General features: G+C 43.7%; 37 protein-coding genes and 2 pseudogenes. 23 read left to right on the forward strand and 16 right to left on the reverse strand.

All coding sequences use genetic code 11. The features are described 5' to 3' along the window. Positions 1 to 349 (forward strand): annotated as a pseudogene (gene tuf, locus B2575_RS11610) (elongation factor Tu); the annotation flags it as partial. Positions 350 to 530: 181 nt separating this feature from the next. Continuing rightward, positions 531 to 1,028, forward strand: coding sequence for a ribosomal protein S18-alanine N-acetyltransferase (rimI, locus tag B2575_RS11615; RefSeq protein WP_296242183.1), 498 nt, complete (start codon positions 531 to 533; stop codon positions 1,026 to 1,028). A 63-nt stretch (positions 1,029 to 1,091) separates the two neighbouring features. Here rimI and B2575_RS11620 read toward each other — a convergent pair whose 3' ends face one another. From B2575_RS11620 to trxB, 3 genes are all read right to left on the reverse strand, one after another. Then, positions 1,092 to 1,526 carry a MerR family transcriptional regulator gene (locus B2575_RS11620; RefSeq protein ID WP_045447676.1) on the reverse strand — a complete coding sequence of 145 codons (435 nt, stop codon included), beginning with the start codon at positions 1,524 to 1,526 and terminating at the stop codon, positions 1,092 to 1,094. Between the two features lie 96 nt (positions 1,527 to 1,622). Further along, positions 1,623 to 2,432, reverse strand: a complete 810-nt coding sequence (gene aat, locus B2575_RS11625) for a leucyl/phenylalanyl-tRNA--protein transferase (RefSeq protein ID WP_201580930.1) — start codon at positions 2,430 to 2,432, stop codon at positions 1,623 to 1,625. Continuing rightward, positions 2,433 to 3,455, reverse strand: coding sequence for a thioredoxin-disulfide reductase (gene trxB / locus B2575_RS11630; protein ID WP_045456114.1), 1,023 nt, complete (start codon positions 3,453 to 3,455; stop codon positions 2,433 to 2,435). 569 nt (positions 3,456 to 4,024) lie between these two features. On the opposite strand from trxB, the gene B2575_RS11635 reads away from it, so the two are divergent. The 3 genes and pseudogenes from B2575_RS11635 to B2575_RS11645 all read left to right on the forward strand — a co-directional run bounded on the left by B2575_RS11635 (position 4,025) and on the right by B2575_RS11645 (position 9,119). Further along, a complete protein-coding gene (locus B2575_RS11635; protein WP_296242189.1) occupies positions 4,025 to 4,546 on the forward strand; it encodes a DNA translocase FtsK 4TM domain-containing protein in 522 nt (173 codons plus the stop codon). A 1,342-nt stretch (positions 4,547 to 5,888) separates the two neighbouring features. After that, a pseudogene (locus B2575_RS13540) lies at positions 5,889 to 7,409 on the forward strand (DNA translocase FtsK); the annotation flags it as partial. Positions 7,410 to 7,625: 216 nt separating this feature from the next. Further along, a complete protein-coding gene (locus B2575_RS11645; RefSeq protein WP_296242193.1) occupies positions 7,626 to 9,119 on the forward strand; it encodes an amidase in 1,494 nt (497 codons plus the stop codon). A gap of 31 nt (positions 9,120 to 9,150) precedes the next feature. Here the strand turns inward: B2575_RS11645 and B2575_RS11650 are convergent, their stop codons facing one another. The 8 genes from B2575_RS11650 to dapC all read right to left on the reverse strand — a co-directional run bounded on the left by B2575_RS11650 (position 9,151) and on the right by dapC (position 18,203). Further along, positions 9,151 to 10,044: a DODA-type extradiol aromatic ring-opening family dioxygenase gene (locus B2575_RS11650; protein ID WP_296242195.1), complete on the reverse strand. Its 894-nt coding sequence runs from the start codon at positions 10,042 to 10,044 to the stop codon at positions 9,151 to 9,153. 140 nt (positions 10,045 to 10,184) lie between these two features. Then, entirely contained in the window at positions 10,185 to 10,673 is a 489-nt protein-coding gene (rlmH, locus tag B2575_RS11655; RefSeq protein WP_296242197.1) for a 23S rRNA (pseudouridine(1915)-N(3))-methyltransferase RlmH, read from the reverse strand. A gap of 129 nt (positions 10,674 to 10,802) precedes the next feature. Next, complete coding sequence (locus B2575_RS11660; protein ID WP_296242199.1) at positions 10,803 to 11,351, reverse strand: DUF421 domain-containing protein; 549 nt, start codon at positions 11,349 to 11,351, stop codon at positions 10,803 to 10,805. Positions 11,352 to 11,498: 147 nt separating this feature from the next. Further along, positions 11,499 to 12,014: an ABZJ_00895 family protein gene (locus B2575_RS11665; protein WP_296242201.1), complete on the reverse strand. Its 516-nt coding sequence runs from the start codon at positions 12,012 to 12,014 to the stop codon at positions 11,499 to 11,501. A 43-nt stretch (positions 12,015 to 12,057) separates the two neighbouring features. Next, positions 12,058 to 14,076: a D-alanyl-D-alanine carboxypeptidase/D-alanyl-D-alanine endopeptidase gene (dacB, locus tag B2575_RS11670; protein ID WP_296242203.1), complete on the reverse strand. Its 2,019-nt coding sequence runs from the start codon at positions 14,074 to 14,076 to the stop codon at positions 12,058 to 12,060. Between the two features lie 119 nt (positions 14,077 to 14,195). Next, positions 14,196 to 14,801, reverse strand: a complete 606-nt coding sequence (locus tag B2575_RS11675; protein WP_238049699.1) for a 3'-5' exonuclease — start codon at positions 14,799 to 14,801, stop codon at positions 14,196 to 14,198. A gap of 34 nt (positions 14,802 to 14,835) precedes the next feature. Then, on the reverse strand, positions 14,836 to 16,776 hold the full coding sequence (locus B2575_RS11680) for a DUF294 nucleotidyltransferase-like domain-containing protein (protein WP_296242205.1): 1,941 nt from the start codon (positions 16,774 to 16,776) through the stop codon (positions 14,836 to 14,838). Between the two features lie 158 nt (positions 16,777 to 16,934). Continuing rightward, positions 16,935 to 18,203, reverse strand: coding sequence for a succinyldiaminopimelate transaminase (gene dapC, locus B2575_RS11685; RefSeq protein WP_296242208.1), 1,269 nt, complete (start codon positions 18,201 to 18,203; stop codon positions 16,935 to 16,937). A gap of 257 nt (positions 18,204 to 18,460) precedes the next feature. On the opposite strand from dapC, the gene B2575_RS11690 reads away from it, so the two are divergent. Further along, positions 18,461 to 19,132 carry a hypothetical protein gene (locus B2575_RS11690; protein ID WP_296242209.1) on the forward strand — a complete coding sequence of 224 codons (672 nt, stop codon included), beginning with the start codon at positions 18,461 to 18,463 and terminating at the stop codon, positions 19,130 to 19,132. Positions 19,133 to 19,238: 106 nt separating this feature from the next. On the opposite strand, the gene glnD is transcribed toward B2575_RS11690, so the two are convergent. Together glnD and map are read right to left on the reverse strand one after the other, a co-directional pair. Then, positions 19,239 to 22,001, reverse strand: a complete 2,763-nt coding sequence (gene glnD, locus B2575_RS11695; RefSeq protein WP_296242211.1) for a [protein-PII] uridylyltransferase — start codon at positions 21,999 to 22,001, stop codon at positions 19,239 to 19,241. 215 nt (positions 22,002 to 22,216) lie between these two features. Then, on the reverse strand, positions 22,217 to 23,008 hold the full coding sequence (gene map / locus B2575_RS11700; RefSeq protein WP_372815769.1) for a type I methionyl aminopeptidase: 792 nt from the start codon (positions 23,006 to 23,008) through the stop codon (positions 22,217 to 22,219). Positions 23,009 to 23,306: 298 nt separating this feature from the next. Between map and B2575_RS11705 the strand changes: the two genes are divergently transcribed. The 10 genes from B2575_RS11705 to B2575_RS11750 all read left to right on the forward strand — a co-directional run bounded on the left by B2575_RS11705 (position 23,307) and on the right by B2575_RS11750 (position 38,925). Then, the gene (locus tag B2575_RS11705) at positions 23,307 to 24,383 is read left to right on the forward strand and encodes an esterase/lipase family protein (protein ID WP_296242214.1); all 1,077 of its coding nucleotides are present in this window, start codon (positions 23,307 to 23,309) and stop codon (positions 24,381 to 24,383) included. Positions 24,384 to 24,458: 75 nt separating this feature from the next. Further along, the gene (locus tag B2575_RS11710) at positions 24,459 to 25,574 is read left to right on the forward strand and encodes a lipase secretion chaperone (protein ID WP_201605477.1); all 1,116 of its coding nucleotides are present in this window, start codon (positions 24,459 to 24,461) and stop codon (positions 25,572 to 25,574) included. Positions 25,575 to 25,895: 321 nt separating this feature from the next. Further along, positions 25,896 to 26,375, forward strand: a complete 480-nt coding sequence (locus B2575_RS11715) for an META domain-containing protein (RefSeq protein WP_296242218.1) — start codon at positions 25,896 to 25,898, stop codon at positions 26,373 to 26,375. Between the two features lie 270 nt (positions 26,376 to 26,645). Continuing rightward, on the forward strand, positions 26,646 to 27,650 hold the full coding sequence (locus B2575_RS11720) for a Xaa-Pro aminopeptidase (RefSeq protein WP_296242220.1): 1,005 nt from the start codon (positions 26,646 to 26,648) through the stop codon (positions 27,648 to 27,650). 182 nt (positions 27,651 to 27,832) lie between these two features. Then, on the forward strand, positions 27,833 to 28,498 hold the full coding sequence (locus B2575_RS11725; protein ID WP_201540432.1) for an OB-fold-containig protein: 666 nt from the start codon (positions 27,833 to 27,835) through the stop codon (positions 28,496 to 28,498). A gap of 251 nt (positions 28,499 to 28,749) precedes the next feature. Continuing rightward, positions 28,750 to 30,828, forward strand: a complete 2,079-nt coding sequence (locus B2575_RS11730; protein ID WP_296242223.1) for a flotillin family protein — start codon at positions 28,750 to 28,752, stop codon at positions 30,826 to 30,828. Positions 30,829 to 31,129: 301 nt separating this feature from the next. Next, positions 31,130 to 37,273, forward strand: a complete 6,144-nt coding sequence (locus B2575_RS11735) for a DNA repair ATPase (protein WP_296242225.1) — start codon at positions 31,130 to 31,132, stop codon at positions 37,271 to 37,273. Positions 37,274 to 37,486: 213 nt separating this feature from the next. Further along, positions 37,487 to 37,738 carry a DUF2256 domain-containing protein gene (locus tag B2575_RS11740; protein WP_226950249.1) on the forward strand — a complete coding sequence of 84 codons (252 nt, stop codon included), beginning with the start codon at positions 37,487 to 37,489 and terminating at the stop codon, positions 37,736 to 37,738. Positions 37,739 to 37,782: 44 nt separating this feature from the next. Continuing rightward, entirely contained in the window at positions 37,783 to 37,935 is a 153-nt protein-coding gene (locus B2575_RS11745) for a DUF2256 domain-containing protein (protein WP_193007892.1), read from the forward strand. Between the two features lie 54 nt (positions 37,936 to 37,989). Next, entirely contained in the window at positions 37,990 to 38,925 is a 936-nt protein-coding gene (locus B2575_RS11750) for an Abi family protein (protein WP_296242227.1), read from the forward strand. Positions 38,926 to 39,182: 257 nt separating this feature from the next. Here the strand turns inward: B2575_RS11750 and B2575_RS11755 are convergent, their stop codons facing one another. Continuing rightward, positions 39,183 to 40,112, reverse strand: a complete 930-nt coding sequence (locus B2575_RS11755) for a bile acid:sodium symporter family protein (protein ID WP_296242228.1) — start codon at positions 40,110 to 40,112, stop codon at positions 39,183 to 39,185. A gap of 208 nt (positions 40,113 to 40,320) precedes the next feature. Further along, positions 40,321 to 44,109, reverse strand: coding sequence for a methionine synthase (metH, locus tag B2575_RS11760; RefSeq protein ID WP_296242229.1), 3,789 nt, complete (start codon positions 44,107 to 44,109; stop codon positions 40,321 to 40,323). Between the two features lie 566 nt (positions 44,110 to 44,675). On the opposite strand from metH, the gene B2575_RS11765 reads away from it, so the two are divergent. The 3 genes from B2575_RS11765 to B2575_RS11775 all read left to right on the forward strand — a co-directional run bounded on the left by B2575_RS11765 (position 44,676) and on the right by B2575_RS11775 (position 47,312). Then, a complete protein-coding gene (locus tag B2575_RS11765) occupies positions 44,676 to 45,230 on the forward strand; it encodes a fasciclin domain-containing protein (RefSeq protein WP_296242231.1) in 555 nt (184 codons plus the stop codon). Between the two features lie 342 nt (positions 45,231 to 45,572). Continuing rightward, on the forward strand, positions 45,573 to 46,523 hold the full coding sequence (locus B2575_RS11770; RefSeq protein WP_296242233.1) for a fasciclin domain-containing protein: 951 nt from the start codon (positions 45,573 to 45,575) through the stop codon (positions 46,521 to 46,523). Positions 46,524 to 46,706: 183 nt separating this feature from the next. After that, the gene (locus B2575_RS11775; protein WP_296242235.1) at positions 46,707 to 47,312 is read left to right on the forward strand and encodes a fasciclin domain-containing protein; all 606 of its coding nucleotides are present in this window, start codon (positions 46,707 to 46,709) and stop codon (positions 47,310 to 47,312) included. Positions 47,313 to 47,670: 358 nt separating this feature from the next. Here B2575_RS11775 and B2575_RS11780 read toward each other — a convergent pair whose 3' ends face one another. Further along, entirely contained in the window at positions 47,671 to 49,218 is a 1,548-nt protein-coding gene (locus tag B2575_RS11780; protein ID WP_055125213.1) for an alanine/glycine:cation symporter family protein, read from the reverse strand. A 1,199-nt stretch (positions 49,219 to 50,417) separates the two neighbouring features. Here B2575_RS11780 and B2575_RS11785 point away from each other — a divergent pair. From B2575_RS11785 to B2575_RS11800, 4 genes are all read left to right on the forward strand, one after another. After that, on the forward strand, positions 50,418 to 51,050 hold the full coding sequence (locus tag B2575_RS11785) for a LemA family protein (RefSeq protein WP_045456163.1): 633 nt from the start codon (positions 50,418 to 50,420) through the stop codon (positions 51,048 to 51,050). Between the two features lie 261 nt (positions 51,051 to 51,311). Beyond that, a complete protein-coding gene (locus tag B2575_RS11790) occupies positions 51,312 to 52,490 on the forward strand; it encodes a TPM domain-containing protein (RefSeq protein WP_296242237.1) in 1,179 nt (392 codons plus the stop codon). Positions 52,491 to 52,567: 77 nt separating this feature from the next. After that, positions 52,568 to 53,092 (forward strand): TPM domain-containing protein, encoded by a 525-nt coding sequence (locus B2575_RS11795; RefSeq protein ID WP_201562721.1) that lies wholly within the window; start codon positions 52,568 to 52,570, stop codon positions 53,090 to 53,092. A gap of 219 nt (positions 53,093 to 53,311) precedes the next feature. Then, positions 53,312 to 53,628, forward strand: a 317-nt coding sequence (locus B2575_RS11800; RefSeq protein WP_414707438.1) for an adenosine deaminase family protein, incomplete at its 3' end; no start/stop codon positions are given.

Consider the following 53,628-nt stretch of genomic DNA (forward strand, 5'->3'; position numbering starts at 1 on the left):
ACGTGGTACTAAGCGTGAAGACGTCCAACGTGGCCAAGTACTCGCTAAGCCAGGTTCAATCACGCCGCACACCAAGTTTGACGCTGAAGTATATGTGTTGAGCAAAGAAGAGGGTGGTCGTCACACACCATTCCTAAACGGCTATCGTCCACAGTTCTACTTCCGTACTACTGACGTAACTGGCGCAATCCAATTACAAGACGGTACTGAAATGGTAATGCCTGGTGATAACGTTGAGATGGGCGTAGAGCTTATCCACCCAATCGCTATGGACAAAGGTCTTCGCTTCGCAATTCGTGAAGGCGGCCGTACTGTAGGCGCTGGTGTTGTTGCTAACGTACTAAACTAATCTATCAGTCTCAGTAATGAGATTGTAAGTTAGTCAAAAAAAAGCCATCCTTGTTTAAGGGTGGCTTTTTTTTGGTTACAAAACAGATAACGGCATAATCAATATTATAATGATAAATATTTGAAATACAGTAAGTGCTATTGTATTTGGGTTTGTATAAATAATAGTAAAAGGATACATAATGTTGATGATAAAGATTTTATCAACCCAAAGTGTAGATTTTGAGCAAGTGCTGCAAGCAGTAGCGGATATTGAAGCCATCGTTCAACCGCAAGATGCTTGGGGCTATCAGACATTGGTGGAATCACTCAAACAAGATAGCATGCATCTGCTGATCGTTTATGAGCAAAAAGACAATATTATTATTAATACTACTGTGACAGGCTATTGTTTATATCAAGTGATTTTTGAACAAGCGGAGATTTTACGTATTGGCACTCATCCTGATTATCAACGTCAAGGTATTGCCTCACAAATTTTTGCCAGATTGAATACAGAATTGAGAAAGCATCAGGTGGAGAGCCTTTTATTAGAGGTGCGCGCAGATAATACGCCTGCGATAGCCTTATATGAGCAGCAAGAATTTGCTCTCATTCATAAGCGTAAAGGGTATTACCAAACTCCCCATCAACCAGCTATTGATGCCCTGATTATGCAGCGCCTGTACGTCCGAGAATAATGAATGGTATCGAATGGAGCCAAATAAACCCGCAGAATAGTAGATGGGTCGGCACTTTTATCATTATTGGGTGGGTATTTTCTTTTTACAGATTTCAATATTGAGTTTATAGTCATTATCTACTTTCATACGCTCAAGAACATCGATGCGTTCGCTTAATAGTTCTACCATGAGGCTGATATTGGCTTGCTGTTTTTGTATTTGCGCCAATTTTTGCTGAGTAAGCATCAGTTGTAAATCAACATCCAATTGACCATCGTAATAATCATTCAAGCTGTCTCTGATTTCAGTGAGTGTAAAGCCAATCGCTTGCGCACTTTTGATTAGCTCAATACGTTCGATACATTCTGGATGAAACTCGGTATATAAACGCGAGCCTGCCTGACGCTTACGAGATTTTAGCAAGCCCAGTTGGTCATAATGACGAACGGTATCTTTGGTTGTTTGAGCTTTTGTTGCCAGTGTTCCAATCAGTAAGAACGATGTGTCGGGTGCCATGATAACCTCGTCGGTAGGTAGCAGTTGATAAGGTACGAGTTAATAAAGTAGCGATTAACAAACAGACATAAGCTATCAATCACTTAGTCATCGTATTTATTTTAAGATAAGCTGCCAAGGTTCTATGGTATCAAGTAACGATACGGCGAGTGGTTTATGAGAGTTATTTTGCCATTTGACAGTGCTATTAGCCGTTAACAGATCCAATTGAGTCAAAAAGTCAGCACGCGGTAGCGTGGTTGCACCCAAGCTCATCAAATGCTCATTTGGTAGCTGACAGTCGACCAGCGCCACATGGCTTTGTTCACATAAGCGCATTAAACCCCAAAATGCGAACTTTGAGGCGTTAGAGGCGATATGAAACATCGATTCGCCAAAGTAAATGCTACCTATTTTTAGACCATAAAGCCCGCCAATGAGTTGCCCTTTATCATTCCAAACTTCAATGCTATGTGCAAATCCTTGTGCATGCAGTTCGGTATAAGCCTCAATCATTTCTTCATGAATCCAAGTATGTTCGCCCTCGGGCTGTTCATTATTGAGGCGATCACTGCGCGGTAAACTACAGGCATGAATAACGTCATCAAAAGCTTGATTCAGGGTTAATTGCCAACGCTCGCGGATGGCTTGCTTACGCAGCGACTTGCTTGGCTTATAATTGGTTGGCACCATCACACAGCGCGGCTCTGGGCACCACCATGCAATTGGTTCATCTTCATTAAACCAAGGAAACAGACCTTGCGCGTAAGCAGAAATTAATGTTTCGGCTGCCAAATCTCCTCCGACAGCGACGATGCCAATGCCGTCAGGATCAACCATCAAAGGGTCAGGAAAGTCATAACGCCCAAGACTTTTTAAGGTCTCAGGCGTGATATGCTCATTATTGTATTGAGAGAAATTACCCATTTAGGCTTCTTTATCAGCAGTCAATGTTGACGCATAAGTATGGTCAGCGGCTGTGGCTTCGCCAATCGCATCCAAGTATTTTTCAGCATCTAGCGCGGCCATACAGCCCGTACCAGCAGAAGTGATAGCTTGACGATAGACATGGTCTGCGACATCACCTGCGGCAAATACGCCTTCGATACTGGTTTGTGTGGCATTGCCGTCTAAGCCGCTTTTGACAATAAGATAGCCGTCTTTCATATCCAGCTGACCTTTAAATAAGTCTGTATTCGGTTTATGACCAATCGCGACAAACATACCAAACACGTCTAACTGTTTGGTGCTGCCATCAATCATAGATTCGATGATTACGCCATTGACGCCCATGTCATCGCCGACGACTTCTTTGACTTTATGATTCCACTCGATTTTAATATTACCGTTTTTGACCTTTTCAAACAATTTATCTTGGAGGATTTTTTCAGAGCGTAAGCTATCACGGCGATGCACCAAGGTCACTTCAGCAGCGATATTTGATAAATACAATGCTTCTTCGACAGCCGTATTACCACCACCAATCACCGCGACTTTCTGATCTTTATAAAAGAAACCATCACAAGTTGCACACGCTGATACGCCTAGGCCACGGAATTTGGTTTCTGACTCCAACCCCAAATACTGTGCTGATGCGCCAGTCGAGATAATAAGCGCATCACAAGTGTAGCTACCATTATTACCCGTCAGCTCAAAAGGGCGCACGTTTAAATTGACTTCATTGATATGGTCATAAACCAGTTCAGTACCGAAGCGCTCGGCATGGGCTTTCATGCGATCCATCAATGCAGGACCCGTTAAGTCATGCGCATCGCCCGGCCAGTTATCGACTTCAGTGGTGGTAGTTAGCTGTCCACCTACTTCCATGCCCGTGACCATGACAGGTTTGAGGTTGGCACGTGCGGCATACACAGCCGCTGCATAACCAGCAGGGCCTGAGCCTAGGATAATGAGTTTTTCGTGACGTGGAGCAGTATTGTCAGTTGCCATGAGTTATTCCTTGCTAAATATAAATGTTAAAAATATGAGTGAGCAATATGATAAAAAACAGTCTTCAAAATTGATGCTAATGGGATTTTCTAATCGCTGCGTGATAATAACATAAGGGCATTGGACGAAAAGTACAAGTTTGCTAAAACAAACACAGGTATGATTACAATCAAAGTATATTTTTCTTGAAATATTATGGTTAGAAACCGCTGGTATTTTATAGGGCTTACCTAATATGACTGTCCTTGTTCTGTTCGTTATATTTTGCAAGTGACATAGGTTTTTGCTTAAACCGTATACAGACTGATTTTATTGCACGCTTTCTTTGTAAGACGGTCGCCACTATCCCTATGTATTTGTTATTATAAGAAGTTATGCCAAGTGTGCCAAAGGCAAAAAGAAGGCTGTTGTATATCGCTTTTATAATAGACAATGTTTTCTACACACTTCGCTAAGTGCATTTGTATCAGCACTTTATATTCAATCCTTTATCAGCGCTTTATGTCAGCATGATTAGGCTTAGTCATGCATTGGCGACCATTTAGTATTAATAACAAGGCAGATCTTACGTGATATCAGCACCGCTTATTGAGTATTTAAAAAAGGGAATATTTACCCTCCTTGGGTTAATACTGGCCGTTTATCTATTTGTCATTTTGATGACATATACCAGTAACGATCCTAGTTGGTCGCATATCAGTAGCGATATGACCACGATTAATAATGTAGGCGGCGAATCGGGTGCTTGGTTATCTGACTTGCTTTATAGCTTCTTTGGTTTTGGTGCATGGTGGCTGCTAGCGTTTGTGGTTTATGAGTCTATCCTTATTTGGTGGGACAACAAGCCAACGTTTTGGCTGATGCGAGTGGTTGCTTATGTATTTTTATTATTAAGTGCCAGTGCTTTGTTTGCACAATTGGTGGCGTTAGTACAGCAATTGACCAATCCAGGAACGCTAGGGCTGGAAAGCGTGGCTGGTGGCATTATTGGGTTTGAATTACAGGCGCGTTTGGCACAGCTTTTATCGCAGTGGGGGAGTGTGATTTTCTTGACGGCATTCGTCATTATTACCGCGACNNTTTGCCTTTAATATTCATTGGCTAGCGATTTATGAGAAGGTTAAGGCGCTATCGTGGCTTGGCTCAGGGGTGAAGCGTCAGGGTAGAATGCACGATAGCGTATCAACCACGCCAGAGAATATTAATGCCAAGCAAAATGATGAAAATATAGCCAACAGTAACGCGAAAAAAGACGCAGCCGATCACGAGCAGCTGCCACTTGAGTTGCAAGTTGCTGGCAATGCTCAAGCCGTAGACAACAGCGGTCGGTTCAGCAATGTGTTGTCAGAGTTCTTGGCAACGTCAGGGTTGGCTGAGAGCGTTAAAGCTTCTGTAGTTGCCGCAACACAAGCGGCGATGCCTAATTCAGCTGCTAAATCTAGTCGTGAGAATAGTGAGCCTGTCCCTGTCTCAGTAGAAACACCTAGCAGTACTGTTCAAAATCTAGCAAGTCATACGACTACATCGACGCCGTCAAGTCCTGCCATGACTGCTATCCGTAAAGTTGAGCCAAGCTTTGCTTGGAATGACGCCAATACTGTCGATGACTTGTTAGCCAGCGAGCAAAAGGCTTATCACGCTAATAATATGAACACTTCTGATTCAGCCGCTACTACTTCTGTATATGCTGATAGCAATACTGAGTCGTTAGAGACAGCGGTGCTAGACTCTACAGCGATATCAGCCGTAGAGATGTCCGAAGCTCAACCAACAGAGAACTTGCCGTCAACAGCTCAGCCATCAATAAATGAGCTGGTATACGGTGAGACGGCTGACAAAACGGATAATGAGCTTGAATCGTTTGAGTTAGAGGATAAAGTGGAGGCCGTTGATATACTGGCCGATGCATGGTTGGCAGAGCATGCGGATGTCTCAATATCTACAGCTATGCAGTCTGTAGAAACAGGGCAACCTTCAGAAACAGTACAAGCAGCCAATATGACTGAGCTGCCCAGACAAGCAGCAGTCACAGCGCCTGCGACAGACTCATCTAATAGCGAAATGAACGACTTTACTGATAAATGGTTTGATGAAGAGTCTGAACTGTCAGAGGATTTCGAGCCTTCTTCTGTATCTAATGAAGTGAGTGTTGCCAAAACAGTAGACGTAGTTGAACCAGTTGCATCAGTCGCTGATATGACGCCGACCAATACGCCACCGTCTAATCCTAAACTGCCGCCTACGGTAGAAACCCGAGTCACAGCGTCAGCTATTGAACCAATAGTCGCGTCTAAACCAACGGTAAGTTTTGCGGTACCTGAGGGCGATAGTAGCAATCATATCACTGATATGATGCCAGAGGATGATAGCGCTGGGGATGTGAATGCGCCCGTTATGCCAGATATTAGTGATGATGCTGCCTTCAGTCAAAAATCACGCTCGATGCAAACGGCTGCCTATCGTAGTAGCCTAACGCCTATTCCAGAGATTTCTATTTTGGATAAGCCGGACCCTGATCGTAAGCCCAGTTATACCGTCGCCGAGCTTGAGCAATTGTCAGAGCTATTAGAGATTAAATTACAAGAGTTTAATGTAAAGGCGAATGTGGTCAACGCCATTCCGGGTCCTGTTGTCACCCGCTTTGAAGTCGAGCTTGCTGCTGGAGTAAAAGCCAGTAAGGTTACCGGTATTTCACGTGATTTGGCGCGCTCGTTATCGATGGCGTCTTTGCGTGTGGTTGAAGTCATTCCGGGTAAGCCGTATATCGGTATCGAAGTACCCAATAAGCAGCGCGAAATGGTACGTTTGATTGAGCTATTGAATACCGAAAAATTCCAAGATCCTAAAGCCCAAATCAGCATGGCGATGGGTAAGGATATCGGTGGTAATGCAATCATTACTGACCTTGCGCGCGCGCCGCATATGTTGGTTGCTGGGACTACAGGTTCGGGTAAGTCGGTATTGGTCAACTCGATGCTACTATCGATGCTACTCAAATATACGCCAAATGAGCTGCGTCTCATTTTGATTGATCCAAAGCAGCTTNNTGAGCTTGCCAACTATAATGATATCCCGCATCTATTAACACCAGTCGTCACCGATATGACTGAAGCGGCCAGTGCTTTGTCATGGTGCGTGGCAGAGATGGAACGTCGCTATCAACTGATGAGTTTACTCAAAGTGCGTAAGCTTAATGAGTTTAATAAAAAGGTCATTGCTGCTGAAAAATCGGGCAATCCGATGCTTGATCCTTTATGGCGACCTAATGACAGTGTGAGTATCAGCCAAGCACCGAAGCTAAAAACTTTGCCGATGATTGTCATTGTCGCGGATGAGTTTGCCGATATGATTATGCAGGTTGGTAAACAAGCCGAAGAGCTTATCACCCGCTTGGCACAAAAATCACGCGCAGCAGGTATTCATTTAATGCTTGCTACCCAGCGTCCGTCGGTCGATGTCATTACTGGTTTGATTAAAGCCAATATTCCCGTGCGGGCGGCACTACGAGTAAACTCAAAAGTAGATTCGCGGACGATTCTGGACAGTGGCGGTGCCGAAGACATGCTGGGTAATGGTGACATGCTATTTTTAGGGCCTGGGCAAATTGAGCCAGATCGTGTGCATGGTGCCTATGTCAGCGATGAAGAGGTCAATCGTGTTTGTGATGCGTGGCGTGAACGCGGTGCGCCCGATTATATTGATAATATGGCAGGCAACTTTGAACTGTCTAGTCCTAGTGGCGGTGGTAGTACGGCTAACGCCTCTGGTGAGGACGACGACCTTTATAACGATGCTGTGGCCTTTATTATGGAGACGCGAAAAGTTTCTGCTTCTAGTATCCAGCGTAAATTTAGCATCGGCTATAACCGTGCCGCACGTATTGTAGATTCCATGGAGGACGCGGGATTGGTCAGCTCAATGGGCAAAAGCGGTAAGCGTGAGTTGTTGATGTAAAAGATGATGAGTTTGATTAATTATAAAAAGCGAGTCACGAGAGTGGCTCGTCTTTTTTATTGAAGAAATATGATAGCGCTCATATCTGAATAACCAATCAGTTTTTTTATCAATTATCAGCACTCGTTTTTTATACTAAACTGACCTTTGTTGATAGCATAAATATCACTCAATTTTCAGAAATTTTAGGTTCATTACTCAGCAAGGATGCAGGTTATGTTTAAAGAATATACCCAATATGATGCCATAGCATTGGCGGCATTGGTCAATGCAGGTGAAGTCAGCGCTAAAGAGTTGTTAGATGCTGCCGTCTATCAAGCCAATACACTCAATCCAAAATTGAACGCCATCATCCATCGTTTTGATGAGCGTGCTTATCATGCTGCACAGGCGGGATTACCCTCAGGTATATTTAATGGTGTGCCTCATCTGCTCAAAGATTTGTCATTTGGCTTTGCCGATGAGCCAATCACGATGGGCAGTCGTAGTGTTAATATCATCTCTGAGAGCGACAGTGAAATCGTCAAGCGTATGAAAGCCACAGGTGTGAATACCTTCGGCAAAACCAATACGCCAGAATTTGGTTTAATCATTACCACCGAACCAAAAGCCCATGGTGCGACTCATAACCCTTTCAAAAAAGGTTACAGCTCTGGCGGCTCATCGGGCGGTAGTGCCGCGTCAGTGGCGAGCGGTATCGTACCGATGGCGGGCGCGGGTGATGGTGGTGGCTCAATACGTTTCCCTGCTGCTTGGTGCGGCGCGTTTGGACTCAAACCCAGCCGTGGTCGTAACCCAATAGGCCCTAAATTTGGGGAAGGCTGGGAAGGTGCAGTCGCAGATCACGTGATTACCCGCAGCGTACGTGACAGTGCCGCGATGCTCGATGCTACAAATGGCGCAGAGATTGGTGCGCCTTATGTCATCGAGCCACCTGATGGCACATTTTTGCAAGCAGCGATGCGCGCACCAAGGCAATTAACTATTGCCTTACATCAACAGCCATTGATTGCCAATACTGTGGTGGATAAAGAAGTGTTAGCCGTATTAGAGCAAACGGCTAAGCAGCTAGAAGCCATGGGTCATCGTGTCATACCCGCTGAGCCGAATATTAATATCGAGCAGTTTTGGCATGACTTTATAGTGGTGGTCTGCACCCATACCGCTTTTACCATTGATAATATCGAGCGTGACTTTGGGGCAGAACATATCAAAAACCTAGAGCCTCAAACCTATAATATGGCATTGCTGGGTCGCTCATTATCAGCCGTTGATTTGGCGCATGCTAAGCATGGTTGGCATCACAGTCAGTATCAAACTGGTTTGCTACTCGAAACCTATGACATGATTTTATGTCCGACCGTGCCGACACCTGCAGTTAAGCATGGTGTATTGCCACCAAGTCGTATGGATGAAATGCTCATGCGTAGCGCAGGATTGCTCAATAAGGGCATCGATATGGGTAAGTATGCCTTTAGCTCAGGTATGATCGAAAAGCTTAGTCAGCCTGTACTGGGCAAAATGGCCTTTACACTACTGGGTAATATCACAGGATTGCCAGCGATGTCATTACCGGTAGGAATGAGTAAAAAAGGTTTGCCAATTGGGATGCAGCTGATTGGGCGTATGAATGATGAAGCGACATTATTCAGTGTGGCAGGGGAGATGGAACGAGCAGGGTTGTTTACCAAGGCAGCCTTTGAGAAGTAAGTTTGCATTCTATTGATTAAGTAATGATTACTTAATCAAATCGATAAATATCCATGCCTAAGCTATGATGCGCCATGCTTTGATGGACAACTGAGACACGCTGACCTGTACCTAGAGCAAAAAACAATGGCAACAGATGCTCGTCACTCGGATGAATATCTTTATAGTCAGGATATTGCTGCCAATCTAAAGCACTAGGAATGTCTGTTTTGAGCTGTTGTAGCAGCCATTGCTTAAATGCTTTAGCCGTTTGGTCAACACTATTTGCTTGCCAGCGTAATGCTTGCAGATTATGGGTAATGTTACCTGAACCGATGATCAGTATTTGCTCTTCACGTAGGCGCGCCAGCTGCGCACCCAATTGATAACAGGCGATACTGTCATAATGCTGCGGTAGAGAAACCTGTACGATAGGTATCTCAGCCTCTGGATATAAGTGCCTGAGCGGTGCCCATACCCCATGATCGCAAGCCCGCACCGGATTGACGCTACAAGTAATACCGCGTGCAGTGAGCTGCTGGGCAAGGGATTCAGCAAGTGCTGGCTGACCAGATGCAGGGTATTGAAGCTCATATAGCTCAGGCGGAAAACCTGAAAAGTCGTGCCAAGTCTTGGGTTGAGGATTACTGCTTATTTCGAGTTTGGCGGATTGCCAATGCGCTGACATAATCAGGATGGCACGTGGCTTTGGTAAGTTTTGCCCGATACGTGCCAGTGCACTGGTCGTGGCAGATTGTTCAATGGCAAGCGTGGGTGCACCATGCGAGATAAACAATGCTGGTAGCTTAGCTACATTTGACCCTGAAGCAGATACATCTGTCCAAACACCAGTCGCCGTGATCGGCGTTGGCGAATGAGAGTAGGAATCATCAGACTGATGGAGTGAATGAGAGGCGTTAGGTGTCGCGCGTTTTGGATATTTCATGTAGCGTTTATTAGGGCGCTCAGTGGTTTTTCAATCCTTTTTATCATTGATATTGTCATTGATATTGTTGCCCATAAACTATCAGCACAGAATCTCGGCAAAAAATATTAGCACAGAGTATGGCAGTGTTTAATGACTGCTTAATTGCCACGATGATAAGGATGGTTATTATTGATACTCATCGCGCGATACAACTGTTCCATTAGCACAACACGTACCAACGGATGCGGTAATGTCAGCGCTGATAGTGACAATTTTACATCGGCTTTGGCTAATACTTCTGGCGATACGCCGTCTGCACCGCCGATCACCAGCGCAATATCATCGCCTTGCTGCATGCCATCAGCTAATTTATCAGCCAGTCCCTCTGTCGAAATAATTTTACCTTTGACATCCAATACCCATAGTTGCTCACGCCCTGAGGCATTATGAGCGGCTAATATTGCCTGTCCTTCTTGCTCACGGTATTGTGCCAAATTGGCATCAGACGGGTTCTTTGCACGCTTTGCGGCAGCAATTTCCACGATTTCTGTGCTGAGCATAGGCTGGATACGCTTAAAATACTCATCGAACCCCGTCTGTACCCATTTAGGCATTTTATTACCGACGGTTAAAATCCTTACTTTCATAGCCAGTACCACTTTAATTTTAGTCATTAGTAAAATGTAACAAAAGAATTTTATGCTTAAGTAAACATAACAAACAAGATTTTACGAAGCTTTTTTTATGCTTTACTAATCTTCGATAAACAATAGGTCTTACATCAAAGGCTGTATGGTTTGCGAGACACTATCTTCTGTATTTTGGTCATTACCACTCGCATCAGTTGGGCTGGGTTTTGGAATAATAGTAAGCTTGGCATCAGATTCAAAAACAATGGCTTCAACATCATCGAAACTATGCACTCCTTCAGAGCGCATCGCACATTCAATCTCTTGACGAGTCAGCCGCTCAGCGCGCATCGCATCTGGTAAAAACTGCCCTTGATAAAAAACAATACGCGGCTCTGATAAAATAAAGCTGCTAAATTGCGGTGAGATAGAGGCGTATTTGGTGACCAAAAACTGCAATAGATAAAGCACTAAAATCGATGAAACTCCTTCGACAAAGGGAATGTCTTTGAGCAGAATAGTACTGGCACCAAGTGAACCGATCATCACGGTGACGATCCAATCAAAATTATTGAGCTGCGAGGTGGAGCGTTTACCTGAGACTTTGGTCACCAGTACGATCAACACATAAACCATGACTGTCGTCAAAACGATGCGTCCAAGCTTGTCTATATTGTCAAAAAAAACCATGTCCATGATAAATGCTCCTATTAAAATATAAAACCGTTAATCACCCACAATCATTCAAAAGGTTACTCATTAAAGTTAGCCTAACGGATTTTATGTATTAATAGGAAGAAAAATTTGTAGCACCTTGTAGAAATTCGGCTGAGGTTTCCTCGCTCACATAGTTTTGCGTTTAGGGTCAAGCAGGCGATTGATCGCCCAAAGACTGATGCGAGCACTGACCAGTGTCAGCACCAATATCATCACCAGCGATGAGACCAATGGCAATGGTTGCTGGACGGCCATCTCCAGTAGAACTTCGCGATTTACCGCATCAAACAACCAAAACCATATGGCTAAGAAGTAAATGACAGTCAGTAGCCCGACCACCGCGACGCCGCCAAACATTAAGCGATTGATTTCACCGCTATTCAATGCGCGCTGCTGATGTTTGACAAATTTATGAACCGCGATATAAGCGCCGATAATGATAGACAATACCGTTACTAGTTGCGAATTCACAGCAAGCTTGGTTTGAATCATCATAAATATTGCGCTGGCAAGCGTATAGCCTATCGCGAAATATCCTATATATTGTGCCAATTTAGGCTGCGCTGACTCATGGTTTTTCGGCAGCGGCTCGCCACCTGAATGAGTCTTGGATTTATTGAGATTGGTTGTCTTGCGTGACATAAGTGAACCTTTATAAAGGTGAAAAATAGGATGTGAAAAACACTTAATGCTGCGCCGTCCAATCAAGCATCGCATCTAGCACGGGTCTGGCTGTATAAGCGTTATGTGCTTGCTCACTATTGATGAGTCCAACCACGACATAATCCTGTCCTGACAATCCTTTGACATAGCCTGCCATCGAGGTGACGTTGTTTAAGGTACCTGTTTTTATCCACGCACGACCAATGGCTGCTGATTCTGGTAGGCGTTCACTATGAGCGGTAATGGTGCCACTGACGCCAGCGATACCTAACGAGTTGACGTAAGCGTCAAAACTTGGATGGCTATAAGCATAAGTTAATAGCTCGCTTAGGTTGGCAGCTGTGATGGTACAGTCGCGGCAGAGTCCTGAACCATTGGTCAAATAGGGCGGCTGTGTGCTTAGATTGGTCTGCCACCATTGATTAATAGTTTGCAATGCGACAGGATAGCTCGTCGCAGTCGGCTTGCCAAATTGATACAAGCTATATGAACGATTAATAGCTTTATCGAGTGTTTTATTATCAGCTTTGTCATAAACACCAATCGATAGCGCCACTTGCTCAGTCATCACATTGTTTGAAAAGTGATTGATATCGTAAATCTGCTGCGTCAAATTCAACGATGGGTAGCTGACAATAGGCAGCGGTGATATAGGAAGTGCTGCCAAACCATGCGTTGATTTGGTGCTTTTCGTTGTAATGTAAGGTGCTTCTTGAGTGATGACATTACCACTTAGCGTATTGCCTAGCTCTTGCCATTTTGCGGCAATAACGCGTGCGGCAAAGTCTTTGGCATCAGGATAAGCCACATAAAAAGCATGCTCTTGGCAGCTGTTTGGCAAATGAGTATTTAACACCAATTGTTTTGTTTGCCACTCGGGTGCGAGACTATAACGCGCTTGCCCACAGGCCGCCGAACGCGTATTTATGATGCTGGGCAAATCATAATTTGCTAATTTTGGTGTATAAGTCAGATTTGCTTGGTCATCGTTTAACGGATAGCTTTTAATACCGATGGTACTAAAATTCACCAAAAAACCATCGGGACTGGCGTTATAAGGACGTAGTGGCGAGTTGTCAAAGCCGGCAGGGTCTTTACTGACATTTTTAAAGACGCCACTGTCAATGATAATGTCACCGTCGATATGACGGATGCCTGACGACTGTACTTTATAAAGGAGCTGTTTTAAACGCTCGTGAGTCATTTTTGGATCGCCGCTGCCTTGGATAATCAAATCGCCATGCAGACGGTCGCCGATGACAAGGCCTGTATGATAGACACGGGTATGCCAGACAAAATCAGCGCCTAGGGTGTCTAAAGCAATAAAGCTGGGAACGAGTTTCATGGTGCTGGCAGGCGTGCGAGCGATATCAGCTTGATGGTTCAGTAATGGTGAAAATGAAATTTTTATGGAGGTATTATCAGTACTGATGTCACCAGTTTTATTATTACTGTTACTGGTGTTGTTGTCGTTAATGACAGCTGTTTTTGCCTCATTACCCAATATCGTTGGGATGCTTTCTAAGCTTTGATAAGTATAAGGATCATCGGTGTAGGCATGCAGTTTTTTCTCATGCTTTTCAATGGTACGCTGCTCAATAGTAATCAGCGTACTCTGTTGGCGCAAATGGTTATTACTGGTTTTGTCATTATTATTTTGCGTGGTTTTTTGAGAATTACTTTTTATATCAGCATTTATATTGGCAGTCGGTTTTGGCTGAAGAGCGGGTTTAGGTGAGCGGTGCGTGCTGCTGCTATCAATAACCTGAATGGGAGCGGGCAGGTGACTGGCATTTTTATCACCGACTGGTGTGACGATAATACTAATATCAGCTTCTGTTAAATCGGCTCGTGATAATGCTGCTTCGATGGCTTTTGGTAGTGCTGCTTGCACATGGATGGGCAATAGTGTCGCCGTTGCTAATAACGCCATGATAGGTACGGATTTAGCAGGCGGCTTCGACGGTCGCAGATAACGAAAAAAAGGGGATAATTTGGCAGTAAAAGCAGAGGAATGACGGAGTTTAGAGGTGGGTCGCATGAGCATCTTTCATCAGGTGGCAAAAACAGCCTATGGTAACATGAGTTGACGTTTTCGCGTAGATGGCAGGCGTAGATGAAAACCTATTTTTATCTGAATTTTTAAAATACGCACACACGCTAGCGCACATGTAAAAATGCCATGGCGGTCATGATGGCATCGTTGTAAGCATCGTGAGCGCCTAGATCGGGTATATTATAATGCGCTAAAATATTGGTCAGATGCTGCGCTTGGATAGATAGCCCTTGGGTTTGACCACTCATGCGCCGACTATATAAATGGCGCAAATCGATGACTTCGTTGGGTAATGCTGTGCCCATATAGCGTTTGACCAGAGGGTTTAAAAACGCTGTGTCTAAACTCGTACAAAACCCCACAATTGGGCGATTACCTATAAATGGCAACAACAGCGCCAGCATCTCATCGTAGCTCATACCATGCTCAACATCGGCAGTACGTAGACCGTGAATCACAATGGTGTCACGGTCTGGCATCACAGGTGGTCTGCATACGATATGCATGCCATTGCCAGTGTCGATTGTATTGTCATTGATATGAATCGCGGCGACAGACAATAAATGGTGATTTTTTGGATTGAGTCCCGTCATTTCGCAGTCAATCGCTATCCATTGCTTAGCCACAGGTTTGGTAAACATCGATGCCAATTCTGGGCGCTGTAGCTGCGTTTTTTGCCAAGCGCAGGATAACTGTGTTAGCCAACTCATAGTTGTCGCTCATCCATTTATGCGATTGTTGTACTTATGCGAGCTCTAGTTGATAATGCTGACGTAGCTGGTTTTTAAAGCTTTTAACAACGGCCAAACATTCTTTTAATAAGTCGCGCTCAAGCGCGGTCAAGGTCATTGGGTTGACTTGCCGTGCATGTTTATCATCGGTTGATAGGGCGACTGATAGGCGCTGTGCCATAAAAAACTCCAAGGCTTCTAGTAAAGTATCCGCTCGCTCTTGGGTCAAGGCGCGCGCTTGTACCAAAGCTTTCAGACGATTTTTACTACTGGGCAGCTCTAAGATATCGTTTTCTAATGCCAAGGTACGAATGCCATGAACCAGTGGAAAGATACCGGCTTTCTTTAGGTCAATGTCTTCTGACCCGGATTTACCACCAAGCAAAGGCACGAACTTTTGCCACCACTGATTGACATCACCGAACTGTAGCGCGGCGCGCGCGAACTGGCGTACAAACATAGGGTCTGACTGCCTGTGGGCAACCTTTAAATGTTGACGCACCTGAGTCAATAATGACTCATCTCCGCAGACATATTCGCCATCGAGTATGGCGGACAAATAAATACCATGCATGGGATCCGTATTTCTAAACCATAAACCAATCTGGGCATTAAACTGTTTTAGCGGCTGTCGCCACATAGGGTTGGTCATCATGATATTACCATCGCACAGTGGATAACCGAGGTCTGCTAAATGCTGATTAAAAGTATCCGCAAATTCTGGCAGATCAGGGTGAGTATAGCCGTCACGTAAGATGAGCGCATTGTCTTGGTCAGTACGCATGATTTGCTCACCGCGCCCCTCGGAGCCCATCACGATCAGGCAGGTATTTGTCATGACCTCATCAGGCACGATAAGTTGCCAGAGCTTAGTAAATACCTGTGCATTCAAGGTCTGTACCATGCGGCTGATATTACCGATTTTGACACCGTTTTGATGTTGGGCGCGAATGTAACGACCGATAAGCTCGACGGCAGTATCTAAGCTCGATAAGTCTTTTGCTTGCTCGATTTGGATACTAATGAGCTGTGAATGATGACCAATATGCGCAAGCATATCGCTTTGTCCCAATATACCGACGACATCTCCATTTTGATCAATCACTGGTAGCCGATGGATACGATAGCGGGTCATGGTCAATAATGCATCGCCAATCTCATCACCGGCTTTGATGGTACGCAAGTTGAAATTAGCATAGCGCTGGCAGGGGGTAGTGGCTGGATCTTGTTGGTCACTCACGGCGCGGCAAATATCGGTATCGGTCAAAATACCCAATAGATGACCAGTACCATATTGCACCTCGCCCTCGTTTTTTAGGTGGTTTAAGGGTTGCACCAGTACATGTTTTAGCCCCGCTTTCGTCATGATAGACGCGGCTTCGTACAAGCTGTTATTGGCGTTGACGATATGGACTGGCAATAGATTGACGTCAATGACGGGCTGCAACATGATTTGCTGCACTTCTTGTTGATCATTGTAGCTAGCAGAGACTATGGATTTATTATTGCGGCGCTGCTGTAATGCCTTTAGCCGTTCGGGCAATTTGTCTGACAGCATTTGGCGCACTAGATGATTTTGGGCGCTGATTTTATCGACTGCGCTACCAGCGACTTGGAGCAGCAAGGTATCCTCAGCGGCTCGAAACTGATAGGTCTGCAGGGCTTTAGTATTAAGGCTATTTTCAGTCAATGATTCAGGCAGACGACGGCTGTCGAACCAGTCGTTATTATTGAGATGGTCGGAGTGATTACTACCCAAGTAAGAGGCAACAAACTCACCATCAAGCAATTGCTCAATCTGCCCTTTAATGACCACATACAGATATTGCAACTCTTCGGCAGTTAGATTCTCATTTTTGGCAAGGTAGCGGATTTGGGTGTTTTTTCTGATGCTTTGGCGTTCAGCCAGACTCAATACGTCAAAGGGCGGCTGGGTAAAATCAAGATGGGGCATGGCATCATCCTTGATGGCATATTTGTTAAAAGATAATCGATGATAAAAGACACTTTACTATAGCATTATTAAAGCAAAAAACCTCTAATAGCCACAGTAATATTGTGGCTATTAGAGGTTGCTGTTTTTTTGAAAGCTTTTGTGTATAAAGCGACTGCTTATGCGCCTAGTAATTTTCGAATACGGTTTATTGCTTCACGGCTTTCATCAACACTCGCAACGAGCGCAATGCGCACATAGCCTTGCCCAGGGTTTTTGCCATCAATATCACGTGACAGATAGCGCCCTGCTAGTGCGTGGATATTGGCCTGCTCGTACAGTGCTTTGACAAACCGCTCATCATCCCCATCGAATGGCTCAGGGACCTTTATCCAAAAGTAAAATCCAGCCTCAGGCATTCGTAACTCTAGTAACTCACCAAGCTCAGACATCCACAAGGCAAACTTTTCTTGATACAGAGCGCGATTGTGTGCCACATGCTTTTCATCTTGCCATGCAGCGATCGAGGCAAGCTGATGTGGTATCGGCATCGCACAGCCTTGATAAGTACGATATTGCAGGTAAGCTTGCAAAATATTGGCATCACCTGCCACAAACCCTGAGCGCAAACCAGGCAGGTTTGAACGCTTAGATAAAGAGTGAAAGACAATACAATTTTTGAAATCATGACGACCGAGGGCAGCGCAGGCTTGCAATAGTCCAATCGGCGCCGTATCAAAATACAGCTCGCTATAGCACTCGTCACTGGCAATAATAAAATCGTACTGATCTGACAGACGAATGAGATATTCCCAATCCTCCATCGTCATGACCGAGCCCGTCGGATTGTTCGGACTACAAACAAACAGCAACTGCGTGCGCGCCCAAACATCTTTTGGTACGGCGCGATAGTCACCTTTAAAGTCATCGTCTAGTGTGCAAGGCACAAAATAAGGCTTGGCTTGCGCCAGTATCGCTGCACCCTCATATATTTGGTAAAAAGGGTTGGGCATGACTATTGTAGGAACAGTCGTAGGAGCAGCCATGGGAGAAACGGCAGATAACGGGTCAGAGACAGATAGAGGACTACTTTCTGTATCGCTTACTTTATGATCAACGACTGCTTGTACCAGACTAAAAATAGCCTCGCGTGTGCCCATTACTGGCAATACTTGCGTGTTGGCATCGACATGGTTCAAAAAGAAGCGTTTTTCTAGCCAATGCGCGATGGTTTGGCGCAGCTCAAACATGCCATTAGTCGTTGGATAAAGACTTATTTTGTCCAAATTTTCACGTAGTACGTCCAGCACGAACGCTGGCGGCTCATGTTTTGGTTCACCAATACCGAGCTTGATTTCACTGCAGTCATGGGCTGGCACACTGTTAGCAAGCAATGTCGCCATCTTTGCAAAAGGATAAGGATGCAGGTACGTTAAGTTGTGATTCATAAGTAGGGTAACTATAATAGACAATTAATAATAAAGTTATAAAGAAAAATTACATTTAAGCAGTGTAGCACTTCTCTTATTTTTTGTCTTTTACTTCTCATGCTCAAGCTGCTTAGCTATTTAACCATAAATTATAATAACTAATGAAGCCGTCACAGATTTGAAAATCTTAAAAAAAGCTTATCAATTGATAACTTATAACAATACAAAAAACTGCTGTCAGCCCTAATGATAGATTATGGTGAGGATAATTTGATATGCCTAGTATCTCAAAAACTAATGATCTTAACGCGACAGATATTCAAGATGAAAATTTTGATGATGCGCAACAGCGAACCAAATTGTACGAATTATTAAAACAGCGGGAGCAAAGCTGGTGGCAAGCTCGCCAGCAATTAATTAGCCATAAAGAACGAAAAATGTTTTGGTATGGTGAAAACAGCTTGATGATGTGGTTACTGTGGCAACTGGTTAGTTACGTGATCGTTGCGATGGTGCTGATGTTGCTTAGCAATCAGCTCGGTATTTTACTGCCTTTATGGCAATATATTGCCTTATTTTTCTTACAGACAGTGATTTTTGTGGCCATGCTCGCGTCCAAAAGTCGAATGGCAGACAGCTTGCAACGTAAAATCGATAAAGATGAGTTGATGCGTGAAGAGGCACTGAATGAGATGATTATCTTAGCAGAGGACAGCCTTTATCCCGATGTGCACGCTAAATCGCCTATTTCTCTAAGACAAATCTATGAGTGTTTTGGCAGAGATTTTCATTTAGCAAGTTTACATTGTTTGCTGCAAAAAGAGGTCAACGCTGGCCGCTTAATACTCACGCAAAAACAGATAGAAGCAGAGATTCTGCCACCAGATCTTGCGGATGATGAGCTCAATGAGCACGCTAGCGAAATGATATATAAAAGCACCTTATAAAAGGTGCTTTTGGTATTAATGGGTTAAACAATACAAAGCATGCCATCAATGAATGGATGATACACGCCGAGTATTTATCTTAGACTTATCTTGTAAGCCCATTTGTTCAATAACATTTGCTGTAAGCAGCAGGCTGCTCTCTTTGCATACTGAGACTGGACATCAAGGCGGATCGTAGTGCGTCAAGTCTAGCAGCAGATAGCGGTTCATCATTTTGATCGCTGATATAAAACATATCTTCTGCACGTTCGCCCAAAGTGGTGATACGCGCCGCATGCACCTCAATTTTCTCCTGCAAAAATACCTGTCCTACTCTTGCCAATAGTCCCGGCTGATCAAGGGTTTCTAAGCTCATAATATGCTGATCAGAAGCCTCATTAAACTCAAAATTAATCACCGTGGTCACTTCAAAGTGTCTAAGCTGACGCGGTATACGTTTATTGGTAAGCTTCAATACTGTCGGGTCTTTAAAGGCATTGATTAAGCGCTGTTTGAGCTCTTGTTGACTGCCCTCATCGACCAATAATGTGCCACTTGGATCGAGCAGTACATAGGAGTCCAAAGCAAAATCGCGGGTAGCAGTAATGATACGGGCGTCTAAAACATCCAAGTTCATTTGATCGAATACAGCCATGGTGACTGCAAACAGGTTCGTCTGATCTTGGGTATAAACAAAGACCTGTACCGCATCAAGGGCCAACTCACGATGCTCACGCAGTACCACCAATGGCGGGCTATCCGCATTAGAAGCAAGACCAATCGGCGGATGGTTCAAAATGGCCTCGGTATGCCATAAGATGTCTTCAGGAATTTCTCTCAAGAAATATTCATCACCCAAATCATCCCATAGCCTCAAGACTTCATCACGATTCATGTGTTGATTGTTGACATTATCGAGCATCGCTAAGGCTTGGGTTCGTGTCGCACTGATCATATCTTGGCGGTTAGTAGGTGCATCGATATCAGCGCGCAAAATGCGCCGAGTTTGTGAGTATAACTGTTTCATTAATGTGGCACGCCAGCTGTTCCACAACTGTGGATTGGTCGCATTCATATCCGCAACAGTGAGCACATATAAATGATTGAGGTGGGTGACATTACCGACTAAATTGGCAAAAATAGTGACCACTTCTGGATCTGAGATGTCTTTTTTCTGAGCAGTCATCGACATTAATAAATGATAGCGAGTCAGCCAACCGACCAAGTTGGCATCTGCCAGACTCATACCATGCGCCAAACAAAATTCAGTCGACTCGGTTTGACCAAGCTCGCTATGGTTGCCACCGCGACCTTTGGCAATATCATGGAACATGGCGGCCAGTACCAAGATTTCCTTGCGCTCGATACGCTGAAAGATAGAGCTGACCAGTGGGAAATCTTCATAAAACCGTGGGTCGGTGAAGCGATGCAAAATCCGAATCAAAAATAAGGTATGCGCATCAACCGTATAACGGTGAAATAAATCATATTGCATCAGACCAGTCACTTGGGCGAACGCAGGAATGTAGCTGCCTAAGACGCCATAGCGATTCATGGCACGCAGGCGATGAAACAGATAATTCTGCTCTTTTAAATTGGCTAAGAAGAGCGCTTGGTGAGCGGGGTTATCACGGTAGACTTGATCGATGCCACGCGCGGCGATTTTTAGCGCACGCAACGTATGAGTGCGCACGTTTTTGATACCGTACTGACCCATCAGTAAAAACATCTCTAGGATAGCATCGGGATGCTGAGCAAAAACCCGATGATGCGCCATGGCGATTTGGTCACCAACTTGGTTAAAGCGCGCATTGATTGGCTGCTTTTTCGGACGCTCATCATCAGGTAACTGAGGCTCTATAATCGTCTCGTAGTAGTGATTGGTCAGCATCTCAGACAGCGTTGATATCTGCATGGCACAGCGATAATAGTCACGCATAAAACGCTCGACCGCGGCATTTGGCTGATCGTCTGGCTGCGTCTCATAACCCATCAACTGGGCAATTTCACGCTGATAATCAAACAGCAGCTTGTTTTCGTTGCGACCAGTCAATACATGCAGATAATGACGTATTTGCCATAAATAACCTTCTGCAAAGTTCAGCTCATCGAACTCTTTTTCAGTCAAAAAGTTTTGTTGAACTAAGTCATACAGCTTACCCACTCGAAAATAGCGTTTGGTTACCCAACCGATGATATGAATGTCGCGTAGACCACCAGGGGCGGTTTTTATATTGGGTTCAAGGTTGTACTCGGTGGCATTGTGCTGTAAGTATCGTGCTTTAGCTTCTGCGATTTTTACTTCAAAAAACTCACGCGGCGACCACTGTTTATTGACAATTTGAACGGGCACATCCTGTAAAGCCTCATTACCAATTAATAGCCGAGCTTCTAGCTGTGCACTGGCAATGGTGTGATCGAGCGACGCCTCTAAAGCGTCATTAACACTACGTACCGAGAGAGCAGGCTCTAATCCGATATCCCACAATAGCGCCACCAACCGATCTATTTTCCCACTGGCATCAGCGCCAATCTCATCAGGAGAGAGCAATAAAATGTCGATGTCTGAATAAAGCGACAGCTCGCCGCGACCATAACCGCCTGTGGCAAATAAAGCCAAATCTGTCTTATCCAGCTCAAACCAGTTGAACAAGGCAATCAGCAATTCGTCAATCGCACCAGAGCGTGCCGCGACCAATTGACGAATATTGACACCGCGTTCAAGTGCACGGTTAATATCTTGATTAATTTGAGTCAACCAGTGAGGAATACCCAGTAGCGACTTTTCAGTGACAGGGGTGTCCGCTAGCAGTGATGCGTTTGTCGCTATATCCTTTGATAATAGAGGTAAAGGTGTCAGATCGATAGAAGCGACATCACAAGTAAACATGAGTGTTATCCCGTTAAGAGTTTTAAAATAAAACGTTTCAGCTGAAAAGCGTAGAATCACCAGTGTGCTGGTAGCTGACACAAGCCACAAATATAAGTTACCAATATAAGTTATTAAGTCATCAGAGTATAAAGATAAAAAGCGGGTGAGCACAATACTCAATACGACCTAATTATTGGCCAAAAAAAAGACCGCCTAGGCGATCTTTTTTGATATTACTGGGTCAAAAAACTCAAATCTTCTTCAGGGCGAGTGGTAAACACCTCACAGCCATTATCGGTCACGACCATCGTATGCTCCCACTGTGCTGACAGCTTACGGTCTTTAGTAATTGCCGTCCATTCATCAGGCAAAATCTTGGTTTGCCATGTACCTTGGTTAATCATCGGCTCGATGGTAAAGGTCATGCCTGTTTTTAGCTCAAAGCCTGTACCTTTTTTGCCATAATGCATGACTTGCGGCTCATGGTGAAACTCATTACTAATGCCGTGACCACAGAACTCGCGAACGATACTAAAACGCTCAGGCTCGACCACTGCTTGGATAGCAGCACCGACATCACCTAGACGCGCACCGTTTTTGACGACACTCATACCAGCATATAGGGCGTCTTGTGCCACTTTGCAGATACGTTGTGCCATGATAGAGCCGTTACCAACGATCCACATTTTTGAGGTATCGCCATAGTAGCCATCTTTTATCACGGTCACATCGATATTGATGATATCACCATCTTTGAGTAGCTTGTTTTCGGCTGGAATACCATGACAAACCACATGATTAATCGAGGTGCAAATTGATTTTGGGAAGCCATTATAGTTAAGCGGTGCAGGAATAGCCTGTTGCACATTAACGATATAGTCATGGGCGATTTGGTTAAGTGCCTCGGTACTGATGCCAACTCGAACGTGCTCATCGAGCATGACAAGGACATCACTGGCAAGTTTACCGGCCACGCGCATTTTTTCTATGGCTTCTGGGGACTGGATAAGGGATTTTTTAGTCATCATTATATTACTTATAGTTATGGAATTAATGGCTTGAATTATAACATAAATGAAGACGCTACTGTTTTACGTTAAGTGATAGTGAACCTATCATTATTATTGATAATAATTGCTTTACAGCGAAGTAGGAGCAGTTGTGACCCTCTAGTCACGATAATATATTCATATTTTGACAATTTAGTTGAATGTTACAGAAGATATAAGTAATGTAATTTTGCATGCTAAAGGAATTAGCAGCAATCTTTGCCGATATTATGAGGTAAAGATAATCAAAATTAATGATAACAAGGACGTTATTATGACGCTAAAATCTTCTCTAGCTTCGGCTTTCACGCCCAGCGCATTTCTCCCCTCACTTGGTGCTATCGGTGCCGGTGTACTCTTAATGGCTCTACAAACCACCTCGGCTCAAGCTGCTGGTCAATACTATAATTGTGCCAATTCAACCGGATGCAAGCTGGTCAGCAACAAATACTGGACGTCAAATCATACTGATACAAAATACCCAATTGTTATGGCACATGGTCTTGGCGGCTTCACTAACTTATTTGGGATTATCGACTACTTCAATGGCATTCCTCAAGAGTTGATGAAAGGCGGCTCAGAGGTATATACCACCAAAACGTCAGCCGTCAATAACAGTGAGATTCGCGGAGAGCAACTGCTGCAACAAGTCAAAACCATCACTGCCATTTCAGGTAAGCCTAAAGTCAATTTATTTGGACACAGTCAAGGCGGTATAGATATCCGCTATGTCGCTGGCGTCGCGCCAAAATATGTCGCATCAGTCACGGCAGTCTCAAGCCCAGAACAAGGGTCAAAAACGGCAGATTTTGTCAAAAACACCCTTGAGCCAAACAACACCACAGGTAATCCATCCAATGTCACAACACAGCTAGTCTCAGGCGTGTTCAATTTGATTGGTGGCTTTACAGACGTTGGCTCAGGTATCAGTTTTAAAGAGATACAAGAGCAAGATGGCTGGCAAGCGCTCGTGGCTTTATCAACTGATGGTGCTGCTAAGTTCAATGCCAAATTTCCCGCGGCAATGCCAAAAAACTATTGTGGTCAGCCGACCAGTACTGCTGTCAATGGTATCAAATACTATTCGTTCAGCGGGGTTGGGCAAATAACGAGCGCACTGGATCCTAGTGATTATCTATTAGCAGCAACGGGCGTACCGTTTGCAGGCGAGTCTAATGATGGGTTGGTATCTGCTTGCTCAAGTCGTCTTGGTTATGTGATTCGGGATAATTATAGAATGAATCATTTGGATTCAGCCGATCAAGTATTGGGTCTGACGGCATGGGGCGATTCTGAGCCAAAATCCATCTATCGTACTCAGGTCAATCGTCTTAAAAACGCTAACCTTTAATAATGTAAGCTTTTAATAACATACGCTTTTAAAAACATAAGCCTTTAAGCTGACTTATAAAAAGAACCCTCATCTATGTCGAATAATCGCCGCCCAGCCTATCTACCAATAGTTATAATCGCCGTGGTTAGCATAGCCATAACGGCGGCGGTGATTATGTGGTTCAAACCTGATAATACACGTATGGCTACAGCGCAACCAGTATCCAGTGCCCTCACTAGTGAGGCTGATGCTACTCTATCAACTGCGCTGGATAATGGCCAAGTAGTGCAAACAACTACTGCAAACCAAAACCAGTCTCTATTTGTCACTGGATTGGAGCGTTTGCCGCGCTCATTACAAGGCACGCAAATTGACGGCGAAATCATCATCGACGAAAATAAGCAGTTGGTCGTCACTGAAGGTCTACGGCGTTTATTCGATTATTTTTTGTCGGCGCTGGGTGAAGAAGATGAAGCGGTTATTTATGCCCGTGTCGAAAGCTATATTCGTCACCACACGCCAGAGCCAGCCGCTAGTCAAGCGGTCACTATATTTGACCAATATATTACCTATCTTAAAGCCATTTCTGAAATAGAAGAACGTTATGGCAATCTGCAATTACAAGCGGCAAAAAGCGGTGAGCTGGATCTGAATGTCGTCGCTCAGCAAAAGCAAGATGTAGCCAAGTTGCGTCAGCAGTATTTTACTAAAGAAACCATTACCGCCTTCTTTGGTGCAGAAGAGGAGTATGATGATTATAGTATGGAGATGGTCAGAATTAACCAAAACCAGCAGCTAACGGATGTGGAAAAAGAGGCAACACGGCAGAACTACATTAGCCGTATGCCAGATAATGCGCTCAAAGCTGGTATCACCCAGCAAGCCAATCTGAACGAGCTGATGAATCGCACAAAACAGATGCAAGCAAAAGGGGCAACGGCTCAGGAATTGTATAACATGCGTCGTGATCTGGTAGGTGCTCCAGCCGCCGCACGCCTCGCGCAAGTCGATGCAGAAGATGCTAACTTTGCTCAACGTTTCGACCAATATCAAGCTCAAAAACAGCGCTTATTAAGTCAAAGTGCAGATAAAACGCAAGCACAAACCCAAATCAATCAAATCGAACAGCAGCTATTTAGTGAGGCTGAACGCAAACGTTTGGTAGGCTATGCTGCTTTGCAACAACAGAACAGCGCCAATCTAGAGTAATGCCTAACATAAATAAGTAAAACGATAATTTTAACGAGAAATTGTCGGTTTTCAGAGTATATTCGAGAAGTTATAGAAAAAGTGTTAGCAGTTAATGTACCGTCTAACAATAGAGGTTAGCAAAAAGACTATAGAGCGCAACAAATAACAGGGTAATCATACACTCAATCTATAATGACAGTTAAGCTCCAGTTGTGCATAATGACCGCATTATTGAGAATAATGAATAAAACAGTAAATTAATCATAATAAAAACGAATGTTTAGGATAAGAGCTATTTTTTATTCTAAAAAAACCACTAGAGGAGTTTATATAAAAAACATGACTAAAATGATGATGGCAGCAACGCTTGCGGTAGGTACATTGGCTGCTGGTTGCCAAACCACCCCTAGCGTAACAGCGCCAGTGACTCAACCAATTACTTCTAATACGCTACAAGCATATGATTGGCAGCTAGTTGACGCAAAACGCAGCAATGGCGACAAAGTTAGTCAATTGTTCTTTGATCCAGCGAAGCCATTGACGCTAAAGTTCTTCAAAGATAGCGGCAGTGACCGTGTGACCTTTATGAACACCTGTAATAACATGGGCGCTGACTACAAGGTTGTGAATGGCAATGTCGTATTAGGCAACGTTTTATCTACTATGATGGCATGCCCTGAGCCACAAGCAAGTTTTGATACGGCGACTTTAGCGACCGTACAAGGTAAATATAGCATCAGTAAAAATGCCAATAACACGCCTATCTTGACCATTACCAATAGCAATCAAGTTGCCCATTTCAAAGCCGTTTCTAAATAATTTAGTCATTACAAATGGTTTTTGAATAGTCTTTGCTAAGAGCAAGGTTGAATAAAAGCAATGTTCTATAAAAGCCAGATGTACTTTTAAAAATGCCTCACTATCTAGTGGGGTATTTTTTTGTCCAAAATTTGGCATGGTTTACGCTACACTGTCATTTGCTATTAAGTAAAGTCTTTAGGCTAGGATATTTTAATGCACTCAATCTTTTAGCCTTGATTGTCAAGATTCTCAGTACGCAATAATCAACACTTTATTGGACGTTATTTTATGTCAAAAATGCTTGTATCAAAATCATCTGTCAATATAAGAACGATAAGTAATATCACCGCACTAACGACTTTTATTCTGTTGACGGGTTGTCAGACCTTGCCTAGTACGATGTCTAAAACGATGCAAGCACCTGCTAATAATATGAGTGCGAGCAATCCACTAACGGTGCAAATGTCAGCGATAGATCGGCAAGGGCGCATTGCTTATGTCGAGGAGCAAGGAATCGGAGCTGCAAAGATATCGACGCTTTATAGCATTCGTCCTGATGGTAGTGATCGTCAGTTAATCGATCAGCTTAATGGTTATATTTATGCGCCAGCGTGGTCAGCTGATGGGCAACTGCTGGCATATAGTAAACAAGCGCCGCGCCAGCATCCTAAGATTTATATCTATGATCGCAAAAGCAACATCCGCAACCTTGCGGTAAATGCTGAAGGCAGCAATATGTCAGCGTCGTTCTCACCTGATGGGCAAAAACTCCTCTATAGCTCAACTGTCGGCGGCAATGCTGATATCTATGAGATGCGTCTGAGCGACGGTAATACCAAACAGTTGACTACATTATCAAGCACTGAGGTACAGCCAAGCTACGCCAGTGATGGGCAAAGCTTTGTCTATACCAGTGATAAAGTCCGCGCTGGACGCCCACGTATCTATCGCTATAACTTCGAGACTGCTAGTGCCGCGCCTGTGCTAACAAGTGGCTATGTCGCCAGTCCGCAACTAAGCTTGGACGGTCAGCGTATGGCCTATCTCAATGGTCGAAAGGCCGCCGTTATGACGCTGGCTACAGGGCAAGTTATCAATCTAGCAGAGACTGGACTTGATGAACCAGCGCGTCTGTCACCATCTGCACAGTATGCTGTCTATCCGACAAAGCTTTCACAAGTGGGCGGTCAAAATGGCGGCAGCTTGGTCATTCACTCATTATCTGGTAATACAAGTTATGCGATTGGCAGTAAGGTGGGCGGAGTTGTGCGCTCGCCGATATGGGGACGCTAAAGGCAAAACCTATGTATTATGTAGTGGAATGTATATATAATCCTTGATAAAGCAACATAAGTTGATTTAAAAAATGTAAACTTGGCAGCATTAATTCGATTGAGCATCATCCACATAATACCAATTTGTATAACCAAGTCATTGAGCTAATAGGTTAGGTTAGCAAAAGGAGAACACGCGCAATGCAAGAAGCTTTTTTAGTCTTTATCACTAAAATCAGTTTATATCCCACGATTATTTTTACGGGGCTTGTGATGTTCGTCACTTTATATTGGGTTGTGTCTTTACTCGGCATGGCAGATATGGATAGCGTAGACCTTGGTGAGTCAGGCGGTGATGCTGATGTCTCTACCTTATCATCGACTGGTTTTTTTACAGGTCTCATGCTCAAATTTGGTCTTTACGGTGTCCCTTTAATCATCATACTAAGCTTAATTAGCTTGATCGGTTGGTTGCTTAGCTATTTATATACCAGCCTTTTACACCAATATTTCGATTCTGGCGTTCTATATTATTTATTCGGTACAGGGGCGCTCATTTTCGTATTGGTCGTCTCTATGTGGTTGACAGGTATTATTATTTCGCCGATTCGCAAAAATATCGCCAAAATTCCCAAACGTAATTCGTCTAATAATGTGGGTAAGATCGCTGTTGTGCGTACGCTTAGTGTCACAGATAAACATGGCGAAGCAGAGCTAAATGATGGCGGTGCAGGATTGATATTAAAGATTCGTTCAGACACCAATGATGGTTTGCTAAAACAAGGCGATAGAGTGATGTTGATAGAGTATTTAGACGAAGCCAATACCTATCGAGTTGCTGTCGTCGAAGATAAAAAAATATTGTAAAAGTATGAATACAACTAATTGTTTTTAGAAGTGATTGATTGTCAGAAATAGCAAGTTTTTAGAAATAGCACGAATCGTTTTAAATTTGGTTATAGTCGGTTCAAGGTAATTCAGATATATCGAAGGCGAATGACAGGGCTATAAAGCACACTTGCTATAAACAGTGCCATAGATAGTAGAGTTAGCAGGCCTGATAGCGTATCTGATTTATATTGAATGGATTATGGAATGTTTTAATTAAAGGAATGAATATGGACACACTCATTATCGTCGGCGTGGTTGTAGTGCTGGCGTTTGTTTTTATGATGGTCGCACTATTGATGCTCAAGGCCTTTTATTTTAAGGTCGAGCAGGGCAAAGCACTCATTATTAACGGTGTGAGTAAAATTGCCGTACGTTTTGATGGTGGTTTTGTTTGGCCAGTCATCAACAAAAAAGAATTGATGCGCATATCGCTCATCACGTTAGAAGTGGACAGACGCGGTAAAGAAGGTTTGATTTGCGCAGACAACATGCGTGCTGATATCACCGTGGCATTTTATTTACGCGTCAATGAGACCGAAGAGGATGTGCTAAAAGTCGCTAAATCGGTTGGTGTAGAGCGCGCGTCAGACAAAGTCGCTGTCAACGAGCTGTTTAATGCTAAGTTCTCTGAAGCGTTGAAAACAGTTGGTAAGCAGATTGATTTCGTCAAACTGTTTGAAAACCGCAGCGAGTTTCGTGACAGCATCGTTCAAGAAATTGGTAACGATCTGAATGGCTATGTCTTAGAAGATGTGGCGATTGATTATTTAGAGCAAACGCCAAAAGCGTCACTAGATTCAAGTAATATCTTAGATGCTGAAGGTATCAAAAAGATTACGCAATTAACGGCCTTTCAGAACGTCATCACCAACGAGCTTGAGCGTGATGAAGAGTTGGCGGTTAAGAAAAAGAATGTCGAAACCAGAGAGGCAATGCTAGAGCTAGAGCGTCAGCAAGCCGATGCCGAAGCCAAACAGCAACGTGAAATCTCGTCAGTGATTGCACGCGAAACGGCTGAAACCCGCAAGATTGAAGAAGAAGAGCGTAAAAAGTCTGAAACGGCTGTTATCTCGGTTGAGCAGGATTTGGCGATTCAACGTGAGAATCAGCAGCGTGAAATCGAAGTAGCAGGTCAAAATCGTCTGCGTGCAGTCGTCATCGAAGAAGAAAAAGTCACGCGTGCTCGTGATTTAGAAATTGTCTCTCGTGAGCGTGAAGTTGACTTGCAACGTATCGAAGCTGAACGCGCGATTGAGCTTGAGAAAAAAGAAATCGCCAACGTCATTCGTGAACGTATCGCAGTGGACAAAACCGTTGCGCAAGAAGAAGAGCGTATCAAAGAAGTTCGCGAAATTAGCGAGGCTGAGCGTTCTAAGCAGACACGTGTCCTAGCAGCAGAAGCCGATGCGGAAGAAATCAAAGTACGTCAGGTGAAAAAAGCCGAAGCAGAAGAGCTATCTGCCAAGCACAAAGCCGTCGAAATCACCACATTGGCTGCTGCTAATCTTGAAGCATCCGCCAAAGATTCAGAAGCCAAAATTAAAATGGCCGAAGGTATCAAGGCAGAAGAGTCGGCACATGGCTTCGCTGAAGCAGCTATCCAAGAAGTCAAAGCGGCTTCTTTGGAAAAAGAAGGCATTGCGAAAGCCAATATTATTAGAGCGACTGGACAAGCTGAAGCGCAATCAGAGCGTGAAAAAGGCATGGCAGATGCTGAGGTTATCGCGGCTCGCGGTGAATCCAAGGCAAAAGCTGAACGTGATATCGGTATGGTCGATGCAGAAATCATCGCCGCTCGCGGTGAATCTACTGCCAGAGCTGAGCGTGAAAAAGGCATGGCAGATGCTCAAGTCATCGCGGCTCGTGGTGAGTCAAACGCCAAAGCAGAACGCGAAGTTGGATTGGCAAAAGCCGAAGTTACTCGCGCACATTTCCAAGCCGAAGCAGATGGTCTGGTCGAGAAATTCAATGCCATGGGTAGCATGAGCAAAGAGGCACGTGAGCACGAAGAGTTCCGCATGAGTCTTGAGACAGCCTTGCAAGAAGCGCTTGCCTCAATTGATGCTGGTAAAGAGATTGCGAAAGAAAATGCTGAAGTATTGGCAGTTGCGTTACAGAAAGCCAAAATCGATATTGTTGGCGGTGAAGCGCATTTCTTTGATAACTTTGCCAAGTCACTGTCTATCGGTAAAGCCATTGATGGCCTAGCGGGTAAGTCAGACACTTTGAGCGGTATCATCAATGGTGTGATGGCCAGTCAAGCCATAAAATCAAACCAGAAAAATGATGATAAAACGACTTATTAATAGGGTCTAAATCTCTAGTGTTATTGGGCAAGTATTAGTAAGCAAGTTTTTATCTAACAGTATGAATGAGTAATATTTTCTAAAATAAAAAATCTGTCGTGTAGGCGGCAGATTTTTTTGCTAACTCAGGGTGATTCGGAACGACGAATCATGATGAGTTGGTTAATCTAAAAAAATAGCAGTGACGACTCGTTTTTTTAGATTAGCCAAGTGCTTCTTTATCAAATGCCTTAATATTTCCTTATTTTCTCTATTGCCCAAAATTCTCTTATTATGTAAAAACAGAAACGGACGAGCAACGATGGCGGATACGCAAGCTTCAAAAAACTCAAATAGCAACGATAATAATAGCGCTAATCAAGCCAACCAAACCGATCAGGCAGTTGCCTCGGGCAATGCTTATGAGCTCATCAAAAAACGTCTGACCGAACAAGGCAGCCGCTTAGAGCAGCAGACGGCAACACTAAATAATGCGCGTCTCGAAGAGTTTGGCAGTACCCAGATGCAAGTCATTGCTCGCACTCGTATTCGCACCGAGTACAACTGCGTGGCACAAGATATGGTGCAGGTCGGCGATTATCTGCTGTTTGGCTACAACGTTTTTATGGGGCTCAAACGTGCGAGTAATATTAAAGACGTATTGTCGTTATATCGTCTGAACGAGCCAGTTGGTAATGAAGAAGAGTATCAGCTCGAAGAAGTAGACCTAAAAGGGACTTTTTTGGCTCAAGATGCCTTTGTCCAAGACTTTAATGAGCTGTATCGATATTATAAGCAAACACGCCTGATTCAAATAACGATGAAAGACAGCAAATTGCTGTTGGCGTTTCAGATTGGCGAGCGTATCACCGATATTCGAGTGTTCCGCTTTGCGTTAGATTTTAGCCAAGGCACACCAGAGTCGGCGCAAGTCGCTTATGTGGACAACCGAGGCGAGCGTGATATTGAACTGCCGCCTGCTTATGATTTTGACTGGATTGATACCACCCGCGATCAAATGGTGAATGGCAAATATCCGCATATGAATATCTTAGACACGATATTCGTGGAAACGGTCGGTGGCGATTTGACCATTAAGATTGAGGACAATACGCAGTCCGGTCAAGGTATTTATAGCGAACCAGTCAATGACCGTACCCAGTCGCTTACCGATGCCGAGATTGCGTATGCCAAAGTCGGCAGTCTAATACTGCTTAAAATATTGCCTTATCGTGAAGAGGACTACCGTTATTTCGTTTATAACACCTTGACCGAAGCGGTGCTGCGTTTGGATGCGATTGGACAGTCGTGTGTTCAGCTACCAGAAGACCACGGCATCATGTTTCCGGGTGGTTACTATCTACAGACGGGTGAGTATAAGCTATTCGAGGCCAATAACGTTGGCGCTACTGACTTACGGTTTAAGCGTAAAATTGTATCGCCGAATGGTGAAGATGTTTTATTCTTATTTTACGACAGAGACTTGGGCGTCACGGGGCTGTTTCCTTATAACTTGATTAAAAAGCAATTGGCAAACCCTATCTATTGCAACGGTATGGCCTTGGCTGAGAATGGCCGTTTGGTGCTGTTTAGTGACCAAAGTGAGCCATCTCGTATTCATCCAATGCAGATATGGCACACGCCTTATGCCTCACACGAGTATGTGAGTGAGCTGCCAGAGAGCACGAGTTTTTATGGCAAAATCGGTAATAAAGAATTGGTGCGCGGTATTTCAGATCTGTATAGCATTACTCGCCTGATTGATAATCAAAGCGTCTCTCAAAAGCTCTATGAAGAGCTTACCAATAATACCAGCCGACTCTTTGATAGCTATTATTGGTTGTCTGAGCCTGAACTGAGCGAAGTCGCCAGTAGTATTAAAGAAGTGACAGCCACGGCTGAGCTGGTGATTGATGAGTTCGCCAAAGTACAAAGTATCCAAAAGCAAACCCAAACTGCGCTAGCCGATGCGGATACGCAGCAAAGTGAGATTTTGCGGCAGATACGCGTCACTAGCTTTGAGTCTGCCAGTGATTATGTCGATCAGTTGTCAGCGTTAAGACGCCAAAAAGGCCGTTTGGTAAGCTTGGAAGATTTGCGTTATCTGGATGCTGATAAGTTACAAGCATTGCAGACGCAGTTAGAAGAAGCCGAAAGTGAACTGGCTGAAAAAACCGTGCTGTTTTTAAGTGGTGAAGAGGCGCTTTCAAGTTACGAAGGCATATTGGTCGATGTCAGTGAGCGCTTAAACACCGCAGAAACCAATGCTGAGCTAAAACCTGTACTAGAAAAAATCGATGAGACAGTGCAAGGGTTAGATCTGCTAACTGAGCTATTAGGCACGTTGGATGTGGCCGATGCCACGGTACGTACTCAAATTATCGATGACATATCGACCATTTATGCGAGCCTAAACCAGAGCAAAGCCAAGCTCAATCATAAACGCAAAAATCTAGGATCAGCGGAGGCCGTGGCGCAATTTGGTGCGCAGTTTAAGCTGTTTGGGCAATCTATTGCCAACGCCTTATCCATTGCCAATACCCCTGAGAAATCAGATGAGCAAATGGCAAAATTGCTAGTACAGTTGGAAGAGTTGGAGAGTCAGTTCGCTGATCCAGAGACCAACAGCGGCGATCAGTTTTTAGCCGACATCATCAGCAAGCGTGAAGAGATTTACGAGACCTTTGAAAACCATAAGCAGCAATTGCTTGATGCTCGCAACCGTAAAGCGCAAAACTTAGGTGATGGTGCGTTGCGGATGCTTGAGAGTATTAAAAAACGCACGCAAAGCACAGGTGTCACGGGATTTACAGAAGAGGAAGCATTAAATACCTACTTTGCTGCTGATGGTCTGGTGCAAAAAGTCCGCAACATCGCAAAAGAGCTGCAAGCGATGGGCTTTAGCGTCAAAGCAGATGACATCGATGCCCGCCTAAAAGCCATCCAAATCGAGAGCTATAAGAGCTTAAAAGACAAGTCGGACTTGTTTGAAGATGGTGGTCAAATCATCAAACTGGGCAAGCACCGTTTTTCAGTCAATACTCAGCCGCTGGATTTGACCTTATTGAGTCGTCAGCAGTCAGATGGCAAGCGCGTGCTGAACTTGCATCTAACGGGTACCGACTATTATGAAGTGCTCAATAATACTGAGCTGAACGCCTTGCGCCCGTACTGGGACATGAATATCGCCTCCGAGTCTGACAAGGTGTACCGCGCCGAGTACTTGGCGTATAGCATTATCGAAAGTGCCAAAAACAGCCAAGAGGGTTTGACGGAAGCGCGTCTATATCAAGCATACGATGCGACTGTCATTACCCTTGATGTGAATGGCGATATTGATAATGACAGCCCCTTGTCCAAACTGGTCAAAGCTTACGCGACCCCTCGCTATCAGCTCGGCTATGACAAAGGCATTCATGACCATGATGCCACGCTATTACTGATGCAAATACTGCCGACTTTGCGCGAGGCAGGACTGCTGATTTATACCCCGCAAGTACGTGCCTTGGCGCAGTTATTCTATTGGCAGCTGAATATCGTACAAGCACTGGGCTTAGATAGCTTACGCCAGTTCGGTTATGACGCTTGGTTAAATGAGTCCGTGCTGACGCGCGCGAGCAACTGGACGGATAGAGCTGCGACCGCCGAGCAATTGCGCCGTGCCTTGGGCAGTGATACGGCTAAGTCTTTACTAGTTGAAGATATGAGCGAAGTGATGCATGACTTTGTCGCCGCTCATAATGATGACAATATTGGTGGTGATACCGGTGCTAGCGTTGATAAAGGCGCTAATATCTTCAAACCAAGCTATGTCCAGCTTGCCTGCGAATATTTGGTTAGCGTGATGGGGCAGTCGGCTGAAACCAATGCAGGCGCAAACATCACAATAAATTGGCAAACCAGTCAACAAGCGCAGCGGTTGTGTGAACAGCTAAGCCAAACGCTAAATAGCGCTTCAGGCAGTATGCAAGCGACAGTGAGTTTTGATCAACTACAGTCTTCTATTAGCAAGCTTGGATTCCAACCCAAATCAGCCTATGAGCTATTGGCAACCTGGTTCCATGCATTACTTGAGAAAACTTACGGTGGGAATGAATCGGCTAACGTAGCGACTGATGGCACCAACGAAGCAGGTGAGGCGCTCAGCGAAACTCAGCTGGCCGAGATTGAAGAACAAAACGCGCTACGCAAGCAGCATTTAGAAAGTGGCCGTCATTATGTGCCGGAGGCGATAGCCGTTTTACTTACTCAATTGAACGATGCCCAACGTGAAGCCTTGGTACAGCGCCTGATTGATTCAGGTGCTAGCTTTGATAAACGGATGGGTGTTAAAAGGTCAGGCAGTACAAGCGCAAGTACCACGCCATCTGCCTTATCATTTTCCTCAATCACCTCGTCGCCAGCTTCATCGACGACATCATTGACCAGTATTAATAACCCGCTCAATCAAGTGCAAAGCTTTGAGCGTAGCACGGGTAAGGTATCGCTTGAAATACAGGTTAATAACTTGCTAGGTGAGCATACGCGTATCCATCAGCAGACTTTAACCTTTGCCGTCGATGATTTTTTAAATCGTCTGCATCATCATGATACTCAAGTTATCCCTGCGTATAGACGTTATCTGGCCATGCGCTCAGAGATTTTACATGAGTCAAAGGAGACGTTGCGACTGGATGAGTTTATGCCGCGTCCATTGTCCTCATTTGTGCGTAACCGTCTGATTAATGAGAGTTATCTACCACTCATCGGTGACAATCTTGCCAAACAGATGGGCACGGTTGGTGAAGATAAGCGTACCGATTTGATGGGTATTCTCATGATGATATCGCCACCAGGGTATGGTAAAACCACTTTGATGGAGTACGTGGCAAACCGTTTGGGTTTAATCTTTATGAAGATTAACTGTCCGTCACTTGGTCACGACGTAACGTCTTTAGATCCCGAAAAAGCGCCCAATGCCACCGCACGAGAAGAGCTGAATAAAATCAACTTAGCTTTTGAGATGGGAAATAATGTCATGCTCTATCTTGATGATATTCAGCACACACATGCGGAGTTCTTGCAGAAGTTTATCTCACTCGGTGATGGTACGCGCCGTATCGATGGTGTTTGGCAAGATAAAACCAAAACTTATGACATGCGTGGCAAAAAGTTCTGCGTGGTCATGGCAGGTAACCCATATACCGAGAGCGGCGAAGCCTTTAAAGTGCCAGACATGCTCGCCAACCGTGCCGATATCTACAACTTAGGCGATATCATGAGCGGCATGGAAGAAGTGTTTGCGCTCAGTTATATCGAAAACTCTCTAACTTCTAATACTGTCCTCGCACCACTAGCCAACCGTGATTTAGCGGATGTCCATCGTCTCATTAAAATGGCGAAAGCGGACAATGCGAATCTCGCCCAAGCCCAAAGCGGTGATTTGACGTATCCATATAGCACTTCAGAGATTAATGAGATTGTCGCGATCTTGCGTCATATGTTTAGGGTGCAAGAGGTCATTCTAGACGTCAACCAAGCGTATATTGCCTCGGCCTCGCAAGATGATAAGTATCGTGTTGAACCGATATTTAAGCTACAGGGCAGTTATCGTAATATGAACAAGATGACCGAAAAGCTGTCGGCGGTCATGAATAAGAGCGAGCTGAATCAGCTGATAGATGATCACTATCTGGGCGAGTCACAGCTATTGACCCAAGGGGCAGAGAGTAACTTGCTCAAGCTTGGCGAGATGCGCGGTGTATTGACCGAAGCAGAAACAGATCGCTGGGCGCAAATCAAAGCTGACTTCTTACGTAACAAAGCCATGGGCGGTGAAGATGGCGACACGGGCGCGCGTATCGTTGCGCAGTTGGTCGACTTGGCCAGTGGCTTCAATGCCATCAGTAGCCAGTTTGAAAAATACTTGACGAAAAATGATCCTGAGCAACTCGCTCGCTTACGAGAGGCAGGACAACAAGCGCAACTCGATGCGCAGCTAAACGGCCAATTAGAGGCACAGAAAATCCTTGCCGATAGCGTGATCAACAATGCCAAAGTCGTCAGTGACAGTATCGATAATGGCTTTGAGAAAAGTCTGAATCAGCTGATGCAAATATATAAGCATGATCACAATGCTGAAAAGGCAGAAGGCGAGTATCTTAAGGAAAACCAAGACGTACAAAAAGCACTGATGGTGCAGCTGGTCAATGCCGTTGAAGAGCTAGCACAGAAAATGGCGAATAGCTTGTCTAGTAGTCTGACTGAGAGCCTGATTAAGAATGAAGAGCATCAAACCGTAGATAGCGATGCGCCTGACATCACTCAGCAGACCGCACTTATGGCAAACGCATTAAAAGAGGCGCTTGCACCGCTGACGATGCGGATGGATGAGAAGCTGGCGATTGATACCAGTACCGATCAATCTGGCAAGCTCATCGTTAATAGCCTCAACAGACTTAATAAAATCTTTGATGATTATGATTAATAACTACTGATTAATAGCTGATGATTAGTCACTACTGGTTAACAGCTATGATTGATGGCTAACGATTAAGCGTTAATGCTTAATTATTAAGGCTTATGAGCAATGCTGATGACTTGCACTTATGAATAGCACTATAAATAGGGCTTATGATTTAAGAGACAGTGGTAATATAGTCGGCAACAGCTACTTTGGATACAATGACGGCGAGTAAAGTTGCTACAAACAGTAGGTGAAGCGAGCTTGACACCGTATCCGATGGTAGTGAATCGACTATATCAAACCAATGAGAAAATTATGGCGCACAAAAAGAAGAACGTTCGCAAAAAACTTTGCCCTGTCTGCGAGCGTGAGTTTAGCTGGACTAAAAAGTTGGATAAAAACTGGGAGAGCATGGTCTATTGCTCCGACCAATGCCGCCGCGTTAAAAAGTATGAAGGGCTAGATCATCAAAAAGAAGATAACTAGGCATTAACCATAGATATTAGATATACGGCACAAGGGGGCATATGATGGCACATAAAAAAGTAAACTTACCGCAAAAAACTTGCCCCGTCTGCCAGCGCCCGTTTACGTGGCGTAAAAAGTGGGAGAAGGATTGGGAGCAGGTGATTTATTGTTCTGAGCGGTGTCGGCGAGGTGAAAAGGTAAGAGTAACTAAGTGATTATCTACTTTTTAAAAGCCAAAAAATTAATCTACTCTAAGATTGGGTCTCAATATGTCATCTCACACTAATGAAAAACGCTCTCTAAAAATTTGGAATACTTTTGAGCAACAGTTAAATATTTTGCAAAGTAGAGGATTAGTTATTGAGGATTTTGAACGTTCCAAACATTATCTTTCATGCATAGGTTATTACCGTTTAAGTGGCTACTGGTATCCTTTTCGTTTGCCAATTAGTCATAAAAAACGAGATGATTTCTTCGTAGAAAATACATGTTTCAATGATGTGTTAAATATTTATCAGTTTGACAAAAAGTTGAGATTGATATGCCTAGATGCGTTAGAGCGTATTGAAATGGCTATTAGAACTGAAGTTGCGTATCTATTGGGTCGTTCAGACCCTCAAGCTCATTTGTATGGAAAATTCTTAGATGGAGATTTTACAAGATATGATAAACGTCTTGGTAAATCTAAACATGAAATTTGGTTAGAGCGTTATCATCAACAAATCAAGCGTTCCAAGAAACAGGCATTAATTCAGCATCATCTTCAATATTACAATGGCATACCTATCTGGGTAGCAGTAGAGGTAATTGATTTTGGTTCTATATCTATACTGTATTCAGGACTTAAATATAAGCATCGTCAGCAAATTGCAGAAAAATATGAAACTAGTGAGGATGTATTTACGAGTTGGATACATTCATTAAATATCGTCCGGAATATTTGTGCTCACCACTCTAGACTATGGAACACTAATATACCTAAGCCAGCTAAAAAATCAAAAGATATAAAACCTTGGCATGACTTAGATAGAAGGAAGATATTTTTCTACTTATGTCTTATGAAGCATTTTCTAAGTATTATAAATCCACGTGCAACATGGGATAAGCGAGTTGAGTTATTACTCTTGAACTTTCCAATAGTTGCCAATGAAGCGATTTCTGAGGAAGACATGGGATTAAAAAGTTGGGAAGATTGGAACTTGTAAAGTATTGAGACAAAAGAAGACCGCCACATTTCTTATCGAGACATGCTCAGTAAGTAGAGGTGGCGGTGCTGTTGAGCGCATTATACCTAAAATTTATAGTAAGAGCAAGAAGAAAATGAACTGTTTGCTAATTCGAGTTTAAACGTTTTCCAGAGTTTTTTGTACTCTAATATCAATATTATTTATCCAACTAATCTTAAATATTTTTATCAAATTTAAAGTATTTATAATAAGGCCGCAACTTATAAAACAAACACTCACTTAGCATCTTTTTTAGCAAAGATATTCGCAACTAACGCACCACTAAAGTTATGCCATACACTAAAGATTGCGCTAGGTAAGGCCGCGACAGGGTTGAAATAAGTTGCCGCAAGGGCAGCGCCCAGACCAGAGTTTTGCATGCCCACTTCTATCATAATCGCGCGGCGTTGTCTCTCCGTAAAGCCAGACAAACGGGCGATCAAATACCCCAAGGCATAACCGGTAATATTATGTAAGGCAACCACGATAAACACGATAGCACCGCTGTCTAGAATAGTCGCTTTAGACACGGCAACCACCGCCGCTATAATAATGGAAATACCCAATACCGATACCATTGGTAATACCTCGGTGACGAAATCGATTTTTTTACCCAAAAATTTATGAAAGATAACACCTAGCAATATGGGCAAGATTACGATTTTTGTAATGGTTATCATCATACTGGCCAAATCGATATCAATCAGCTGACCCGCAAAAACACTGAGCAGAATAGGGGTCAGAAAAGGTGCAAGTAGGGTAGAGATAGAGGTAATCGCCACACTCAATGCCACATCACCTTTGGCTAAGAACGTAATCACATTACTAGACGTACCGCCAGGGCAACAGCCAACCAAGATGACACCGACCGCGATTAAAGGATCAAGGTTGAAAATGACCGTTAATAGGTAAGCGATCAACGGCATGAGCGTGAACTGTGCCAACAATCCTACCAGTACAGGTTTAGGTCGTTTGACAATCTCTAGGAAATCTTCAGTCTTGAGCGTCATGCCCATCCCAAACATAATGATGCCAAGTATGGGAACGATCAAAAAAGCCAACGAGGCAAAGAATTCAGGAAAAATAAATCCCAAAACAGCACTGACCAGTGCCCAGATTGCAAAGGTTTTGCCAATCCAACTAGAAAGTAATGCAATCTGATTCATAGCCTGTCTCACAAAGATAATAATAATAGAATAGACAATAATCTAGCATGGTTATTGTTAGCAAATGATGAAAGTATTTTGCTATTAACGTAGCGATAAGTTTGCTGATGGTAGGCAAAATAGAATGCCATAAAAAATGGCTTACTCATATTAAATGAGTAAGCCAAAGAATAACTATCAGGTTTCTATAACTTGATTAGCCAATCGACTACAAATTCGGATTTAACCACTTCTCAGCCGTTTTCATATCCCAGCCTTTACGCTCAGCATAACTTTCTAACTGATCACGGCTGATTTTACCGACGTTGAAATATTCACTATCAGGATGCGAGTAATAAAATCCGCTGACCGATGACGCAGGCCACATTGCATAGCTTTCGGTTAGCGTTGTACCAATCGCATCTACCGTACCGAGCCAATCAAACAATTTGCCTTTTTCGGTATGCTCAGGGCAGGCAGGGTAGCCAGGTGCAGGGCGGATGCCGACATATTTCTCTTTAATCATCTCATCATTGGTGAGTGATTCAGTCGGCTGGTAACCCCAATACTCTTTACGGATGAGCTCGTGTAGATGCTCGGCAAAGGCTTCTGCTAAGCGATCAGATAATGCCTGTACCATGATCGCATTATAGTCATCACCTGCTGCTTTGTACTTTTCAGCCAGTGCTTCTGTACCGACGATAGAAACGGTAAAGCCGCCCAAATGGTCAGTATGTGTCTCTGATGGTGAGATAAAGTCTGCCAAGCTAAAGTTCGGCTTGCCACTGGCTTTATCGCTTTGCTGACGTAAGTGCTCGAATTGATATTCTGCTGCGCCGCCTTTAGTAGTACGGTCATAGACAGTAACGGTATCGGCACCCGTACGGCGAGCTGGCATAAGTTTGAACACCCCTTTAGCGACGATTAATTTTTCATCAATCATCTTTTGCATCAGCTCATTGGCATTATCGAACAGATCGCGTGCCGCTTCGCCGACCACATCGTCTTGCAATATCTTTGGATACTTACCGACCAGACCCCAAGAGATAAAGAATGGTGTCCAGTCGATATAAGGCAGCAGCTTAGCGATTGGATAGTCGTCAAATATCACTTGCCCCAGCTTATTGGGGACTGGTGGCACATAGCTTTCCCAATCATACTGAAAGCCAATCTTGACCGATTCGGCATACGTGACCTTCGCCGCTTTTGGTTGACGCTTAGCAAGGCGTTCACGTACTTTGACATACTCTTCGCGAGTTTCATCGATAAGCGCTTGACGGTATTCTTTGGAGAGCAGTTTGGTGACTACACCGACTGAACGTGAGGCATCAGATACATAGATGACGGCATCATTTTGGTATTGTGGCTCGACTTTGACCGCTGTATGCGCTTTGGAGGTCGTTGCACCGCCAATCATCAAGGGTAGCGTCATGCCGCGCTCTTGCATTTGTTTGGCGACATAGACCATCTCATCGAGACTTGGGGTAATCAGACCTGATAAGCCAATGATATCGACTTCTTCTGCGATAGCGGTATCGAGGATTTTTTCACACGGCACCATGACGCCCAGATCAACGATATCATAACCGTTACAGCCTAGCACCACGCCGACGATATTTTTGCCGATATCGTGGACGTCGCCTTTGACAGTTGCCATGAGGATTTTGCCTTTCTTTTCACCCTCGACTTTTTCTGCTTCGATATACGGATTTAGCCACGCGACTGACTGTTTCATTACGCGAGCTGATTTGACCACTTGTGGTAAGAACATTTTACCGGCACCAAATAAGTCACCGACGATATTCATCCCGTCCATCAATGGCCCTTCGATGACTTCTAGCGGCTTGGGGTATTTCTCCCATGCTTCTTTGGTATCCGCTTCGATAAAGGTCGTGATGCCTTTGACCAGTGCATGGGCGATGCGTTCTTCTACCGTGCCTTCGCGCCAGCTCATATCAACGGTGCTGTCTTTTTTCTTACCACCGTTTTGGTAGTTCTCAGCCACAGTCATCAGACGTTCGGTGGCATCTTGACCGCTCTCACCTTGGTTGCGGTTGAGCATCACATCTTCGATGGCGTCACGAGCTTCCTTTGGAATATCATCGTACAGTTCAAGCATGGCAGGATTGACGATACCCATCGTCAGACCATTCTGAATCGCATGATAAAGGAATACGGAGTTGATGGCTTCACGAATAGGGTTACCACGGAAACTAAACGACACGTTAGAGACACCACCCGATACCATTGCATTGGGCAAGTTATCGGTAATCCATTTGGTGGCGTTGATAAAGTCCGCACCATAATTATTGTGCTCAGTGATACCAGTGGCAACGGCAAAAATGTTCGGGTCAAAAATAATGTCTTCTGATGGGAAACCAACTTCGTTGACCAACACATCATAGCTGCGTTGACAAATCTGGATCTTACGCTCGTAAGTATCGGCTTGGCCGTCTTCATCAAATGCCATGACAATAACAGCGGCACCGTAGCGCATACAAAGCTTGGCACGCTCAACGAACTCAGCATGACCTTCTTTTAATGAGATAGAGTTGACAACGGATTTGCCTTGGATACGCTTAAGGCCTTCTTCGATGATGTCCCATTTAGACGAGTCAATCATCAGCGGTACGCGGCTGATATCAGGTTCACCAGACACCAAGTTGACGAAATGAATCATCGCTTGCTTGGAGTCGAGCATACCCTCATCCATGTTGATATCGACGATTTGCGCGCCGCCTTCGACCTGATCGCGTGCCACATCGAGCGCTTCGGTGTAGGCTTCGGTTTTAATCAAGCGTAAAAACTTTTTAGAGCCTGTGACGTTGGTACGTTCACCGACGTTGACAAACAAGCTATCAGAATTAATAGTAAATGGCTCAAGACCTGACAAACGGCAGGCAGGAGCGATTTCAGGAATCACGCGCGGTGGATAATTTGCCACCATTTTAGCGATTTGGCGGATATGCTCAGGCGTCGTACCACAACAGCCACCAACGATGTTTAAGATGCCTGCTTTGGCAAAGCCTTCGAGTAGGGCAGCGGTTTGTTCGGCTGTTTCATCATATTCACCAAACTCGTTGGGCAGACCTGCGTTCGGATGCGCTGACACATAGGTATTAGCAATGTTCGACAGTGTTTGAATATGCGGACGCAGCGCATCAGCACCAAGCGCACAGTTAAAGCCAACCGATAATGGCTTGGCATGGCGGATTGAATTATAAAAGGCTTCAGCGGTTTGACCTGATAGCGTTCGACCTGAGGCATCGGTAATCGTTCCCGAAATCATAATTGGTAGCTCAAAACCAATGTCATCAAACACGCCTGTGATGGCAAATATCGCTGCCTTGGCATTTAGCGTATCAAATATTGTTTCGATGAGGATGAGATCAACACCACCTTCTATCAGGCATAAAGTTGCTTCACGGTAATTTAGTACCAATTCGTCAAAGGTAATGTTACGAAAAGCTGGGTCATTGACGTCCGGTGATAGCGAGCACGTGCGTGAAGTTGGCCCTACGACACCAGCGACAAAACGCGGTTTCTCAAGCGTTTTTGCCGTAAATTCATCCGCCGCTTGACGGGCAATCTTGGCTGCTGTCTTATTCAGCTCAGGCACTAGATACTGCATATCGTAGTCAGCCATCGACAGACGCGTACCGTTAAAGGTATTGGTCTCGATAATATCGGCACCAGCTAGCAGATGATCGTGATGAATGTCTTTAATCATGTGCGGCTGTGTCAGTACCAATAAATCATTGTTACCGCGTACGTCTTGATTGATATCGGCAAAACGCTCACCACGATAATCTGCTTCTTCTAATTTATAGGTCTGAATCTGTGTACCCATCGCCCCATCTAACATCAAGATGCGTGATGCCATTTGCTCGGTGATACGTGCACGTGCCGTCAGTTGCTGCTCTTTATAAGGAAACACGGCAGGTGGCGTTAAAATAAAGTCATCAGCGGATGATGGACTAGAAGTAAGATCAGATTGAGAAGTCATCGTTTGAGTCATAGGAGCGCTGCTTATATCGTCAATGTTATAAAAGGGGAAGTAATAAGAATAAGAATAATAAATAGCGTGCAACATTCATAAAAGGCGTGGGCAAATCCGCATTATTCTAGCATGAAAATCATACCTCACGTGGGACAGTACTTATTCCTCTTTGGCAATATGCTAGACAAAAAATCTGCCTGTTGATTGAGTGAGCATGATGTTCAAAGTTTATGGCATTAAATGATTAGGAACAAATGAATATCATTTCGTTTAAAGATTACATAAAGCTTTGTTTCTATAAATGAAAGCACAACGATTGTGCTTAAAAGTCAGACAGAGTTTACACTGTACTACAAAAAGTTGCGTAAAGAGGAATTGATAAAGCTTGGTTATATGTTAATTTAATTTCAGAAGGATTGGCGTTTCATAAGCAATACTTACTAGTAAATGTTAATAGTTGTATTCAATGACACTTGGCATTTATTACTATTATTAGCGCCAGTATTTGCTATAAGGGAAGACGATCTAATCTGCAAGACAGTTATAGAACAGTCAATAAATACTCAATCATTAAGGATAATGTTATGAAGCTTACTAAAATTGCTACCATCGGTACATTAGCACTCTCAATCGCTGGTTTAAGTGCTTGTAATAATATGATGCCAAGCAAAAGCGCAGCGACGAAAGCACCTATGCACAGTCAATCTATGGCAAAAATGAATGTGGTACAAGTTGCCCAAAGTAATCCTGACTTCTCGCTACTGGTCGAAGCCGTCGTAGCGGCAGATTTGGCGGGTGCTTTGTCTAACCCGAATGCAAACTATACAATATTTGCGCCGACCAATGCCGCATTTGTACAAGTCCTGCAAGAAACAGGCATGAGCAAAGCACAACTATTTGCTAACAAGCTACTATTGACTAAGATTTTAGGCTATCACGTGATTAACGGTGCTGCGCCAGTATATGCGAAAGACGTTAAACCGGGCAATATTACTATGTTCAGTAAAGATACTCTGATGGTCACCAATCAGGGTAAATTGATGGATGAAAATGGTCGTACTACCAATATCATAAAAACCGATATTGCTGCTAATAACGGCGTAGTACATGTTATCGATAGAGTATTACTGCCCAAATAAGATTAACTTCAAAATTTCAGTTAAAGAATTATATTCCTATTACTTTGTATGATGCAGCTGGTATGAGTACCAGCTACCGTCTTTGATGACATGATTGTTAAATACACGCTATTTTAATTGTCAACTATTTTAGATGAAGCTTTTCTAAATGAAATTGCTGGTATTTAGAATGTTTGAGATATTTTCTAAGCGTGTCATCATTATTGTTTAACACTACGACAATAAACGACAGTCATCTTTGTTTCTTGTTGAAAGCTTTGATCCTTTAACAATTTCAATCATTCGACGGATGCTACTGACAAAGTAGATGGTTCATCTGGACTCATACATAAGGATATACTCATGCTAAAAAGAACCCTATTATCTCTGGCGCTTGCCATGACCATTTTGCCGCTAGCCGCTTGTAATGACGATGACAATGATTTTTCAGTTGTTGTAGAAGCGCCAACACAAAATATTGCAGAAATTGCTGCTGAAAATAAAGATTTAACCATTCTTAACGCTGCGTTAAAGGCGTCTGGACTTGATAAAGTCTTAATGTCATCAGAGGACGAATTTACTGTATTTGCACCTACTGATGCTGCATTCGCTGAATTATTGGAAGAGCTTGATGTGACATCAGAAGAGTTATTGGCTGACAAAGAGCTATTAACCATGGTCTTAACTTATCATGTTATTCCCAATATGACAGTCAAAGCTGCTGACATTCCTTATGGCGACAGTATCGAAACAGTCAATGGTCAAGCGTTCTCTATTAGTGATGCCAATATCATTATGGATGCAAGTGGGGATACCTCTAAAATTATCAAAACAGATGTATTGGCCACTAATGGCGTCATTCACCTCATTGACGACGTATTGCTACCTACTGACAAGTCTATAGTCGATCTAGCTGTTGCCACAGAGGATCTCAGTATCCTCAAAGAAGCAGTGGTAGCAGCAGGATTGGCTGATGCCCTCGCTGATGAAGACGCTGACCTTACCGTCTTTGCACCAAACAATGCCGCTTTTGCTAAATTATTAGCTGAACTTGAGATAAGTAAAGAACAGCTATTACAAGATAAGCCGCTGTTGACGAAAGTGCTCACCTATCATGTGATTGAAGACGACCGCGTCTTTGCCTCTGAAATTATGGCAGGCAGTCAAGAGATGCTGGAAGGCAGCAGCATCACATTTGACGCTAAAAAACAAATTACTGATGGGAGAGATCGTACCTCTAATATCGTGACCGCGAATATACAAGCGAACAATGGAGTTGTACACGTGATCGATACAGTGTTGCTACCTAAGTAAGCATTAATCCGAAATTAATCAGTTAAAATTATAGTTATTGGTATAGTAGAGGCGACATTATTACTATTGTTTAGTTGCTATCATTTGCAACAGATAAGTGGTTCGCTGTTATATACATTAACTGGGTTAAGTTATTTGTCAAACAAGTCACTTAACAGACCATCCCTTTATAAGGAAATACTTATGTTGAAGAAAAACTTACTTTCTATCGCTGTCGTTACAGCTGCCATGTCATTAGCCGCTTGTAATGATAAAGAAGCAACTACTGATCCTGTTGAGCCTGAAGTGACTACTGAAGAAGTGGTTGTAGAGCCTGTTGCCGAAGTTGAGCCAATGACTGAAGCCGATCCAATGGCCGATACTGCTGCGACGCAAAGCATTGCTGAAATAGCAGCTGGCAACGAAAATCTAACGATTCTAACGGCTGCATTACAAGCTGCTGGCTTAGATACAATGATGATGGATGCTGGGACTTATACGGTATTTGCACCAACTGATGATGCATTTGCTCCTGTGTTAGAGAAGCTAGGCGTTACTAAAGAAGAGCTATTAGCCGATACAGATCTACTGAAAAAAGTACTTCCGTATCACGTAGTGCCTATGGTTGTTATGGCAGCTGACATTCCTTATGGTACTGATGTTGCTACTGTAAATGGTGCTACTATCAATATTAGCGATGCTAATGTCATCACTGATGCGACTGGTAACACGGCTAATATTACTGGTACAGATATCATGGCAACGAACGGTGTGGTTCACACTATCGATGCAGTATTGATGCCTGAGTAAGTTGTTTCTATAGCCTCTTTATTGATGATTAATTAATTATTTAAATGATGACGTCGAATAAGCCTAGCTATTGAGCTGGGCTTTTTTGCGTTTGGGGGATACCTAATGTTTACCATAGCATTGATATAAGTCAGTCGCATGAAAACGGTTCAATGTAGTGGAGAGTAAGATAAATAGCCTCTCATTGGTTCACACTAATGCAAGTTTAAAGAGTAATGATGACTTATATAAGACGTTTATTGGAGGCTTATGAATGCAAAGGTTTGAAACAAAAAAGCCCGAAACGATTGTTTCGGACTTTTGTTTTGGAGGTTTGAATAATAATCATGTTAAAGAATAGTAGCTACGTTATAGAATATTACTTATGCTCTTTACGTAGTGGATCTGCTGCCATTCTTTGTTGCTCTTTTAGATGACGCTCTTCCCAATAAGGGGCGTTTTTGATGCCGAATTTTGCAGGATCAAAACTGTAGCGCTCAACACCTGCTTTGCGCTGTGCTTCATAGTCTTTTAGCATAGTAAGCGTTGGACGAGCCACAATGAAGATGACCAAAATACCAACGATGTTCAACCAAGCCATAAGCCCAACACCAATATCACCAATAGCCCAAATGTAGCCAGCTGAGTTTAGGCCGCCGTAAGCAACCATCACCATGATTAAGATTTTGACTAAGAATAGACCAGTCTTGTTGGCACTGCGACCGACAAAGCGCGTTAGATAAGCAACGTTCACTTCGGCGATGTAGTAGTAAGCCAAGATAGTGGTAAAGGCAAAGAAGAAGACAGCAATAGCGATAAAGGTGTTACCAAAACCACCATAAACAGATTCCATCGCCATTTGCGTGAATGCAGGGGCGTTGATTTCAGTGGTAGCAGCGACATTCTGTACGATGAACTGACCGTCTGGTAATGTACCTTGAATGTTATAGGTACCCATGGTTAGGATCATGAAGGCAGTAGCAGAACATACTAATAGGGTATCGACATATACTGAGAATGCCTGAACCAAACCCTGCTGTGATGGATGCTCAACTTCAGCAGCAGCAGCAGCATGAGGACCTGTACCTTGACCTGCTTCATTTGAGTAAATACCACGTTTTACGCCCCAACCAATCGCTGCACCAAAACCTGCTTGAGCAGTAAATGCATCGCTAACGATTAGACCGAATACTTGTGGAATCATATCAAAGTTAGTAAACATGATGATCAGTGCAAGAACGATATAGCCCAATGCCATAAAAGGAACGGCATACTCGGTAAACGTTGCGATACGCTTGATACCACCAAAAATGATAATACCTAATACCACAAGGATAATGGCTAAGGCTACTAGACGCATTGAGCCAACTTCTAAGGCGCCAATGCTCATAACAGACCCTTCGCCCATTACCTGTGCGAAAGCATTGATAACGCCGTTTGCCTGTACACCTGGTAAAAATATACCACAAGCGAGGATAGATGAGATTGCAAAGAGAATGCCATACCATTTTTGGCCAAGTGCGCGCTCAAAATAGTAAGCTGGGCCACCGCGATATTCGCCAGTGATGACATCTTTTTCTTTGTAAATCTGTGCGAGCGTAGATTCAACATAAGCAGTAGATGCGCCTAAGAAGGCCACGACCCACATCCAAAATACGGCACCTGGGCCACCGAAGCCGATAGCCGCAGCTACCCCAGCGATGTTACCCATACCCACGCGTCCTGCGAGTGATACGGCAAGTGCCTGAAATGATGAAATACCTTGATCACTAGATTTACCAGTAAAAAGTAACTTGATCATTTCACCGAACAGCCGCACTTGTACGAAGCGCGTCATAATGGAATAAAATAGGCCCGCGCCCAAGCACAGATAGATCAGTGCGGGGCTCCAGATAATTCCGTTTACTAAGTTAACTAAACCTTCCATATGTATATTCCTAGTACTGTCTCAAAGTGGCTCTGTATGCTAGGAGTAAGCTAACTGGTTAACTTACTTATTTAAGTTAAGCAGTTAAATTATCTACATCGACTCATGTATATCCGTTAAGTCTCATACGCGCTTAGCCACTAAGAATGGACTGTAGTTGTCTGTAGTTATCCGCTTGGTTTATCAGTAATATTGACAGTTTGCTTATGCTTATTACCGACGATATGCGTATCAGCATAGTTGCAAGGCGTAAGCTGTCTCAATTACTGCGACATTTATCTTATCACTTCACTTAATATCTGAGATGAATGTTCAGTAGACCGGTGGATAAAACAGGCGGTTATAATATTAAATACTTATCATGCCGATAGCATTCAACTTTTGGTGAGCGGTATCGATTGACTACAGGCTTGGTGTGGCTGATTGAAACGATTAAGCGAATCTCTAATAATTGAGTAATATTTTACATAGAAATCAACAACTCGCTAATACTAATCAAGCCATAAGTCCACTACCAAATGTATTCAAACCGTACGGCTACGTAACTGCAATTTGCCATATTTTTGTCGTAATTACTAGAATTTTCTTTGTACAGAAGCATATATATTCATATTGAGTCAGGCAGATATGACTACAAATAACGATGAAATATCGTATGTTTTGACCGTTGTTAGATGTCGAATCAATAGATAAAGCCACATCGACTACACAAAAATAGAGCGGTTATTCAGCGCTCATCTATCACTCCTCTATACTGGACAAGGTATGCACTAAAGATAACGTCAGTGGTTCGATGATATTTGTGAGGTAGATATTATCAATAATAGGTAATAAAAACGAGCAATAGTAATGGGATAGCAGTGTGGTTTTGCGGTTGTGTTTTGGTAACGGCTAATTGTAAAAATACTGAGATAGCGCCATCATTGTGTAAGATATCTTATCCTATAGTTTTGTTTCGTTGATAAGACGAGAGCATAGGGCGGTATACGATTGCTATCGTACTCATTAACTGCTGTTTTTATGTTTAGTGTGGCTTTAATACAAGTGATGTGTCTTTATTATAAAAAATATACGGCTTCCATATAAATAGACATACATTTGCATGACATCATGTATCAGCTTAAAAATACAAGCTTTAAAAAATTATTAAAAAAGTGTTACTGGCTATTTATTATTTACCATTATTAGGAGAAACAATGATGACGCGTCAATCAATTGTAAAACCCATATTGCTCGCAGCCGTGTTAGCGACGTCTACCGTCGGTCTAAGCGGTTGTGGCTACAACAACCTGCAAGCTCAAGATGAGCAAGTTACCGCGTCGTGGTCAGAAGTGGTGAACCAATATCAACGCCGCGCTGATTTAGTGCCAAACTTAGTCAAAGTCGTGCAGCAGTATGCTGAGCAAGAACAAGAAGTGTTTACTCAAGTAGCTGAGGCACGCTCTCGTGCTGGTAGCATTACGGTGACGCCAGAAGTACTGAATGATCCAGAAGCGATGGAGCGTTATGCAGCGGCACAGGAACAGATGACAGGTGCATTATCACGTTTGATGGCGGTCTCTGAACGTTATCCTGAGTTAAAGTCAGATGCTTTGTTCCAAGACTTACAAGCCCAGCTCGAAGGCACTGAAAACCGTATTGCCGTCGCTCGTAACCGTTATATTCAAGAGGTGCAAAGCTATAATACGACGGTGCGCCAGTTCCCAACCAACATTACAGCAAAAGTATTTGGTATGAATGCCAAGCCAAACTTTAGCGTGGCGAATGAAGACGCTATTTCAACCGCACCAAGTGTTGACTTCGGTGATGATAAGTCAGCGACAGCTGAGTAGTGGTGATTAAATAGAGATGAAAACAGAGCGGGATTTGCCGCTCTGTTTGTTTACATTTTTATCGTTTAGCTTAGTTAGCCACTAGTTTGCTTAGCCACATTTTTAAAGGTATTGATGGATATGAATGCCTATTAAATGAATATCAAATCCAAAAAGTACGATTAGTTATGTCAAATTTGGTTTTTTTGCTATGCTAATTTTTGTGAATGGTCTCACGTAGATTCACTCAGTACAGATGTCACTTGAGGTGGTATAGATTAGATGAACAATTCAAAAGCAATCCTATCAGTATTACTATTCACACTCAGCATCAGTAGTGCGTCTGTGTTGTATGCTGCGCCTAATGAAGCCATTGATAGTACCTCAGACATGCAAAGTCGTAGTGTTGAGGATTTGGTAGCGATTGCCAAAGCGGGCGAGTCTAATGAAGCGATCAATGACGCTGTATTGGGTAACGAAGCCATTAATGATGCCATTTTAGGTAATGAGGCGATCAACCCTAATGTGGCTAATAATGATGCCACAGCTGGGTCAACAGCCGAAAATCCTTCTCCTATACAGTCAAATGCACCCAGTGTCGATGCCGATAAGCTCATATTAAATAATCCTGTCGTTGATCAGGCCAATATCCTAAATCCGCAAGAAAAACAGCGTCTAGAGGTGCAGCTTAGAAATATTTATCAGCAAGGTCTTGCGCAAGCAGCGGTGGTTATCGTTCCTACGACCAATGGTGTTCCTATCTTTGACTATGCTCTACAAGTAGCTGAGAAATGGCAGCTGGGCAATAAAGACATTGATGATGGCTTACTCATGGTAGTCGCCGTCAATGACCGTGATATGTACATTTTGACGGGTTACGGACTAGAGGGTGTTTTACCAGATGCTGCCGTCAATCGTATTATTCGTGAAGATATCACGCCGTTATTTAAGCAAAATAACTATGGTGCTGGAATAATAGCTGGCGTTGACGCACTCAAAACGCGGCTGACTGCTGATCCTGAGGTATTGGCTCGTGCTGATGCGCAAGCAGCCGAGCGTAGTGCACAACAAGGTTCAGACGAGCTACCATCGCCCATATTTTTATTCATTATGGCAATGATATTTGGAAGCTTTATTACCAGTATTTTTGGTCGTGTATTTGGTTCTATTATTACTGCTGGTGGGTTTTTTGCGGGATCGTTAGCCTTAGGCGGTGGTTTTTTTATGACCGTTATTATGGCTATATTCTTATGGCTATTTTTGATTTCACGTGGTGGCGGTGGTGGCGGTGGTGGCGGTGGTGGTAAAGGTGGATCTGGCGGCGGTCGTAGAGGCGGCGGTATGATATTCCTACCTGGTATGGGCGGTGGCGGCGGCTCTGGCGGTGGTGGTTTTGGCGGCGGCGGCTTCGGAGGAGGTGGCGGCGGCTTTGGCGGCGGCGGGGCAGGCGGTTCTTGGTAAAGGCGGTTTTAATAAAGGCATGTTAGGTTCAGACATTAGATGATTGCCAGCAATGGCGTACTTGAGGAAATAATATAATGGTAAAAAGCAATTCGTCGCAGGCAAGTTTTGCTCGTTGGTGGCGTCAAGTACTGTTTGTCCCTATGCTGCATAGCAAATGGCTAACGCCAGCGGCTAAAGCGCGGCTGACAGAGCAGGTGACGTTGGCTGAGCGTGGGCATCGCGGTGAGGTGTTTTTAATTATAGAAAATCACTTACCTGTCCAAGATGCCTATCGTCTTGATTGTCGTGATCGGGCGATTGATTTGTTTAGTGAATATCGCGTTTGGGATACGGAAGAAAATACAGGTGTTTTAATCTACGTCAATATCTGCGAGCATAAGCTTGAAATCGTCGCGGATCGCGGTATTAGCACGCATGTGAGCCCGACTGTGTGGCGCGCCATGTGTGAAAAAGCGGTCTCAGGTATTGCCAATCAAAAAACTGAAGAAAGCTTAGCGGAGCTACTAGATGAGGTAGGTCAGTTATTGCGTCAGTATTATCATCTAGGCGATGATCCCGCCGGTAATGAGCTGTCTGATACTGTGGTATTTTTAAAATAGCGTTTTTAATACTGTATNNTTGAAATGGCTTTTATGCAGTAGCTCTTATTATGAAGCAACCCTTATTATGAAGTCACCCTTATGAAGTCGTGTTTATAGCTGAATGCAAGGGTTTGCTGTTTGTCTATGGGGTTTTGTGGCCAATTGAAATATAATAGCCTTTATAGATATACCCCGCTGACAAACGCAGCGCTTAATAAAAGCCACTACTGGAACACTATGATTGAATTAATAAAGAAATTACCCAAAGCAGAGCTACATTTGCATATTGAAGGCTCATTAGAACCGGAGCTGATGTTCAGATTGGCGAAAAAAAATAATATAGACATTCCTTATAATGACATCGAAGATGTACGCCGCGCCTATAATTTTACCAATCTACAAACCTTTTTAGATATCTATTATGCGGGCGCCAATGTCCTGATTACCAAAGACGATTTCTACGATTTAACGTGGGAATATATTCTAAAATGTGTTGAAGACAATGTCATTCATACTGAGATATTTTTTGATCCGCAAACCCATACCGCAAGGGG

The sequence above is a fragment of the Psychrobacter sp. UBA6739 genome (genome assembly GCF_002453835.1).
Taxonomy (GTDB): Bacteria; Pseudomonadota; Gammaproteobacteria; order Pseudomonadales; family Moraxellaceae; genus Psychrobacter; species Psychrobacter immobilis_A.

Bases quoted from the DNA above. Each gene is read 5' to 3' on its own strand.
- aat (WP_201580930.1), bottom strand. From the start codon at position 2,432: ATGGGTAATTTCTCTCAATACAATAATGAGCATATCACGCCTGAGACC.
- metH (WP_296242229.1), bottom strand. From the start codon at position 44,109: ATGACTCAAACGATGACTTCTCAATCTGATCTTACTTCTAGTCCATCA.
- B2575_RS11620 (WP_045447676.1), bottom strand. From the start codon at position 1,526: ATGGCACCCGACACATCGTTCTTACTGATTGGAACACTGGCAACAAAA.
- map (WP_372815769.1), bottom strand. From the start codon at position 23,008: ATGACTAAAAAATCCCTTATCCAGTCCCCAGAAGCCATAGAAAAAATG.
- B2575_RS11660 (WP_296242199.1), bottom strand. From the start codon at position 11,351: ATGGACATGGTTTTTTTTGACAATATAGACAAGCTTGGACGCATCGTT.
- rimI (WP_296242183.1), top strand. From the start codon at position 531: ATGTTGATGATAAAGATTTTATCAACCCAAAGTGTAGATTTTGAGCAA.
- B2575_RS11770 (WP_296242233.1), top strand. From the start codon at position 45,573: ATGCTAAAAAGAACCCTATTATCTCTGGCGCTTGCCATGACCATTTTG.
- B2575_RS11710 (WP_201605477.1), top strand. From the start codon at position 24,459: ATGTCGAATAATCGCCGCCCAGCCTATCTACCAATAGTTATAATCGCC.
- B2575_RS11790 (WP_296242237.1), top strand. From the start codon at position 51,312: ATGAACAATTCAAAAGCAATCCTATCAGTATTACTATTCACACTCAGC.
- B2575_RS11680 (WP_296242205.1), bottom strand. From the start codon at position 16,776: ATGCCCCATCTTGATTTTACCCAGCCGCCCTTTGACGTATTGAGTCTG.
- B2575_RS11675 (WP_238049699.1), bottom strand. From the start codon at position 14,801: ATGAGTTGGCTAACACAGTTATCCTGCGCTTGGCAAAAAACGCAGCTA.
- B2575_RS11690 (WP_296242209.1), top strand. From the start codon at position 18,461: ATGCCTAGTATCTCAAAAACTAATGATCTTAACGCGACAGATATTCAA.
- B2575_RS11650 (WP_296242195.1), bottom strand. From the start codon at position 10,044: ATGAAATATCCAAAACGCGCGACACCTAACGCCTCTCATTCACTCCAT.
- B2575_RS11730 (WP_296242223.1), top strand. From the start codon at position 28,750: ATGGACACACTCATTATCGTCGGCGTGGTTGTAGTGCTGGCGTTTGTT.
- B2575_RS11795 (WP_201562721.1), top strand. From the start codon at position 52,568: ATGGTAAAAAGCAATTCGTCGCAGGCAAGTTTTGCTCGTTGGTGGCGT.
- B2575_RS11720 (WP_296242220.1), top strand. From the start codon at position 26,646: ATGTCAAAAATGCTTGTATCAAAATCATCTGTCAATATAAGAACGATA.
- trxB (WP_045456114.1), bottom strand. From the start codon at position 3,455: ATGGCAACTGACAATACTGCTCCACGTCACGAAAAACTCATTATCCTA.
- B2575_RS11745 (WP_193007892.1), top strand. From the start codon at position 37,783: ATGGCACATAAAAAAGTAAACTTACCGCAAAAAACTTGCCCCGTCTGC.
- B2575_RS11725 (WP_201540432.1), top strand. From the start codon at position 27,833: ATGCAAGAAGCTTTTTTAGTCTTTATCACTAAAATCAGTTTATATCCC.
- B2575_RS11780 (WP_055125213.1), bottom strand. From the start codon at position 49,218: ATGGAAGGTTTAGTTAACTTAGTAAACGGAATTATCTGGAGCCCCGCA.
- B2575_RS11705 (WP_296242214.1), top strand. From the start codon at position 23,307: ATGACGCTAAAATCTTCTCTAGCTTCGGCTTTCACGCCCAGCGCATTT.
- B2575_RS11765 (WP_296242231.1), top strand. From the start codon at position 44,676: ATGAAGCTTACTAAAATTGCTACCATCGGTACATTAGCACTCTCAATC.
- B2575_RS11755 (WP_296242228.1), bottom strand. From the start codon at position 40,112: ATGAATCAGATTGCATTACTTTCTAGTTGGATTGGCAAAACCTTTGCA.
- dapC (WP_296242208.1), bottom strand. From the start codon at position 18,203: ATGAATCACAACTTAACGTACCTGCATCCTTATCCTTTTGCAAAGATG.
- B2575_RS11750 (WP_296242227.1), top strand. From the start codon at position 37,990: ATGTCATCTCACACTAATGAAAAACGCTCTCTAAAAATTTGGAATACT.
- B2575_RS11735 (WP_296242225.1), top strand. From the start codon at position 31,130: ATGGCGGATACGCAAGCTTCAAAAAACTCAAATAGCAACGATAATAAT.
- B2575_RS11775 (WP_296242235.1), top strand. From the start codon at position 46,707: ATGTTGAAGAAAAACTTACTTTCTATCGCTGTCGTTACAGCTGCCATG.
- B2575_RS11645 (WP_296242193.1), top strand. From the start codon at position 7,626: ATGTTTAAAGAATATACCCAATATGATGCCATAGCATTGGCGGCATTG.
- dacB (WP_296242203.1), bottom strand. From the start codon at position 14,076: ATGCGACCCACCTCTAAACTCCGTCATTCCTCTGCTTTTACTGCCAAA.
- rlmH (WP_296242197.1), bottom strand. From the start codon at position 10,673: ATGAAAGTAAGGATTTTAACCGTCGGTAATAAAATGCCTAAATGGGTA.
- B2575_RS11665 (WP_296242201.1), bottom strand. From the start codon at position 12,014: ATGTCACGCAAGACAACCAATCTCAATAAATCCAAGACTCATTCAGGT.
- glnD (WP_296242211.1), bottom strand. From the start codon at position 22,001: ATGTTTACTTGTGATGTCGCTTCTATCGATCTGACACCTTTACCTCTA.
- B2575_RS11715 (WP_296242218.1), top strand. From the start codon at position 25,896: ATGACTAAAATGATGATGGCAGCAACGCTTGCGGTAGGTACATTGGCT.
- B2575_RS11785 (WP_045456163.1), top strand. From the start codon at position 50,418: ATGACGCGTCAATCAATTGTAAAACCCATATTGCTCGCAGCCGTGTTA.